Source organism: Streptomyces rubellus (assembly GCF_036323805.1).
In the GTDB taxonomy this organism is placed as follows: domain Bacteria; phylum Actinomycetota; class Actinomycetes; order Streptomycetales; family Streptomycetaceae; genus Streptomyces.
The window spans coordinates 169,922-226,622 of the sequence record NZ_JAZDCX010000001.1 but is presented as its reverse complement, the minus strand read 5'-3'; the positions used below and the strand labels follow the sequence as shown (position 1 = coordinate 226,622).

The 56,701-nt window shown below is 73.5% G+C and carries 47 protein-coding genes, 1 tRNA gene and 1 pseudogene (2 of these 49 cut by a window edge); 24 read left to right on the top strand and 25 right to left on the bottom strand.

Features of this window, described 5'->3' with window-relative positions; genetic code table 11:
• Together V1L54_RS00975 and recD2 are read right to left on the bottom strand one after the other, a co-directional pair.
• On the bottom strand, positions 1–405 hold the 5' portion of the coding sequence (locus tag V1L54_RS00975; protein ID WP_100204765.1) for a citrate synthase. It extends 885 nt beyond the left edge of the window; only the first 405 of its 1,290 coding nucleotides appear in the window; it begins with the start codon at positions 403–405; the stop codon falls past the left edge of the window.
• 133 nt (positions 406–538) lie between these two features.
• On the bottom strand, positions 539–2,764 hold the full coding sequence (gene recD2 / locus V1L54_RS00970) for an SF1B family DNA helicase RecD2 (protein ID WP_330115859.1): 2,226 nt from the start codon (positions 2,762–2,764) through the stop codon (positions 539–541).
• Between the two features lie 412 nt (positions 2,765–3,176).
• Here recD2 and V1L54_RS00965 point away from each other — a divergent pair, with 412 nt between their 5' ends.
• A complete protein-coding gene (locus V1L54_RS00965) occupies positions 3,177–3,389 on the top strand; it encodes a hypothetical protein (protein ID WP_330115858.1) in 213 nt (70 codons plus the stop codon).
• A gap of 105 nt (positions 3,390–3,494) precedes the next feature.
• Here V1L54_RS00965 and V1L54_RS00960 read toward each other — a convergent pair whose 3' ends face one another.
• Genes V1L54_RS00960 through V1L54_RS00950 form a run of 3 tightly spaced genes read right to left on the bottom strand, consistent with a single transcriptional unit; the run spans position 3,495 to position 6,690 of the window.
• On the bottom strand, positions 3,495–4,355 hold the full coding sequence (locus V1L54_RS00960) for a sugar phosphate isomerase/epimerase family protein (protein WP_330115857.1): 861 nt from the start codon (positions 4,353–4,355) through the stop codon (positions 3,495–3,497).
• Entirely contained in the window at positions 4,352–5,524 is a 1,173-nt protein-coding gene (locus V1L54_RS00955) for a dihydrodipicolinate synthase family protein (RefSeq protein WP_443076417.1), read from the bottom strand. Before V1L54_RS00955 ends, V1L54_RS00960 begins: the two co-directional genes overlap by 4 nt.
• Entirely contained in the window at positions 5,521–6,690 is a 1,170-nt protein-coding gene (locus tag V1L54_RS00950; RefSeq protein ID WP_330115856.1) for a Gfo/Idh/MocA family protein, read from the bottom strand. Before V1L54_RS00950 ends, V1L54_RS00955 begins: the two co-directional genes overlap by 4 nt.
• A gap of 113 nt (positions 6,691–6,803) precedes the next feature.
• Between V1L54_RS00950 and V1L54_RS00945 the strand changes: the two genes are divergently transcribed.
• Together V1L54_RS00945 and V1L54_RS00940 are read left to right on the top strand one after the other, a co-directional pair.
• The gene (locus V1L54_RS00945) at positions 6,804–7,946 is read left to right on the top strand and encodes a LacI family DNA-binding transcriptional regulator (RefSeq protein ID WP_330115855.1); all 1,143 of its coding nucleotides are present in this window, start codon (positions 6,804–6,806) and stop codon (positions 7,944–7,946) included.
• A 68-nt stretch (positions 7,947–8,014) separates the two neighbouring features.
• Complete coding sequence (locus V1L54_RS00940; RefSeq protein ID WP_330115854.1) at positions 8,015–9,370, top strand: hypothetical protein; 1,356 nt, start codon at positions 8,015–8,017, stop codon at positions 9,368–9,370.
• Between the two features lie 42 nt (positions 9,371–9,412).
• On the opposite strand, the gene V1L54_RS00935 is transcribed toward V1L54_RS00940, so the two are convergent.
• The gene (locus tag V1L54_RS00935) at positions 9,413–10,858 is read right to left on the bottom strand and encodes a serine protease (protein WP_330115853.1); all 1,446 of its coding nucleotides are present in this window, start codon (positions 10,856–10,858) and stop codon (positions 9,413–9,415) included.
• A 367-nt stretch (positions 10,859–11,225) separates the two neighbouring features.
• Here V1L54_RS00935 and V1L54_RS00930 point away from each other — a divergent pair, with 367 nt between their 5' ends.
• Entirely contained in the window at positions 11,226–11,786 is a 561-nt protein-coding gene (locus V1L54_RS00930; protein WP_330115852.1) for an NUDIX domain-containing protein, read from the top strand.
• Positions 11,787–11,803: 17 nt separating this feature from the next.
• A complete protein-coding gene (locus V1L54_RS00925; protein ID WP_330115851.1) occupies positions 11,804–12,025 on the top strand; it encodes a hypothetical protein in 222 nt (73 codons plus the stop codon).
• Between the two features lie 15 nt (positions 12,026–12,040).
• Here the strand turns inward: V1L54_RS00925 and V1L54_RS00920 are convergent, their stop codons facing one another.
• A complete protein-coding gene (locus V1L54_RS00920; protein ID WP_330115850.1) occupies positions 12,041–15,964 on the bottom strand; it encodes an ABC transporter ATP-binding protein in 3,924 nt (1,307 codons plus the stop codon).
• Between the two features lie 178 nt (positions 15,965–16,142).
• Here V1L54_RS00920 and V1L54_RS00915 point away from each other — a divergent pair, with 178 nt between their 5' ends.
• Complete coding sequence (locus V1L54_RS00915) at positions 16,143–16,418, top strand: type II toxin-antitoxin system Phd/YefM family antitoxin (protein WP_330115849.1); 276 nt, start codon at positions 16,143–16,145, stop codon at positions 16,416–16,418.
• Entirely contained in the window at positions 16,411–16,815 is a 405-nt protein-coding gene (locus V1L54_RS00910; RefSeq protein ID WP_330115848.1) for a type II toxin-antitoxin system VapC family toxin, read from the top strand. Before V1L54_RS00915 ends, V1L54_RS00910 begins: the two co-directional genes overlap by 8 nt.
• A 288-nt stretch (positions 16,816–17,103) precedes the next feature.
• Here the strand turns inward: V1L54_RS00910 and V1L54_RS00905 are convergent, their stop codons facing one another.
• The 3 genes from V1L54_RS00905 to V1L54_RS00895 form a co-directional block, all read right to left on the bottom strand.
• The gene (locus V1L54_RS00905; protein WP_330115847.1) at positions 17,104–17,481 is read right to left on the bottom strand and encodes a hypothetical protein; all 378 of its coding nucleotides are present in this window, start codon (positions 17,479–17,481) and stop codon (positions 17,104–17,106) included.
• Positions 17,482–17,854: 373 nt separating this feature from the next.
• Positions 17,855–18,454, bottom strand: coding sequence for a LysE family translocator (locus V1L54_RS00900; protein ID WP_330116112.1), 600 nt, complete (start codon positions 18,452–18,454; stop codon positions 17,855–17,857).
• A 44-nt stretch (positions 18,455–18,498) separates the two neighbouring features.
• Complete coding sequence (locus V1L54_RS00895; protein WP_330115846.1) at positions 18,499–18,882, bottom strand: hypothetical protein; 384 nt, start codon at positions 18,880–18,882, stop codon at positions 18,499–18,501.
• A 349-nt stretch (positions 18,883–19,231) separates the two neighbouring features.
• Here V1L54_RS00895 and V1L54_RS00890 point away from each other — a divergent pair, with 349 nt between their 5' ends.
• Entirely contained in the window at positions 19,232–20,569 is a 1,338-nt protein-coding gene (locus V1L54_RS00890) for an aminotransferase-like domain-containing protein (RefSeq protein ID WP_330115845.1), read from the top strand.
• 36 nt (positions 20,570–20,605) lie between these two features.
• Here V1L54_RS00890 and V1L54_RS00885 read toward each other — a convergent pair whose 3' ends face one another.
• Both V1L54_RS00885 and V1L54_RS00880 read right to left on the bottom strand, forming a co-directional pair.
• Entirely contained in the window at positions 20,606–20,806 is a 201-nt protein-coding gene (locus V1L54_RS00885) for a DUF397 domain-containing protein (protein ID WP_330115844.1), read from the bottom strand.
• Between the two features lie 11 nt (positions 20,807–20,817).
• Positions 20,818–21,672 (bottom strand): helix-turn-helix domain-containing protein, encoded by an 855-nt coding sequence (locus V1L54_RS00880; protein WP_330115843.1) that lies wholly within the window; start codon positions 21,670–21,672, stop codon positions 20,818–20,820.
• A gap of 253 nt (positions 21,673–21,925) precedes the next feature.
• Between V1L54_RS00880 and V1L54_RS00875 the strand changes: the two genes are divergently transcribed.
• The gene (locus V1L54_RS00875; RefSeq protein ID WP_330115842.1) at positions 21,926–22,381 is read left to right on the top strand and encodes an ATP-binding protein; all 456 of its coding nucleotides are present in this window, start codon (positions 21,926–21,928) and stop codon (positions 22,379–22,381) included.
• Positions 22,382–22,488: 107 nt separating this feature from the next.
• Here the strand turns inward: V1L54_RS00875 and tyrS are convergent, their stop codons facing one another.
• Positions 22,489–23,757, bottom strand: a complete 1,269-nt coding sequence (tyrS, locus tag V1L54_RS00870; RefSeq protein ID WP_330115841.1) for a tyrosine--tRNA ligase — start codon at positions 23,755–23,757, stop codon at positions 22,489–22,491.
• A 155-nt stretch (positions 23,758–23,912) separates the two neighbouring features.
• A complete protein-coding gene (gene speB / locus V1L54_RS00865) occupies positions 23,913–24,971 on the bottom strand; it encodes an agmatinase (RefSeq protein ID WP_330115840.1) in 1,059 nt (352 codons plus the stop codon).
• Positions 24,972–25,121: 150 nt separating this feature from the next.
• Here speB and V1L54_RS00860 point away from each other — a divergent pair, with 150 nt between their 5' ends.
• The 3 genes from V1L54_RS00860 (at position 25,122) to erm (ending at position 27,103) form a co-directional block, all read left to right on the top strand.
• Complete coding sequence (locus V1L54_RS00860; protein WP_330115839.1) at positions 25,122–25,919, top strand: phosphatase; 798 nt, start codon at positions 25,122–25,124, stop codon at positions 25,917–25,919.
• A 41-nt stretch (positions 25,920–25,960) separates the two neighbouring features.
• Positions 25,961–26,098, top strand: a complete 138-nt coding sequence (locus V1L54_RS00855; RefSeq protein ID WP_330115838.1) for a hypothetical protein — start codon at positions 25,961–25,963, stop codon at positions 26,096–26,098.
• A 240-nt stretch (positions 26,099–26,338) separates the two neighbouring features.
• A complete protein-coding gene (gene erm, locus V1L54_RS00850) occupies positions 26,339–27,103 on the top strand; it encodes an ErmE/ErmH/ErmO/ErmR family 23S rRNA (adenine(2058)-N(6))-methyltransferase (protein WP_330115837.1) in 765 nt (254 codons plus the stop codon).
• A gap of 17 nt (positions 27,104–27,120) precedes the next feature.
• Here erm and V1L54_RS00845 read toward each other — a convergent pair whose 3' ends face one another.
• Positions 27,121–27,738, bottom strand: a complete 618-nt coding sequence (locus tag V1L54_RS00845; RefSeq protein ID WP_330115836.1) for an ABA4-like family protein — start codon at positions 27,736–27,738, stop codon at positions 27,121–27,123.
• Here V1L54_RS00845 and V1L54_RS00840 point away from each other — a divergent pair.
• A complete protein-coding gene (locus V1L54_RS00840; RefSeq protein ID WP_330115835.1) occupies positions 27,721–27,957 on the top strand; it encodes a hypothetical protein in 237 nt (78 codons plus the stop codon). The two genes, V1L54_RS00845 and V1L54_RS00840, sit on opposite strands and share 18 nt — an antisense overlap.
• A gap of 318 nt (positions 27,958–28,275) precedes the next feature.
• Here V1L54_RS00840 and V1L54_RS00835 read toward each other — a convergent pair whose 3' ends face one another.
• From V1L54_RS00835 to V1L54_RS00810, 6 genes are all read right to left on the bottom strand, one after another.
• Positions 28,276–30,984, bottom strand: coding sequence for an FAD-dependent oxidoreductase (locus V1L54_RS00835; RefSeq protein WP_330115834.1), 2,709 nt, complete (start codon positions 30,982–30,984; stop codon positions 28,276–28,278).
• A complete protein-coding gene (locus V1L54_RS00830; protein WP_330115833.1) occupies positions 30,981–32,780 on the bottom strand; it encodes a fatty acyl-AMP ligase in 1,800 nt (599 codons plus the stop codon). Before V1L54_RS00830 ends, V1L54_RS00835 begins: the two co-directional genes overlap by 4 nt.
• Entirely contained in the window at positions 32,777–33,268 is a 492-nt protein-coding gene (locus V1L54_RS00825; protein ID WP_330115832.1) for an acyl-CoA thioesterase, read from the bottom strand. Before V1L54_RS00825 ends, V1L54_RS00830 begins: the two co-directional genes overlap by 4 nt.
• Before the next feature lie 602 nt (positions 33,269–33,870).
• Positions 33,871–34,743, bottom strand: coding sequence for an acyl-CoA thioesterase (locus tag V1L54_RS00820; RefSeq protein WP_330116111.1), 873 nt, complete (start codon positions 34,741–34,743; stop codon positions 33,871–33,873).
• A gap of 89 nt (positions 34,744–34,832) precedes the next feature.
• A complete protein-coding gene (locus V1L54_RS00815) occupies positions 34,833–35,990 on the bottom strand; it encodes an acyl-CoA dehydrogenase family protein (RefSeq protein WP_330115831.1) in 1,158 nt (385 codons plus the stop codon).
• Positions 35,991–36,113: 123 nt separating this feature from the next.
• Entirely contained in the window at positions 36,114–36,755 is a 642-nt protein-coding gene (locus V1L54_RS00810; protein ID WP_330115830.1) for an SACE_7040 family transcriptional regulator, read from the bottom strand.
• Between the two features lie 152 nt (positions 36,756–36,907).
• Between V1L54_RS00810 and V1L54_RS00805 the strand changes: the two genes are divergently transcribed.
• From V1L54_RS00805 to V1L54_RS00775, 7 genes and pseudogenes are all read left to right on the top strand, one after another.
• Complete coding sequence (locus V1L54_RS00805; protein WP_330115829.1) at positions 36,908–38,560, top strand: carboxyl transferase domain-containing protein; 1,653 nt, start codon at positions 36,908–36,910, stop codon at positions 38,558–38,560.
• A gap of 59 nt (positions 38,561–38,619) precedes the next feature.
• Positions 38,620–40,722: an acetyl/propionyl/methylcrotonyl-CoA carboxylase subunit alpha gene (locus V1L54_RS00800; protein WP_330116110.1), complete on the top strand. Its 2,103-nt coding sequence runs from the start codon at positions 38,620–38,622 to the stop codon at positions 40,720–40,722.
• Positions 40,719–41,735 (top strand): hydroxymethylglutaryl-CoA lyase, encoded by a 1,017-nt coding sequence (locus tag V1L54_RS00795; RefSeq protein WP_330115828.1) that lies wholly within the window; start codon positions 40,719–40,721, stop codon positions 41,733–41,735. Before V1L54_RS00800 ends, V1L54_RS00795 begins: the two co-directional genes overlap by 4 nt.
• 4 nt (positions 41,736–41,739) lie before the next feature.
• A complete protein-coding gene (locus V1L54_RS00790; RefSeq protein ID WP_330115827.1) occupies positions 41,740–42,900 on the top strand; it encodes an acyl-CoA dehydrogenase family protein in 1,161 nt (386 codons plus the stop codon).
• Between the two features lie 192 nt (positions 42,901–43,092).
• A pseudogene (locus V1L54_RS00785) lies at positions 43,093–43,680 on the top strand (N-acetylmuramoyl-L-alanine amidase); the annotation flags it as partial.
• Positions 43,681–44,326: 646 nt separating this feature from the next.
• Positions 44,327–44,995, top strand: coding sequence for an N-acetylmuramoyl-L-alanine amidase (locus V1L54_RS00780; protein ID WP_330115826.1), 669 nt, complete (start codon positions 44,327–44,329; stop codon positions 44,993–44,995).
• Between the two features lie 92 nt (positions 44,996–45,087).
• A complete protein-coding gene (locus V1L54_RS00775) occupies positions 45,088–46,011 on the top strand; it encodes a DUF4429 domain-containing protein (RefSeq protein ID WP_330115825.1) in 924 nt (307 codons plus the stop codon).
• Between the two features lie 334 nt (positions 46,012–46,345).
• Here the strand turns inward: V1L54_RS00775 and V1L54_RS00770 are convergent, their stop codons facing one another.
• Positions 46,346–46,867 (bottom strand): universal stress protein, encoded by a 522-nt coding sequence (locus V1L54_RS00770; protein ID WP_330115824.1) that lies wholly within the window; start codon positions 46,865–46,867, stop codon positions 46,346–46,348.
• A gap of 873 nt (positions 46,868–47,740) precedes the next feature.
• Between V1L54_RS00770 and V1L54_RS00765 the strand changes: the two genes are divergently transcribed.
• From V1L54_RS00765 to V1L54_RS00755, 3 genes are all read left to right on the top strand, one after another.
• Complete coding sequence (locus tag V1L54_RS00765) at positions 47,741–49,033, top strand: helix-turn-helix domain-containing protein (RefSeq protein ID WP_330115823.1); 1,293 nt, start codon at positions 47,741–47,743, stop codon at positions 49,031–49,033.
• 10 nt (positions 49,034–49,043) lie between these two features.
• Positions 49,044–49,649 carry an oligoribonuclease gene (orn, locus tag V1L54_RS00760; protein ID WP_330115822.1) on the top strand — a complete coding sequence of 202 codons (606 nt, stop codon included), beginning with the start codon at positions 49,044–49,046 and terminating at the stop codon, positions 49,647–49,649.
• Positions 49,650–49,716: 67 nt separating this feature from the next.
• Positions 49,717–49,789: transfer RNA gene (locus V1L54_RS00755), tRNA-His, on the top strand.
• Positions 49,790–49,878: 89 nt separating this feature from the next.
• Here the strand turns inward: V1L54_RS00755 and V1L54_RS00750 are convergent.
• The 3 genes from V1L54_RS00750 to V1L54_RS00740 all read right to left on the bottom strand — a co-directional run bounded on the left by V1L54_RS00750 (position 49,879) and on the right by V1L54_RS00740 (position 55,193).
• Positions 49,879–50,175, bottom strand: coding sequence for a DUF6191 domain-containing protein (locus V1L54_RS00750; protein WP_330115821.1), 297 nt, complete (start codon positions 50,173–50,175; stop codon positions 49,879–49,881).
• A 78-nt stretch (positions 50,176–50,253) separates the two neighbouring features.
• Complete coding sequence (locus tag V1L54_RS00745; protein ID WP_330115820.1) at positions 50,254–50,838, bottom strand: murein hydrolase activator EnvC family protein; 585 nt, start codon at positions 50,836–50,838, stop codon at positions 50,254–50,256.
• A gap of 1,397 nt (positions 50,839–52,235) precedes the next feature.
• On the bottom strand, positions 52,236–55,193 hold the full coding sequence (locus tag V1L54_RS00740) for a glycoside hydrolase family 48 protein (protein WP_443076414.1): 2,958 nt from the start codon (positions 55,191–55,193) through the stop codon (positions 52,236–52,238).
• A gap of 605 nt (positions 55,194–55,798) precedes the next feature.
• Between V1L54_RS00740 and V1L54_RS00735 the strand changes: the two genes are divergently transcribed.
• On the top strand, positions 55,799–56,701 hold the 5' portion of the coding sequence (locus V1L54_RS00735) for a glycoside hydrolase family 6 protein (RefSeq protein ID WP_330115818.1). It continues 846 nt past the right edge of the window; only the first 903 of its 1,749 coding nucleotides appear in the window; it begins with the start codon at positions 55,799–55,801; its stop codon lies off the right edge, out of view.

Here is a 56,701-nt window from a genome sequence, read left to right as displayed (position 1 = left end):
CAGCATCGCCATCGGGTGCGCGTCCCGGGGGAAGCCGTCGTAGAACCGCTTGACGTCCTCGTGCAGCAGGGTGTGCTGGGTGATCTCGTTCCTGAACGCCGCCAGCTCGTCGACCGTGGGCAGCTCCCCGTGGATCAGCAGATAGGCCGTCTCGAGGAACGTGCCGCGCTCGGCGAGCTGCTCGATCGGATAACCGCGGTACCGGAGGATGCCCTTCTCACCGTCGAGGTAGGTGACCGCCGATTTGTACGCGGCGGTGTTGCCGTAGCCGGAGTCCAGGGTCACCAGACCGGTCTGGGCGCGCAGTTTGGAGATGTCGAACCCACTGTCCCCGACAGTGCTGTTCACCAGCGGAAAGTCGTATTCGCCGTCCCCATACCGCAGTACTACAGAGTTGTCGCTCACGTCATCCCTCACCGACGTAGTGCCTCTTCTTCGAGGTGCCCTGACTTGTGTCCACTCTCTCCCACCCGGTGCCGTGCGGTGCACTAGGGGTCGGCCAGCAGGCCTCCTCATGGCACGGAGTGCCTCCGGAAAGCTACGCGGAGTGCGACGCTCCACGCAATCGGTAGTCCAGAGCGGTGCAGCGCCGCCCGGCGGAGACCGTCCGCACGGCCTGCCCCAGGGCCCGGCGCGAACCCACCAGCACCACGAGGCGTTTCGCCCTCGTCACAGCGGTGTAGAGCAGGTTGCGCTGCAACATCATCCAGGCCCCGGTGGTGACCGGGATGACCACCGCCGGATACTCGCTGCCCTGTGAGCGGTGGATGGTCACCGCGTACGCGTGCGCCAGTTCGTCCAGTTCGTCGAAGTCGTAGCCGACCTCCTCGTCCTCGTCGGTGCGCACGGTCAGCCGCTGCTCCTCCGGGCTGAGGGCGGTGACCACACCCACTGTGCCGTTGAAGACGCCGTTGGCGCCCTTCTCGTAGTTGTTCCGAATCTGAGTCACCTTGTCACCCACCCGGAAAACCCGTCCACCGAAACGCTTTTCCGGAAGGTCGGGACGGGCGGGGGTGATGACCTGCTGGAGCAGGCCGTTCAACGTGCCCGCGCCGGCCGGGCCGCGGTGCATCGGGGCCAGCACCTGCACGTCCCGGCGGGGATCGAGGCCGAACTTCGCGGGAACGCGCCGGGCCGCCACGTCCACGGTGAGCTTCCCGGCCTCCTCGGTGTCCTCCTCGACGAACAGGAAGAAGTCCGGCAGGCCCTGGGTGATCGGCGGCGCCCCGGAGTTGATCCGGTGCGCGTTGGTCACCACACCGGACTGCTGGGCCTGCCGGAAGATCCGCGTCAGCCGTACCGCCGGGATCGGGCCGCCCTCGGCCAGCAGATCGCGCAGCACCTCGCCCGCGCCCACCGACGGCAGCTGGTCCACGTCGCCCACCAGCAGCAGATGGGCGCCGGGCGCCACCGCCTTGATCAGCTTGTTGGCCAGCAGCAGGTCGAGCATCGACGCCTCGTCGACCACCACCAGGTCGGCGTCCAGCGGCCGCTCCCGGTCGTACGCGGCGTCCCCGCCGGGCTTGAGCTCCAGCAGCCGGTGGACGGTGGAGGCGTCCGCGCCCGTCAGCTCCGACAGCCGTTTGGCCGCCCGGCCGGTGGGCGCGGCCAGCAGCACCTTCGCCTTCTTCGCCCGGGCCAGCTCCACCACCGACCGCACGGTGAAGGACTTGCCGCAGCCGGGGCCGCCGGTGAGCACCGCGACCTTCTCGGTGAGCGCGAGGCGCACCGCGTCCTTCTGCTCGGGGGCCAGCTCGGCACCGGTGCGCTTCGCCAGCCAGGAAAGGGCCGTCTCCCAGTCGACGTCCCGGAAGGCCGGCAGGCGGTCCTCCCCGGTGCGCAGCAGCCGCAGCAGCTGTCCCGACAGGGACAGCTCGGCCCGGTGGAAGGGCACCAGGTACACCGCCGAGATCCTCTCCTCGGGATGCTGCGGATCGGGGACCTGCTCGCGCACCACCCCCTCCTCCTCCGCCGCCAGCTCCCCCAGGCAGTCGATGACCAGGCCGGTGTCCACCTGGAGCAGCTTGACGGTTTCGGCGATCAGCCGCTCCTCCGGCAGGTAGCAGTGCCCCTGGTCGGCGGACTGCGACAGCGCGTACTGCAGTCCGGCCTTGACCCGGTCGGGGCTGTCGTGCGGGATGCCGACGGCCTTCGCGATGCGGTCGGCGGTGAGGAAGCCGATGCCCCACACGTCGGCGGCCAGCCGGTAGGGCTGGTTCTTCACCACCGAGATCGAGGCGTCGCCGTACTTCTTGTAGATCCGCACCGCGATCGAGGTGGACACCTCCACGCCCTGGAGGAAGACCATCACCTCCTTGATCGCCTTCTGCTCCTCCCAGGCCGCCCCGATCAGCTTCGTGCGCTTCGGGCCGAGGCCGGGGACCTCGATCAGCCGTTCCGGCTCGGTCTCGATGACCTCCAGGGTCTCCAGGCCGAAGTGGTCCACGATCCGCTCGGCGATCTTCGGCCCGATGCCCTTGATCAGACCGGAGCCCAGATAGCGCCGGATGCCCTGGACGGTGGCGGGCAGCACCGTCGTGTAGTTGTCCACGTGGAACTGGCGGCCGTACTGCGGGTGCGAGCCCCAGCGGCCCTCCATCCGCAGCGACTCCCCGACCTGCGCGCCGAGCAGCGAGCCGACGACGGTGAGCAGCTCACCGGCGCCGCGCCCGGTGTCGACACGGGCCACCGTGTAGCCGTTTTCCTCGTTGGCGTAGGTGATGCGCTCGAGGACGCCCTCGAGCACGGCGGGTTGGAACGACATGTCACAGACGGTAACCCCGGACACTGACAGGGAGACAGCCCGGTGCGGATCCGGCGGTCACCGGCCGGCGGGCCGGGGCCGCCGGGAACGTTACGAGGGGCTCCGCCGGTACGGCCGAGCCCCTCGTGTCCCCCCGCCGGTCTCCCCCGTCGCTCCCCCCTGGTGCGACCGACACCAGCTATGACCCACAACGCTCCGGAAGGGTTGCACAGCGGGACGTAGTTTTTTTCGCCGTCTTCCGAGCCGTGCCCTCCGCCCCGCCCCCGCTGCCGTCCTCCCGCCCCCAGCGCGTTCCCGCTGCTCGGACCGGTCCGGTGCTCCGAGTGGATCCGGAGCGCCGGGGTACCCGGCGGATGTCCACGGCGCGTCCCACCGGACCGCCGTGACGGACCGGAGCGAGAGGAGACGGGGCATGAGCGGCTGGACGCCATCACAGGCCGAGGGCGAGCGGGACGACGAGGAGGGTGTCGACCAGTCCCGGGGGCTGAGCGAGCGGCACTCCGCGGAGCGGAGCGCGCGGGGCGGCGGCTCGGCTCCGGCGTCCGCGCAGTCCGGCCGGCCCTCCCAGGCCGAGGGCGGCCGCGGCGACGCGGAGGGCGCCGAGCAGGACCGCGGCGAGCGGTGAGCACGCCGTCGCCTCCCGCGCGCCCGGCGGGCGCGCGGGAGGCGACGGCGGCGGGCGCGGACACGGGCGCGGGCGTGGGGTGCGGAGCCGTCCGCGACGCACGGTTCAGAGCACGTGGGCGCGGAAACGCTCCAGCGTCTCCGCCAGCACCTCGCGGCCGTCCCGGGCCCAGAGCGCCTCGTTGAAGATCTCCACCTCCATCCAGCCGGTGTACCCGGCCGCGGTCACCAGCTCCCGCCAGAACCGGAAGTCGACCGAGCCGTCCCCGAGCTGCCCGCGGCCCAGCAGCACGCCCGCCGGGAGCGGGGTGCACCAGTCGGCGAGCTGGAAGGCGGCGATCCGGCCCGTCCGGCCCGCCCGCTCGATCTCCGCCGGCGCCCGGTCGTCCCACCACAGGTGGTAGGTGTCCACGACCACGCCGACCCGGTCGGCCGGGAAGCGCTCGGCCAGGTCGAGGGCCTGGCCGAGGGTGGAGACCACACAGCGGTCCGCGGCGAACATCGGGTGCAGCGGCTCGACGGCCAGCCGCACCCCGCACCCGGCCGCGTAGGGCACCAGCTCGGCCAGCGCGTCGGCGATCCGCTCCCGGGCGCCGTACAGGTCGCGGTCGCCGGGCGGCAGCCCGCCGCAGACCAGCACCAGGGTGCCGGTGCCGATCCCGGCCGCCTCGTCGACGGCCGCCCGGTTGTCGTCCAGTGCCCTGCGCCGCCCGGCGGGGTCGGCGGCGGTGAGGAAACCGCCCCGGCACAGGCTGGTGACCGTCAGCCCCGCGTCCCGCACCAGCCGGGCCGTCTCGGTCACGCCGTACTCCTGGACGGGGGCGCGCCACAGGCCGACGCCCGCCACTCCCAGGTCGCCGCAGGCCGCCGCCAGCTCGGGCAGGGAGAGCTGCCGGACGGTCTCCTGGTTGACGGCGAAGCGGACCGACCCGCCCGTGTCCCCGCCCGGTGCGCTCCCCGCGCTCACGCCGTCACCCCGTACACCGCCAGGAGCTGCCGCATCCGCTCCTCGGCGAGCGCCGGGTCGGGGAACAGCCCGAGGGCGTCGGCCAGTTCGTACGCCCTGGCCAGGTGGGGCAGCGGGCGCGCCGACTGGAGTCCGCCGACCATGGCGAAGTGGTCCTGGTGACCGGCCAGCCAGGCCAGGAAGACCACCCCGGTCTTGTAGTGGCGGGTGGGCGCCCGGAACAGGTGGCGGGAGAGTTCGACGGTGGGGTCCAGCAGTTCGCGGAAGCCGTCGGTGTCGCCGGTGTCCAGCACCCGTACGGCCTCGGCGGCCAGCGGACCCAGCGGGTCGAAGATCCCCAGCAGGGCGTGGCTGAAGCGGCCGCCCGCCGCGGGTCCGTCGCCCGCGATCAGCTCGGGGTAGTGGAAGTCGTCGCCGGTGTAGCAGCGCACCCCGTCCGGCAGACGGCGGCGCAGCTCTCTCTCGCGGTCCGCGTCCAGCAGCGAGACCTTGACGCCGTCCACCTTGCCGGGATGCCCGGCGACGACGGCGAGGAGGGTCTCGGTGGCGGCGTCCAGGTCCGTGCTGCCCCAGTAGCCGGCCAGCGCCGGGTCGAACATCGGGCCGAGCCAGTGCAGGACGACCGGCTCGGACGCCTGGCGCAGCAGATGCCCGTAGAGCTCGGCGTAGTCCTCGGGACCGCGGGCGGCGGCGGCCAGGGCGCGGGAGGCCATCACGACCGCCTGGGCGCCGGCCTCCTCCACCACGGCGAGCTGCTCCTCGTAGGCGGCGCGGATCTCGTCCAGGCCGGCGGGCCCGGTGAGCTGGTCGGTGCCCGCCCCGCAGGCGACCCGGCCCCCGCAGGCGGCGGCCTCGGCGGCCGAGCGGCGGATCAGTTCGGCGGCGGCCGTCCAGTCCAGGCCCATGCCGCGCTGGGCGGTGTCCATGGCCTCGGCGACGGCCAGCCCGTGGGACCACAGATGGCGGCGGAAGGCGAGGGTGGCGTCCCAGTCCACGGCGGCCGGACCGTCCGGGGGAACGTCCGCGAAGGGGTCGGCGACCACATGGGCGGCGGCGAAGACCGTGCGGGAGACCGGCGGCCCCCCGGCGGCCGGGACGACGGGCACCCGGGGCGCCGCGCGGGGGGTGTACGCGCGCAGGGTGCCGGAGGCGTCGGGCAGGCGGATCACAGCACCAGCTCCGGCACGTCCAGGCGGCGGCCCTCGGCGGCCGAGGCCAGGCCCAGTTCGGCGAGCTGGACGCCGCGGGCGCCGGCCAGCAGGTCCCAGGTGTACGGCTCGTCCAGGACGACATGGCGCAGGAACAGCTCCCACTGGGCCTTGAAGCCGTTGTCGAAGCCCTCGCCCTCCCCGAGGTTGTCGGGCACCTCCTGCCACTGGTCGCGGAAGGACTCGGCGACCGGCAGGTCCGGGTTCCACACCGGTCTGGGGGTGGCCGAGCGGTGCTGGACGCGGCAGGAGCGCAGCCCGGCGACGGCCGAGCCCTCGGTGCCGTCGACCTGGAACTCCACCAGCTCGTCGCGGTTCACCCGCACGGCCCAGGAGGAGTTGATCTGGGCGACGATCCCGCCCTCCAGCCGGAAGATGCCGTAGGCGGCGTCGTCGGCGGTCGCCTCGTAGGGCTTGCCCTCCTCGTCCCAGCGCCGCGGCAGGTGGGTGGCGGTGGCCGCCTGGACGGTGCGCACCGGGCCGAACAGCTCGCGGAGCACGTACTCCCAGTGCGGGAACATGTCGGTGACGATGCCGCCGCCGTCCTCGGCGCGGTAGTTCCACGAGGGGCGCTGCGCGGGCTGCCAGTCGCCCTCGAAGACCCAGTAGCCGAACTCGCCGCGCACCGACAGGATCCGCCCGAAGAAGCCGCCGTCGACCAGCCGCCGCAGTTTGCGCAGGCCCGGCAGGAAGAGCTTGTCCTGCACCACCCCGTGCCGCACGCCCGCGTCGCGGGCGAGCCGGGCCAGTTCCAGGGCGCCGTCCAGACCGGTGGCGGTGGGCTTCTCGGTGTAGACGTGCTTGCCCGCCGCGATGGCCTTGCGGAGGGCGGTCTCGCGGGCGGAGGTGAGCTGGGCGTCGAAGTAGACGTCCACGCTCGCGTCGGCCAGGACGGCGTCGAGGTCGCAGCTCACGGCGGCCGGGTCGAGGCCGTGCCGCTCGGCGAGGGCCCGCAGCGCGTGCTCGCGGCGTCCGACGAGGACCGGCTCGGGCCACAGCACCTCGCCGCCGCCCAGCTCCAGACCGCCCTGCTCACGGATGGCCAGGATGGAGCGGACCAGGTGCTGGCGGTAACCCATCCGGCCGGTGACGCCGTTCATGGCGATCCGTACGACCCTGCGTCTCATGAGCGGTTCCCTCTCGCCTCTTGCCTTAGAAAGCGCTTTCTACGCCCCAGCAAGCTAGCCTGCTCACAACACCCCCGACAAGACCCGCCGACAAGACCCGCACGGAGGACGGAATGGCAGTGACGCTGGCGGACGTGGCGGCCCGGGCCGGGGTCTCGGCCGCGACCGTCTCGCGGGTGCTCAGCGGGAACTATCCGGTGGCGGGAGCGACCCGCAGCCGGGTGCTGCGCGCGGTCGAGGAGCTGGAGTACGTGGTCAACGGGCCCGCCAGCGCACTGGCCGCCGCGACCTCCGACCTCGTCGGCGTCCTCGTCAACGACATCGCCGACCCGTTCTTCGGGATCATGGCAAGCGCCGTCCAGTCCGAGCTGGAGCCGGGGAAGGCGGGACGGAAACTGGCGGTCGTCTGCAACACCGGCGGCTCCCCCGAGCGCGAGCTGACCTACCTCACCCTCCTCCAGCGCCAGCGCGCCGCCGCCGTCGTCCTCACCGGCAGCGCGGTGGAGGACCCGGAGCACACCGCGGCCCTGGCCGCCCGCCTGCACCGGATGGCCGGGGCCGGCACCCGGGTCGTCCTGTGCGGCAGGCCGCCGCTGCCGGCGCCCGGCGGGCCGGACGGCGCGGACGGGGCGGACGGGGCCGAGGGCGCGAACGGCACCGCCGCCGGGCCGGTCACCGTGGCCTTCGACAACCGGGGCGGCGCCCGCCGCCTCACCGAGCACCTCCTCGCCCTCGGCCACCGCCGCATCGGCTGTGTCGCGGGACCGGTCGAACGCACCACCACCCGGCACCGGCTGGAGGGCCACCGGGCGGCGCTGGCCGCCCACGACCCCGCCCTGCTCGCCGACGCCGGCCGCCTCACCGTGCACGGCGCGTACGACCGCTCCTCCGGCTACGACGGCGCCCTGGAACTGCTGCGCCGCGCACCGGACCTGACGGCCGTGCTGGCCGCCAACGACACCGCCGCCCTCGGCGTCTGCGCCGCCCTGCGCGACCGGGGGCTGCGCATCCCCGGGGACGTGTCCGTGGCGGGCTTCGACGACCTCCCGTTCAGCGCGGACGCCGCCCCCGCCCTGACCACCGTCCGCATCCCGCTCCACGAGGCGGGCGCCCGCGCCGGGCGGCTGGCGCTGGGCCGCGAGGCGGCCCCGCCCGGCGGGCTGGCCACCGTGCGCACCGAGCTGATGGCCCGCGCCTCCACCGCTCCCCCGCGCACCGGACGGGCCCCGGTACCCTCCGGCGGCCCGACGCGTTAGGGTCCTTCCCCACGAGCGGTCCGACGGCCCGGCAGGGCCCGTCCGGACGGCGCACGGGAGGTCCACGGGTGAGAACCGCACGCGCAACGGTGGCCGCCTTACTGGCCCTGTCGACCGCCTGGCTGCTGACGGCCTGCGGAGGCGGCGGCCAGGTGGTCGGCGAGGAGTCGGCACGCCCCCTGGAGAAGCGTTTCAGCGCACCGGACGGCTTCGACGGCTCCCGGGGCTGGCGGCAGCCCCTCACCTGGCTGTCGGAGCACAGCGCGGACATCCCGATGGACGTCGCGCCCAAGGCGGGCCTGGTCCTCCTCCTCCAGATGGACGGCGGCAGCCACATCGCCGAGGCCCGCGACGCGGTCACCGGGGACCTGCGCTGGATCAGCCGGCGGTGGCACACCCCGGCGCCCGTGGACATGGGCCCGACACCGCCGGCCGACATCCTGGTGACGACCGACCGGGACGGGCACGAGTACGTCGTCACCCTCCAGGTGGAGGGCACCGGGCCCGACCGGAAGGCGCTTCTCGACCTCTACCTGGCGGACTCCGCCGGCAAGGACATCGTCCCCAGCCGCACCCTCACCGTCCCGGTCCCGTCCGACGCCGGCCGGGTGGCCCTCCGGAACGGCGGGACGGGACTGCTGCTCCGCTGGACGGGCCTGGAGCTGCGGCCCATGACCGCGACGGTGGACATCGCCACCGGACGGGTCCGGACGTACGACGACCGGCAGTGGCTGCCGGCCTCCTGCGACCGGACCGGCTGCCCCGGCGACGGCGAGGTGGCCGGGCTCTCCCCGCACGGCCCGGTGGTCGCCCTGGCCCGCGGCGGCTTCGGCATCCCCGGCGGCTGGCATTCCAAGGACCACGCCCCGCCGGGTTTCCACCCGGACCACGACCGGTGGTACCGGGACGGCGTGGTCCAGACGGTCGCCGGGGACCACGTCGTCTCCTGGTGGGCGTGGATCGACGCCGAGAGCGGACGGCCCCTCGACGAGGAGGTGTGGGCCGTGCACGACCTGGCCTCCGGAAAGCTGGAGATGTCCGTGCCCTGCGACGCGCTGGAGGGCCCGGAGAACCTCTCCTCCCCCGGGAGCCTGTCGGCGAACGGCCGGTACGCCGTCGTGGGTCCCCTCGCCTTCGACTTCGAGCGCGGGAAGGCGCACTGCCTGGACGGGCGGGACGGCCGGCCCGGAGCCCGGCTGCTGTCCGTCGGCGACGACGGCACCGCCTACGGCTTCACCGGGGAGGACGGCGGCGGGGAGGAGCCCGTGCCCGTCACCGTGCCGCTGGACACCGGACGGCCCCGGGAACTGCCCCGGGACACCACGATCCCGTTCCTGCTGCTGCCCGGGGCCGGGGTCTTCACCCCGGGCGCCTACGGCCGGGGCGCGGAGTTCGCCGTCCTCCCGCGCCGCCCGGCGCGCTGAGCGCGCCGGGCCCCGGCTCCCGGGGGGCGGGGCCGGGCGGCCCTACGGCCGCATCATCCGCCGTTCGGCCGGGTCCGGACGGTCCAGCCGCGCGTCGTACGGCGCGAGCGGCGCGTACGGTTCCGCCCGCTGCGTGCCCGGCCTTCCGGTGTCCCCGGTCCCCAGGCCCGCCCACTCCAGCAGGGCGCCGGTGGCGGTGGCCCGGTCGTCCTCCGCCAGCATGCCGATGTTCGCGCCGTGGTGGGCGGCGGGCGCCACGAGGACATGGCAGTCCGCGCAGCCCGGGTCCGTCCGGAAGCGCTCCGCCGACCACGGGTCGTTCTCGCCGTAGACGAACAGCATCCGCTCGGCGCGGGTGCGCACCCACCAGTCGATGTCGTCCATCGCCCACTTGTGGAACCGCATCGGTATCTCGCGCGGCACCCGGGAACGCGGCCGGTGGACGTCCGGGTGGCGCAGCAGCCCGGCCAGGTGCGGGGTGCCGAAGCTGGGCGAGCCGAGCTCGGTGCCCGCCTGGTAGTGGTACGGCGTGTAGTAATCCAGGCCCTGGTCGGTGTAGAAGGACAGGTCCGCCGTCTCGTCGAGGAAGTCGTACAGTTCCCCGGTGTCCGCCGAGGGCTCGGGGATCCAGGGGCACTGCCACTCCCCGTTGTACTGCCACCAGGCCCACACCAGGTCCAGCCCGGCGCTCTCGAACGCCCGGTCGGCGCCGCCGACCACCTCGAAGGTGCCGCCCGCCGCGCGCGTCCGCTCCTCGTAGCGCGCCACCAGCTCCTCGCGGCGCAGGAACACCTCGCGCTGCACGGCGTTCAGCCGGTCCCGGCACTCCTCGGGGCCGACGTTCGCGAAGAAGTCGTCGTAGGCGGAGTCCTCGGCGTCGATCACGTCGTTGGGCGCGACGTAGGCGACGGTGCCGTCCATGTCGCGCGGGTAGAAGCGCCGGTAGTAGACGGCCGCCATGCCGCCCTTGCTGGTGCCCGTGGAGATCCACGTCCCGCCGTAGACCCGGCGCAGGGCCCGGAAGATCCGGTGCTGGTCGCTGGCGCCCTGCCAGATGTCGAGCTTCGACCAGTCGGCGGGCCGGGGCCGGGACGAGGCGAAGAAACGGTACTCCATGGAGACCTGGTTGCCGTCCAGCAGCCGGGCCGGTTCACTGCGCGCCGGGCCGGTGCCGAGCCCGTAGCCGGAGGTGTGGAAGACGGTGGGCCGGTTCTCGCCCTTGTGCAGCACCGTCAGCCGCTGCTGGAAGGTGCCCTTCCAGGGCCTGCGGTGGTCGACCGGCTGGCGGTACTCCAGGACGAGGAAGCGGTGGCCGTCGACCGGCTCCTCCTCGACCAGACGCAGGCCCGGTACCGCGCGCAGGCGGTCCGCGATGTCGGTGGACCGCTCGCCGCGGGGCCCGCCGTCGGCCGTCGCCGGCGCACCGCCGGCGACGGCCGCGCCGGCGAGCACCAGCAGGGCCAGTAACGCCCTGAGTGCCTTCTTCATCGACGACTCTCCTGTGTGGGGGGATGACCGTGGTCGTCGCGAACTTATCCGGCCAATCCGTCAACCACCAGGCTGCGTCCGGCCCACGCTGTCCGTTTCACAGTGGCTGGCTCAGATCCGGTGCGCGGGAACAGCGCGTGTCCGTCCGGACCTCGCCGGACGGGAATCTCCCGGTGACGGCACGGCCACGACCCGCATCGACACACCCTCCGTCACCGAGCGCGCCCGGCCGGACACCCCGGCGCTCCGCCGTGTCGGACCGGGCAGACGGAAAGGGAGTGTAAAGAGCGTGATCCGGTCATCCTCGGCCACCAGTGGCCGGTCTTCGCGTACCACCGGCGCATGTGCGGGCGTACTCTCTCCCGCCATGAAAGACGTCTCGTCCCTCCGACTCTCGTCCGCCGCCGGCACCGCCGGCACCGCCGGCACCGCCGATGACGAAGTGCCGGTGCCGCTCGCCCACGGACCGCTGGGAATGGAACTGCTGGGCTTCCACCGGGAGCCGGAGACCGCTCGCTTCGCCGACGCGGCCGTGGCCTACGTGCTGGTGGCCCTGTGGCACGAGGGCCGGCTGCTGATGGTGCGGGTGCGCGGCCGGGACTGCTGGGAGCTGCCCGGCGGCGGCATCGACCCCGGGGAGACCCCCCGGCAGGCGGCCGTGCGGGAGCTGTGGGAGGAGAGCGGCCAGCCGGTGTCCGAGGAGGGCCTGCGGTTCGTCGGCTTCGCCAGGACGGCGCTCCCCACCGGGGACGAACCGCGGCGCCGGGTGCTGTACGGCGCCCTCTACACCGCCGAGGTCAGCCGGGCGGAACCGTTCACCCCCAACGAGGAGATCGCCGCCGTCCACTGGCGGGACGGCGACGAGCCGCTGGAGGGCGGCCGGGTGCAGACGGTGGACGAATACCTGGCTGCGCTCTGCCGCCTGTGAGCCGTACCGTCACCGGTGTGCCGGCACCCCGGGGCTTCGCGTACCGGCGGCACCGGGACGGCACGGTCACCGTCACCCACCACGGCCGCCCGGCCGGCACCCTGCGCGGCGAGCACGCCCGGCGCTTCCTGGCGGAGGCCGCCGCGGGCGACCCGCAGCAGGTGATGGCCCGCCGGACCGGGAACCACCGGCGCGGCAACGAGCGCACCGCCCGCGACCACCCGCGCAACCGCCGCTGAGCGGACCGGGCGCCCTCACACCGCCCCCGCGGCCTGGGGCACCCCCGTGTACGTCCGCCACAGCCGCGCGTACCGGTCGTCGCGCGCCAGCAGCTCCTCGTGCGTGCCGTCCTCCACCACCCGGCCGTGGTCCAGCACCACCACCCGGTCGGCGCGGGCGGCCGTGGTCAGGCGGTGGGCGACGACCAGGGTGGTACGGCGGCCCGCCAGCTTCTCGGTGGCCTCGTTGACCACCGCCTCGGTGGCCAGGTCGAGCGCGGCGGTGGCCTCGTCCAGCAGCAGGATGTCGGGCCGCACCAGCTCGGCCCGGGCCAGGGCGACGAGCTGCCGCTGTCCGGCGGAGAGGTTGCGGCCGCGTTCGGCCACCGGGTGCAGATAGCCGCCGGAGAGGGTGGCGATCATGTCGTGCGCGCCCACCGCCCGGGCCGCCGCCTCCACCTCGGCGTCCGAGGCCTCCGGGCGGCCGTAGGCGATGGCGTCGCGCACCGTGCCGGGGAACAGGTACGGCTCCTGCGGGACCACCCCGAGCCGGTGCCGGTAACCGGCCGGGTCCAGCTCGCGCAGGTCCCGCCCGTCCACCCGGACGGTGCCCGAGGTCGGGTCGTAGAACCGGGCGACCAGCTTGACCAGCGTGGACTTGCCCGCGCCGGTCTCGCCGACGAAGGCGACCGTCTGCCCGGCCGGGATCACCAGGTCGATGCCGGACAGCGCGTTCTCGCCCCCTCCGGCACCGTCCGCCGCGCCGTCCCCGGCGCCCTGGGTGTCGTAGCGGAAGTGGACGTCCTCGAAGACGATCTCGCCGCGCAGCCCGTCCACCTCGCGCGGCTTCGCGGGCGGCGGTGTCGTCGTCGGCTCGCGCAGCAGTTCCTGGACGCGGCGCAGCGAGACGACCGCCTGCTGGTAGCCGTCGAAGACCTGGGAGAGCTGCTGCACGGGGGCGAAGAACAGCTCGATGTAGAGCAGGTACGCCACCAGCGCGCCGGCCGTCAGCGTGCCGTCGCCCACCCGGGCCGTGCCGACGACCAGCACGGCGGCGGTCGCCAGCGAGGCCAGCAGCTGGATGAAGGGGAAGTAGACCGAGATCAGCCACTGGCCGCGCACCCGGGCCCGCCGGTAGCCGTCGCTGGCCTCGGCGAAGGCGCGGGCGTCCCGCTCCTCGCGGCGGAACGCCTGCACGATCCGCAGCCCCGCCACGCCCTCCTGGAGCGCGGCGTTGACGCCGCTGACGCGGTCGCGCGCCAGTTCGTACGCCGCCAGGCTCCTGCGCCGGAACACGATCGTGCCGATGACCAGCGGCGGCAGGGTGGCCAGGACCACCAGCGCCAGCCCGGCGTCGATGGCGACGAGGACGACCATGATGCCGAAGAAGGTCAGCAGCGCCACGACCGCCTGCACCAGGCCGGTCTGCAGGAAGGTCGTCAGCGCGTCGACGTCGGTGGTCATCCGGGTCATGATCCGCCCGGTCAGCTCGCGCTCGTAGTAGTCGAGCCCGAGCCGCTGGAGCTGGGCGAAGCTCTTGACCCGCAGGGTGTAGAGGATCCGCTCGCCGGTACGGCCGATGGCCCGGGTCTCCCCGGTCTGCGCGGCCCACTGCACGATCACCACCAGCAGCGCCAGCGCGGAGGCGACCCACACCGCACCCAGCGCCGCCTGCTGGACGCCCTCGTCGATGCCGTGCCGGACCAGGACGGGCAGCGCCAGCCCGGCGGTGGCGTCGGTCACCACCAGCAGCAGGGCCACCAGCAGCGGGGCGCGGAAGCCGCGCAGCAGGTGCCGCAGTCCGTAGGCGGACTCGGGGCGGGCGGCGCGCTCCTCGTCGATGTCGGGGGTGTCGGTGGCGGGCGGCAGGGCCGCGACCCTCTCCAGCAGTTCGGGGGTGGCCGGGCTGCCGGCCAGCGCGCCCGCGATGCCGGGGCCGCCGCCGGAGGCGGGCGCGGACGCGCCGGGGCGCGCTCCGGCGGGGGCGGCGCCGGTGGTCCCGGTCTCCCCGGTCCCCTCCTCCTCGCGCCGCCACAGCTCGGGGGTGACACCCCCGTCCGGGGCGGCGGTACGGTCCCCGGCGGCGTCCCCGTCCGGGGCGGCCGGCGCCGCCAGCCCGGCCGGGTCGTGCTCGATGCCGCCCAGCTCGTCCGGGTCGCTCAGCAGCCGCCGGTACAGCTCGCAGCGCTCCTGGAGCTCCTCGTGGGTGCCGGCGTCCACCAGCCGCCCGCCGTCCAGGACGGCGATGCGGTCGGCCAGCGAGAGGGTGGAGCGGCGGTGGGCGATCAGCAGGGTGGTGCGGCCGGCCATCACCCCGCGCAGCGCCTCGTGGATCTCGTGCTCCACCCGGGCGTCCACGGCGGAGGTGGCGTCGTCCAGCACCAGCAGCCGCGGGTCGGTGAGGATGGCCCGGGCCAGGGCGATGCGCTGCCGCTGGCCGCCGGAGAGGGTCAGGCCCTGCTCGCCGATCTCGGTGTCGTAGCCGTCGGGCAGGTCGGCGATGAAGCCGTCGGCCTGGGCGGCGCGCGCCGCGGCCCGCACCTGCTCGTCGGTGGCGTCGGGGCGGCCGTAGGCGATGTTGGCGCGGACGGTGTCGGAGAACAGGAAGCTGTTCTCCGGGACCAGGCCGATGGCCGCGCGCAGCGAGTCGAAGGTCAGGTCGCGCACGTCGTGGCCGCCGACCCGTACCGCGCCCTCGGTGACGTCGTAGAAGCGCGGCAGCAGCAGCGAGACGGTGGACTTGCCGCTGCCGGAGGTGCCGACGACGGCGACGGTCTCGCCCGGTGAGATCCGCAGCGAGAAGTCCCGCAGCACCGGCCGGGCGTCGGGCCGGGTGTCGTAGGCGAAGCCCGCCCGGTCGAACTCGACGGTGGCGGGCGCGTCGGCGGGCAGCTCGTGCGCGTCCGGCCGCTCCCGGATGGCCGGCTCGGTGTCGATCAGCTCCAGGACGCGCTCGACGCCCGCCCGCGCCTGCTGGCCGACCGTGAGGATCATGGTCAGCATCCGCACCGGCCCGACGAGCTGGGCGAGGTAGGTGGAGAAGGCGACGAAGGTGCCCAGGGTGATCTGGCCGCGGGTGGCCATCCAGCCGCCGACGGCGAGCATCGCGACCTGGCCGAGCGCGGGGACGGCCTGCAGGGCGGGGGTGTAGCGGGCGTTGAGCTTCACCGTCCGCAGCCGCGCGGCGAACAGTTCGCGGCTCGCGTCGCGCAGCTTGCCGGTCTCCTGCTCCTCCTGTCCGAAGCCCTTGACCACCCGCACACCGGTCACGGCGCCGTCCACCACCCCGGCCACCACTCCGGCCTGGCTCTGGGCGTACCAGGTGGCGGGGAACAGCCGGATCCGGCTGCGCTGCGCGATGAACCACAGGGCGGGCGCGACGGCCAGCGCCACCAGCGTCAGCAGCGGGGAGAGGGTGACCATCACCACCAGCGAGACGGCGAAGAGCAGGATGTTGCCGATCATCATCGGCGTCATGAACAGCAGGCCCTGGATGAGCTGGAGGTCGCTGGTGGCCCGCCCGACGACCTGTCCGGTGGACAGCTCGTCCTGCCTGCGCCCGTCGAGGCGGACCAGGGAGCCGTACATCTCGGTGCGCAGGTCGTGCTGGACGTCGAGCGCGAGTCTGCCGCCGTAGTAGCGGCGCACGAACGTCAGCGCGTAGACCACCACCGCGGCGGCGATCAGCAGGCCGATCCACAGTCCGAGGCCGCCGCCCCCGGCGACGACGACATCGTCGATGATCTGCTTGACGACCAGCGGGACGAGCGCCATCACGCCCATCCCGGCGAGCGAGGCGCCCAGGGACAGCAGGACGTTGCGGCGGTAGCGCCAGCAGTACGCGGTCAGCCGCCGCACCCACCCCGCCCGCCGTTCGCCCCCGGCCTCCCGGCCCTCCCCGGCCTCCCGGCTCTCCCCCGTCTCCGTACCCGCCGCCACGTGGCTCCCTCCCGCACGCATGCCGTCACCTTCTGTGCCCGCCTGTGGTCCCGCGGCCACACCGCCGCAGTGATCCAGAATGCTCCAACGTGTCCGGAGGGGGATTTCATCCCGGCCCGGACGGAAGTGATGAGAGCAGGCGGGCCGACTGCGACCGCACCATGTAGCACCGTGAGCTACATGGTGCTATATTCCTTCCATGAAGGTGATAAACCAGCGCGAGTTCCGCAACAACTCCGCCGCCGTCATGAACGCGGTCGAGGCCGGAGAGACCTATCACGTCACCCGGAACGGGGTGGAGATCGCCGAGATTCGCCCCCTTCCCCGCAGGCGCCGACTGACGGCGGAGGAACTGGTCGCCAAGCACAGAGGACTACCGCAGGTCGATCACTCCGCCATGCGGCAGGAGGCAAACGACTTCTTCGGCGACGACCGCGTCGGCGACGAGGACCCCTGGGAGCGTCACCGTGGCTGAACGCCACCAGTCCGGAGTGCTCGACACCTGCACCTACATTGATCTCGGCCTGCTCCCGGCCGAACGGCTCCCGGTCGTTCCGGAACTCACTGCCATCACCCTGGCCGAACTGCATCAGGGAGTCGCCATGGCCAAGACCCCGACGACCCGGGCCGCGCGGACGGAAAAGCTGGCCGCGGCAGTCGCCGACTTCGAGCCCCTGCCCTTCGACAGCGACGCGGCGGCACGCTACGGCACACTCGTGTCACTCGTCATCGACACAGGCCGTGACCCACGACCACGGCGCATGGACCTCATGATCGCCGCAATCGCTTCTTCTCGCGGTCTGCCTCTGTTCACGCGCAACGCCGACGACTTCAAAGGACTCGATCGCTCACTGCATGTCGTCGCGCTCTGATCCGCACCACAGGGCCGACACAAGAAGCGATGCGGGAAAGGCGCGGTCCGGAGAGCCAGGCATTCTCTCCGGACCGCGCCGCATCGGGCCGCGGCGTCACGGGTGACGGTGGCCAGTACCCCCCACAGGACCGGCTTTCCTGACCCGCTCGCTCGTTCGGCCCCGCCCCGCGGCGAGGAGGGTTGCCGCGGGACCGCCGGGGCGCTCGCACCACCCGTCCGGGGTGCACGGCGTACCGGCCGTTCGGGAGAGGTCCCGGGAGAGGCCGGCCCCGGGACCTGAGAGGTCTCAGAAGGCGAGGACCTCCTTGCTCCCGAAGCCCTCCGGGCTCTCCCCACAGAACCCGTCGGGAGCTCGGCCGGGGGCGGCGGCCGGGTGTCCGGCGCCGCGCCCGGCAGTACTGGCCATCGTGACGTGAAGCGTCCGGCGGGCGGTCCCCACGGTGTCCACGGCACGCCCGGCGTCCGGACCGGCACAGACGATCTCTCCCGGTCCGGCCGCGCGTTCCGCGTGTCCCGCGCCCGCCGGGCGCTCCGCCACGGCGGTGAACTCCGGTGCCGGCGGCGCGGGCAGCGGCCGTACCGCGAGCACCGCGCCGTACAGCGGGACCAGGGCCCCTGCCGTCAGCGCGCCGCCCACGAGGGCACACCTCACCGCGTACCGCATGACACGTCCTTCCGTTCTCCGTCGGGTGTAACGGATCGCGAACGTGAGTCTGTCGAGAACCGGCGCCGAATGCATCTTGAGCGATCATTTTAAGTAACGTTGTGTGTTAAACCAGTTGCTTCACGTGACGCCCCAGACTCTCGGGACAGCGGGACACACACCCTGATCACCAGCGATGTTGCGGCTGGTGAGGCCGGGAGTGCCCGGCACTCCTCGCAACCAGTCCGATACGTCCCGCATCGAAGACGGCCGAAACCCGTACGCCGGAGCCGCCGCATGGCGGGTTTCGAACCCGTTCGACGACCCCCCGACCGGTTCGGAATTGCAGAAGCAACAACCCCCGGCCGCGATCGGAGGCGTACGCGGAGCGCCCTCAGACAGCCGACGCGGGCCGCGATCCGTCGAGGGCCAGGGCGACGGCCAGCCCGCCCAGAGCGGATCCCGTCACGTACCGCTGGACGCGCATCCAGCGGGGCCGCCTGGCGAGGAACGCCGCGACCGCACCGGCCGCCAGGACGATGGCCAGGTTCACCGCCACGCTCACGGCGATCTGGATCCCGCCGAGCACGAAGCCCTGGAGCAGGACGTGTCCGGCCCGCAGGTCGACGAACTGGGGAATGAGCGAGAGGTACATGACGGCGATCTTGGGATTGAGCAGATTCGTCACCAATCCCATGGCGAAGAGCCGGCGCGGCGGGTCACCGGCGAGTTCCTGCGGGGCGAAGACGGACACGCCACCGGGCCCGAGCGCCTTCCAGGCAAGCCAGGCCAGATATCCGGCGCCGGCGAGCCTGACCGCCGTGTACAGCTCCGGCACGGCCAGGAACACCACCGACAGTCCCGAGTTCACGGCCACCAGGTACACCAGGAAACCCGTCACCACCCCGCACAGGGAGACGAGGCCGGCCCGCCGCCCCTGGGTGACGCTCCTCGACACGAGGTAGATCATGTTCGGCCCGGGGGTGAGGACCATGCCCAGGGAGACCACCGCGACACCGATCACGGCCTCCGGCCCGATCACAGCCGGCCTCCGTCTCCCCGACGCCCTGCCGCCCCGCCGGGGAGGGGCCGCCCGGCGGGCAGGTCGTGCACGGCATCGTGCACCAGGTGACGGGCGGCGACCTCGACGGTGAGGCGCGGGGCGGCGCCTCCGGAGCACTCCCGCTCCCAGTCCGCGTCCGAGAGGCGGTCGAACTCCGCGGCCAGGGACTCGGCCGCGTCCACCACCTCCAGCGCGACGCGCCGCGGCTCCTCGTGCCGGTAGGGAACCGGCCACGCCCCGCGGGCACCGTCCACCCCGCCCCGCTCCCCGCGCCCCGGAGCCGTCGGCAGCTTGCGCCGGAAGGCGGCGCACAGGTCCCGGACACGGCAGCCGTGCTCCAGGAGCAGCCGGCCGCTCACCGCCGAACGTCCGTGTACGGTGCCCGGGCCGCAGTCCCCGAGGAGGACGCGCCGCCATTGCGCCGACGCCCTGCGAAGCAATCCCGAGAGGTCCGCACGCCCGGGGCCCGACAGGTCGAATCCGCAGATCACGCAGTTCGCCAGCAGTGGATCGCAGCTCCCTGTTCCCGACTGGACCATGTTCGAGAGACCCCCGCTCGACCCGCATGCCGCTCCCCGTGACGGCGTCACGATATTACCCTCCGGATACCGAGTGCAATATTTATATTGCACTCGATGCAATATGCTGATCCGGTCAGGGCGGACCGGCACGCACCGGGCCGCGAACGGCGACTGGAGGACGGGACCGGTGAGCGACTACCGAGGAGTTGCCGACGCCGTGGCGGCGGACATCACCACCGGACGGCTGAGGCCGGGCGACCGCCTGCCGCCGCAGCGGGAGTTCGCCCGGCGGCACGGCATCGCCGACTCCACGGCCGCCCGTGTGTACCGCGAGCTGGCGCGCCGCGGCCTGACGGTCGGCGAGGTGGGCCGGGGCACCTTCGTCCGGGCGGCCGTCCGGACACCGGGCCCGGCACTGGCCGAGCCGGCGGGCCACCGGATCGACCTGGAGCTCAACCACCCGGTGGTACCGGAGCAGTCCGCGCTCCTCGCCGCCGGACTCGGCCCGCTGCTGCGCGCCGATGTCCTGGAGTCCGCCATGCGGCCCGTCGGTGCGGCGGGTACGGCCGCCGCGCGCGCCGCCGCGGCCGGGCTGCTGGCCCGCGGCGGCTGGCGGCCGGAGCCGGAGCGGGTGCTGTTCGCGGGAAACGGCCGCCAGGCGATCGCGGCCGCGATCAGCACGCTCGTCCCGGCCGGCGGGCGCCTCGGCGTCGAGGAACTGACCTACCCGGTGATCAGGTCCATCGCGTCCCGGCTCGGTGTGACGGTCGTCCCGCTGGCCGTGGACGGGTCGGGGCTGGTCCCCGAAGCCGTCACCGCCGCCCACCGCACCGCTCCGCTGCGGGCCGTCTACGTACAGCCGACCCTGCACAACCCGCTGGGCCTGGTCATGCCGGAGCACCGGCGGGCCGAACTGGCGGACGTCCTCGGCCGACTGGGACTGACCGCGATCGAGGACGCCGTCTGGGCCTTCCTCCGCGACGACCTGCCGCCGCTGGCCGCCCTGGCCCCCGAGCGGACGGTCCTCGTCGACAGCCTCTCCAAGCGACTGGCGCCCGGCCTGACGGTGGGTTTCTCCGTCGTCCCCGGCGCGCTGGCGCCCGGCGTCGCCACCGCGCTGCGCTCGGGCGGCTGGGGACCCGCGCGGTTCGCCCTGGAGGCGGCGGTCCGCTGGGCGGCCGACGGCACCGTCCGCTCCGTCGTCCGGGCCAAACAGCGGGACGCGGCCCACCGCCAGGAGATCGCCGCCCGTCGTCTGGGGGAGTTCGCGGTGCGCGGCGGCCCGCTGTCCTACTCCTGCTGGTGGGAGCTGCCCCGCCCGTGGCGGGCCGACATGTTCGTCGCCGCCGCGGCCCGGCACGGCATCGCCGTCACTCCGGCGGCGGCCTTCGCCGTCGGCGGCGCCCGGGCTCCCGGCGCGGTGCGGGTCGGCCTGGCGTCGCCGTCCCCCGAAGTCCTCGACCGCGCCCTCGCCACCCTCGCCGCCCTCGCCCGCTCCGCCCCGGACGACCTCGTCGACGAGTGACCCGCGGGCAGGACGGGGCGGGGAACGGCGGGGCGCTCAGCTCACGAAGTGGTCGAACTCCCCCGCCTTGACGCCCGCGAGGAAGGCCGCGAGGCCCGCCCGGCCGACGGAGACGATCAGCTCCGGCTCGTCGCTCTCCCGTATGAGGAGAGCGTCACCGTGCCGTGCCAGCTCCACGCAGTTCGGGCCTTCCGCACCCGAGAAAGACGACTTCTGCCACTGGATCGGTGCATCCATGTTCCCGTTCCTCACAGTTCCCGTGCAATGTGGTCGATGAGCTGCCGTGACTCTTCCCTGCCGAGTGAAAAGCCCTCCGCGATGTCCAGCAGAGTCCGATACCTCTGCAACTCAGCCTCCGTATCCAGGTGCACGCTGCCAAGAGGACTGTCCACCTGAACGGTGTCCAGCTGCGGGACGACACCCCTCGCATAGAGCAGCGACTGGGTCACCTCGATGAACTCCTCGCAGGTGAACGGGATGACCCGCACCTCCACGGACGGCCAGGCCGACGCCTCCAGCAGATGCGCGAGCTGCGCCCGGGCCACATCCCGGCCGCCGAACCGCATCCGCAGCGCTGCCTCATGGATGATCGCCTCGTACACCGGGGGCTCCTCCCGCTCAAGGACGGCCCGCCGCCGCATCCGGTGCTCGACCCGCGCCTCGATCTCGGCGGGTGAGTACCTGCGGACCACATTGTCGAACAACGCACGTGCGTAGCCCTCGATCTGGAGGAGGCCGGGCACGCAGAGCGTCTGCATGGTTCTCATACCGGCCGCATGGTGCTCCAGCTCCGCGATGTCCAGGAACGCCGGGGGCAGGACGCCCCGGTACTCGTCCCACCAGAACCGGCCTCGGCGCTCGCGGGCCATCGCACACAGCGCGTCGATCAGCTTCGCGTCCTCACAGGAATAGAACACCGCGAGCCGCCGGATACGCTCCTCGCTCACACCGATGCGTCCTGCCTCGATGTTACTGATCTTGGCCTGGTCGACGCCCAGGAATCCACCCGCCTCACGGGCCGGCTTGCCCGCCCGTTCGCGGAGCTTCCTCAACTCCGCGCCCAGACGCGCCTGTCGGGCCGTCGGGTTGTCCCTCGGTGGCATGGCGTCGGCGTTCCTCTCTCTGGCGGCTCCGAACCTGTCGCGTACCTATAGCACGACCCGCTCATAAGAGTGAGAGTCCGCCGACATACTTGCTCCGGAGAATACATTCTCCCTACGTTCGGTCACATGCCGCTACGCAGCCAGTAAATCCGCAGTGCGGTCGTCCACCTGTGCCTACGGGCGCCTCCAGAGAACGGCAGAGCCACGGTGGCGGGCGGAAGCGGCGACCACATTCACTCGATCAGGGGACGACATGACCGATCCGACACCCACCGTGCCCAGCGACCCCGGCGACCCGTTCCAGCGGGCCCGTACCTACGCGATGCGGGCTCCGAACCTTCCCGAGACCGCCAAGGTCGCGCGGGACATGGTGGCCGGGCTGCTCGACGCCACCGGCCATCCGGCGCTGACGGAGATGGCCCGGCTGCTGGTCTCCGAGCTCGTCTCGAACGTCCACCTCCACACCGGGGTGCCACTGCTCATCCTGAAGGCGGCGGTCCGGGACGGCCGTCTGACGGTGTCCGTCCGGGACGGCGAGCCGGGCCTCGCACTCCCGTCACCCCGGGCCGGTGCCGCGTCCGGGGACGAGCACGGCCGCGGCCTTCTCCTCGTCCGGGAGCTCGCCTCCGACTGGGGCACGGTGCGGCACGGCGGGCCCTGTCCGACCGGCAAGAGCGTGTGGTTCGAACTGCGGGACACCCCGGCGTGACGGACGCCGTGCCGCCCGGACCGCCGGCCGTCACCACCGGCACCGCCGCCGGTACGGGCCGACGGACGGACGCGCGGGCCGGGTCCGCACAGTGTGCGGCCCCGGGCTCAGGCGCCGGTGACCTCGACCGCCGCCAGGTTCCTCTTGCCCCGGCGCAGCACCAGCCAGCGGCCGTGCAGGAGCTGGTCGGGGGTGGCCACCGCGTCCTCGGCGGTCACCTTCGCGTTGTTCACGTAGGCGCCGCCCTCCTTCACGGTGCGGCGGGCGGCCGACTTGCTCGCCACCAGGCCGACCTCCGCGAACAGGTCGGTGACCGGGCCGAGCCCGCTCACCCGGGCGCTGGGGAGCTCGGCGACCGCGGCGGCCAGCGTGGCCTCGTCGAGCGCGGCGAGGTCGCCCTGCCCGAACAGCGCCTTCGAGGCGGCGATCACGGCGGCGCACTGGTCGGCGCCGTGCACCAGGGTGGTCAGCTCCTCGGCGAGCGCGCGCTGCGCGGTACGGGCCTGCGGCCGCTCCTCGGTCACCCTCTCCAGCTCCTCCAGCTCCTCGCGGGAGCGGAAGGAGAGGATGCGCAGGTACCGCGAGACGTCCCGGTCGTCGGTGTTCAGCCAGAACTGGTAGAACGCGTACGGCGTGGTCATCTCCGGGTCGAGCCAGAGCGTGCCGGTCTCCGTCTTGCCGAACTTGGTGCCGTCCGCCTTCGTCATCAGCGGTGTCGCGAGCGCGTGCACCTCGGCGTGCGGCTCCAGGCGGTGGATCAGGTCCAGGCCGGCCGTGAGGTTGCCCCACTGGTCGCTGCCGCCCGTCTGGAGGGTGCAGCCGTACCGCCGGTACAGCTCCAGGAAGTCCATGGCCTGGAGGAGCTGGTAGCTGAACTCCGTGTAGCTGATGCCCTGTTCGGAGGCCAGCCGCTGGGCGACCGACTCCTTGGTGAGCATCTTGTTCACCCGGAAGTGCTTGCCGATGTCCCGCAGGAAGCCGATCACGGACAGACCCTCGGTCCAGTCCATGTTGTTGACCATGACCGCCGCGTTGTCGCCCTCGAAGGAGAGGAACGGCTCGATCTGCGCGCGCAGCCGGGCCACCCACCCGGCGATGGTCTCCGGGTCGTTCAGGGTGCGCTCGGCGGTCGGCCGGGGGTCGCCGATGTGGCCGGTCGCGCCGCCCACGAGCGCCAGCGGCCGGTGCCCGGCCTGCTGGAGCCGGCGGACGGTGAGCACCTGCACCAGGTGGCCGACGTGCAGGCTGGCCGCGGTCGGGTCGAAGCCGCAGTAGAACGTGACGGGGCCGTTCTCGAGAGCCTTGCGCAGTGCGTCCTCGTCGGTGGACTGGGCGAGGAGCCCGCGCCACCTGAGCTCGTCGACGATGGCCGTCACGGTCCCGTGTCTCCCTGAGTCGTGGGTGTCGGTCTGGCCGTCAGTGTAGTGCTCGCGCCCGGCCGCCACGTTCCGGTTTTCCGGCGCCGGGCCCGGGGCGGGGCAGGCCGGGCCGGGGACGCCCGGTCCCCGGCGCCCGCCGCGCCCGCGGGCCGTCAGTCCCGGTCCGGCCCGTTCTCCCCTGCCCCCGCGGTTCCCGCCGCGGCCTCCGCCGCGATCCGCCGGGCCATGAGCGTCGTCAGCTCGTAGGCGGTGTGGGAGGCGGCCACCGAGGTGATCTCGGCGTGGTCGTACGCCGGGGCGACCTCCACCAGGTCGGCGGAGACCAGCCGGCAGCCGGCCAGCCCGCGCAGGATCTCCAGCAGTTCGCGCGAGGTGAGGCCGCCCGCCTCCGGGGTGCCGGTGCCGGGGGCGTGGGCCGGGTCCAGGACGTCGATGTCCACCGAGACGTACACCGGGCGGTCGCCGACGCGCTGCCGCAGCTGGTCGGCGACCTCGTCCACACCGCGCCGCAGCACGTCGGCGGCGGTGACGATGCCGAAGCCCAGCCGCGCGTCCTCGTCCAGGTCCCGCTTGCCGTACAGCGGGCCGCGCGTGCCCACGTGGCACAGCGCCTCGGTGTCGAGGATCCCCTCCTCCACCGCACGCCGGAAGGGCGTGCCGTGGGTGTACTCGGCGCCGAAGTAGGTGTCCCAGGTGTCCAGGTGCGCGTCGAAGTGGACCAGCGCCACCGGGCCGTGCTTCCGGGCGACCGCGCGCAGCAGGGGCAGGGCGATGGTGTGGTCGCCGCCGAGGGTCATCAGCCGGGCGCCGCCGTCCAGCAGTTCCCCGGCCGCCGTCTCGACCGTCTCCACGGCCTCGTGGATGTCGAACGGGTTCGCCGCGATGTCGCCCGCGTCGGCCACCTGTGCGAGGGCGAAGGGCGAGGCGTCCTGGGCCGGGTTGTACGGGCGCAGCAGCCGGGACGCCTCCCGGATCGCGTTGCCGCCGAAGCGGGCGCCGGGCCGGTAGGAGACGCCGGAGTCGAAGGGCACCCCGACGACGGCGACGTCGGCGCGGCCGCCCACCTCGTCCAGGCGCGGCAGCCGGGCGAAGGTGGCCGGGCCCGCGAAGCGCGGTACCCGGGAGGAGTCGACGGGGCCTCGGGGCTGGCGCTCATCGGCGCTGGTACCAGTGGTGCCGGTGCTCGTGCCGGTGTCCAGGGGGCTGCTCATGCGGCCGAGCCTAGGAAGCGGCCGGGCGGCGGGCACCTGTCCGGATGCCACAGTCCGCCGTGCCGCTTTGGACGGTTCGTACAGAACGCCGGCGGGACACCGCGGCCGAAGCCGATCGCCCCCACCGGTGGCCCGGGGGAGAATGCCACCATGCCGATAACCTCTCCCGTCCCCACCCGCGCCGAGCTGATCGACCACCTCGTCCGCACCCGTATCGCGGGCGATGTCGCCACCCCGCGCGAGAACAACCTGGACCACTACCGCAGGCTCGCCAACGGCGACCGGCACTTCTGGCTGGGCCTGGAGCTGGGCGAGCGGTGGACCGACGAGCAGGACGTGCTGGCGGTGATGGCCGAGCGCTGCGGCGTCGTCGACGACCCCCGGCACCGCGAGGGCCAGGACACCATCGACCCGGAGCTGACCGTGGCCGCCCTGGACCGGGCCGCGGCGCAGCTGCGCAAGTCGGCGGAGGCCGGGCACCGGGTGCTGTTCGCCACCGGCCACCCGGGGGCGCTGATCGACCTGCACAGCCGGGTGGCGAACGCGCTGCGCCTGGCCGGGTGCGAGATCGTGCGGGTGCCGCTGGGGCTGATCGCCGACCAGGGCGTGGTGGTGCAGCTCGCCGACATCGCGATGCACGAGCGCGGGGCGTCGCTGTGGCACACCCACTCCCCCGAGCCGATGACGGCGATCCTGGACGCCCTGGAGCGGGAGGGCGAGCCGCTGCCCGACCTGGTCTTCGCCGACCACGGCTGGGCGGGGTGCGCGGCCCAGCGCGGCATCACCACCGTCGGTTTCGCGGACTGCAACGACCCGGCGCTCTTCCTCGGGGAGGCGGAGGGCACCCTCACGGTGGCCGTCCCGCTGGACGACCACGTGGTCAACCCGCGCTACTACGAGCCCATGACGGCCTATCTGGTGGAGGCGGCGGGGCTGACGCCCGCGTAATCCGGTTGCCCGCCGACGGCGGCGCGTCTAGCGTCGCAGGCATGGGTACCACGACCTCCACGGCGATCATCAGGGGAGCGGACGCCGACGCGCGCCGCTCCGGCTGGTGTCCGTCGATGACCCGCCGCCCGCGCGGCCGGCGTCCGGCCCTGGTCCGCCCGGACTCGTCGAGCGCCTGACCCGCCGTCCGCGGGCGTCCTGTCACGCCCGCGCGCATCTCCTCCGCTGATCCACCGGATCCCGTCCGGCCCGTCGGCGGCGGTCTCCTTGTGGTGTCCTCGCGCCTCCCTCCGTGCATGCCCAGGGCCCCGGTGTCCGTATCAGACCCGGACAGGCCCCGGCTGCCCCGCGCCCGTGACGCCCCGCGTCCCCGCCTTCGGGCGGCCCCCGGCCTGTCCCCGGACCGGAGGAACCGGCCCGTGGCACGCCGCCGCATCACGCTCTCCCAGAACTTCCTGCACGACAACCGCGCCGTTCACCTCGTCGTACGCTCCTCCGGGGCCGGACCCGGGGACCTGGTGGTCGAGCCCGGCGCCGGCGAGGGGGCCCTGACAGTCGCCCTGGCCCGCGTCTGCCACCGGGTGGTGGCGTACGAGATCGACCCGCGCCCGGCCGGACGGCTGGCGCGCCGGTTCGCCGGGCACGACGGAGTCCGTGTCATCCGGGGCGACTTCCTGCGGGCCGTCCCGCCGGGCGAGCCGTTCGCCGTGGTGGGCAACATCCCGTACTCGCGTACCACCGACATCGTGCGGTGGTGTCTGGCCGCCCCCACGCTGACCTCGGCGACGCTGCTCGTCCAGCGGGAGTACGCCCGCAAGCACACCGGGGACTACGGCCGCTGGCCGCGGCTGACGGTGCTCACCTGGCCGGGGTACGAGTGGCGGCTGGGCGCCCGGGTGGCGCGCACCTCCTTCGTGCCGGTCCCGCGCACCGACTCGGCCGTGCTGCGCCTCGTCCGCCGCCCCGCGCCCCTGCTGCCCGTGGAACGGCTTCCGGTCTGGCGGGAGTTCGTCACGTACGGCTTCACCGGGACCGGTGGCTCGCTGGCGGCCACCCTGACGCGGCGGTACGGCGGGCGGGCCGTGCGGGCCGCGTGCCGGGCGGCGGGGCTGGACCGGGCCGTACCCGTCGGGCCGGTGCCGCCGGGGCGGTGGCTGGCGCTGTTCTGGGAGCTGCACGGATAGCGGACCACCCGCCCGGATCACCCGGCCCGGACGGGTCCGTCCGGGCCGGGCGCGGCAGCCGGCACGGGTGCGGGCGCGGATGCGGCGGTCCGGGTTCGCAGCGCCCGCAGGACGAGGAAGAGCAGCAGGCCCAGCGGCGACAGGAAGACCGTCAGCACCAGCAGGGGACCCATGGCCAGCGGGTGCACGGCGAGCCGGCGTCCCTCCAGGTAGATCCACTGGCCGATGAGCAGGTCCCAGGCGATGATCTGCGCCCAGATCGCCCCCGCGCCGCCGGGCAGGGCCGCCAGCTCCCGGAACCGGTCGACCGCGGGGTTGCTGACCGCCGCCCAGAAGTCCGGGGCGACGGGCACCACGAGAGCCGTCCAGACGAGCAGGACCGGCACCGCCGTCAGCGGGGAGGCGGCGATGCGGCGGGTCGGCCCCCAGGCCGGGACGAAGATCATCAGCAGCCAGACGGGGGCCGCCAGCAGGAAGGACAGGTCGAAGAGGAGACCGGGGGGGACGGGGAGACGGCGGCCGTCCGGGCGGAGGTGGCGGACCTCGTCGCCCGGCGCGGCTGGCGGATCGATCCCGGCAGCCCCGTCACCGAGCCGCTCGTCACCGCCGCCGCGGCGATGGCGCGCGTCGGGCACGGGGATCTCTTCCGGGAACTCGCCGACGCCTACGCCGACGCCGCGGAGCGCATCGCCGAGGCGGACGTGGCCTACGTCGCGGGCCTGACGGACCGGGAGGCCATCGCGGAGTGCGTGGTGGTCGGCACGCTCCTGGGCGACAAGGTCATCGCCGCCCTGCGCCGCATCGCCCAGGCGGACGCGACCGCCCGCCGCTTCGAGACCGACGGCCGGGCGTGATCCGAGCCGCAGGAGGGGCCCGGCGCAGAGCCCGCGCCAGGAGTGCGCACCGGCCCGGAGAACCCGGCCCGCGAACGCTCGCCGAACGGCCGGGGACGCGGCGGGGAGGGTGGCCGGCTCCAGGTTGACGTGCGTCCGGGTGCCGGCCGGCGGTGGCCTCTTCCCGTACCCGGGTGTTCCGGGAGGAGCCCGCAGGAGCGGGGAGCCGCCCCGGTGACTCGTGCTCCCCGGCCGATCGTCACACGGCGCCCTCCCCGGTGAGCCGCCCTCGGTGAGCCCGGGCCCGTGCGGACCGCGGCGGTCCGCACGGGCCCGGGCTCACCGGCCGCGGGCCAGGCGGTCGGCGACCGCTTCCAGGGTCGGGAACTCGTGGAGGAGGGTCGGCGGCACCCGGTAGCCGAGCCGGTCCGAGAGGTCGGCCAGTACCTCGGCCGCCGCCAGGGAGTCCAGGCCGTACTCGTCCAGGTCGCGGTCGGGCTCGACCTCGTCCGCCGCGATACCGAGCACCGCCGCGGTGCTCGCGACCAGCCAGGCCCGTATCTCCGCCGGGTCGGGGCCGCCCCGGCGGCCGTCCGACGCTTCCCGGACGGCCTCGGGACGCGGCGGGGCGGGGGTGTCGTGCGGTGGGCCGTGGAGCGGGGCGATACGGCGCCGGACGAGATCGCGGACGTAGGCGACATTGGTCTCGATCAGCTCGAAGGCCGGCAGGCTCCCCGCGTGGTAGGTGCGGTTCTCGCCCTGCATGGCCTCGATCCGCTCCAGGACGCCGGCCGCGAGGTCGGCGCTGCCGAAGTGCGGCATGAAGGGCCAGGAGACGGTGTGCAGGACCTCCGTCAGCCTGCCGCCGAGCCGTGCCACATCCTCGCCCAGCGCCTCGTACAGCTCGGCCTCGGTCATGCCGGACGTGCCGTAGCAGTAGCAGGTGAAGACGTCCGAGCCCGGGTGGCGGTGATGGTGGGCGACCAGACCGCCGCGGCCCGGCGGCGCGGTGTCGTACGGGCCGGACAGCAGATGGAAGCCGTTGCCGGGCAGCCCGGACACCCGGCACACCACGGTCCGGTAGTCGACGGTACGGACGCGGGCGGCGATGTCCCGCTCCGGCCCGGTGAGGTCCAGGGCGCCCGCGAGCCGGTCGAGGGGTACGGTGAGCAGCAGCGCGTCCGTGCGCACCTCGCCCGTGCCGGTACGCACGGTGACACCGTCCCGGTTCCGCTCGATCGCCTCGATGCGCACCCCCGTGCGCACATCGGAGAGTTCCGCCGCGACGCGCCTCCACAGCCGGCCGAATCCTCCCGCGACGGTGAAGCTCCCGGTGCGGCCGCCGGTTCCGGAACCGGCACCGAGGTCCAGCAGCCCGGTGAGTTCGGCGTACTTGACGAAGTACAGCGCGGGCAGGTCGCCGTGGAGGAAGCCGTAGCCCGAGGCGGTGTACCCGGGGGCGAAGGACTCGGCCATGGCGGTCAGGCCGTTCTCGCGCAGCCATTCGGCCGCCGGCCGGGCCAGGGCGGCGGCGCTGTGGGCGAGGCCGGGGGCACCGATGTGCGGGAAGGCCTCGGCGCGCAGGCGCAGGTAGCGCCGGTACGTCCCGGGGGCGAAGAAGGCGGTGCCGGCCGGGCTCCGCACCGGACCGCCGGGGCTCCGCTCCAGGACAGGGGTGACGTCCTCGGTGCCCACACCGAACTCCCGCGCCAGCGCCGCCAGTCCGGTGTAGCGAGGGGTGCAGATGTGCGCACCGAGGTCATAGGGGCGGCCGTCGATCTCCAGCGAGGCCGCCTTCCCCGCGACCTCGGGAGCACTGTCGAGCACCACGACCCGGTGCCCGCGACGCTCCAGCTCGTGAGCGGCCGTCAGCCCGCTCGCCCCGGCGCCGATGACACACACGCTGCGGCGCGGTCCGCCGGAGACGGCCCCGGTGCCGTGGGCGGGAACGGAAGCGGGAGCAGGCGCGGGGCGTCCGGTTCTGGCCGCCCGTACCGAGCGGTAGACCAGTGCGCGCAGGTGGTTGACGGAGGCGGGCTCGAACGGGGACCGGGCCAGGGCGATGCCCAGCCCCTCGGGCGCCGCGGCCGGGTCGAACAGCAGTTCCTCGGCCGCCGCCTCTTCCTCCACCGTGTCGAGCCGCAGCCTGGCCACCGTCAGGTAGGGGTGGTGCTCCACCGGCCAGGGCCGGGAGGGGTCCAGGGCCGCGCGGTTGGCGGCGGGGTCGGCACCGAGCGGGTGGAACTGCGTCTGGAGCAGCACATGGACGCCCGGTCCCGCCGCCCGGGCACGGATGTCGTCGCGCAGGAAGGTCGCCGGCCTGTCCTCTCCCGCCGGCCGCGGCAGGTACCGCGGCGGCAGCGGGGGGTGGAGGCTGCCCGCGGGCGCGGGGAACAGACCGCTCTCCGCGACGGTGTCCGGAGAGGTGCCCGCCGCGGGCCCGGCCGGCACTGCGCGGTAGCGCACCAGGCCCGGCCGTCCGTCGGCGCCGATGTGCAGCCGGGGGGCCTGCGAGTGGTAGACGTAGCGGTCGTACGGGAGCGGGCCGCGGATCTGCCGCCACAGCGTCTCGCCCCGCTCGGGCGCCTCGTGGACCAGGGCCTCCCGCTGGGCGTCCGTCCCCAGCAGGAACCGGGCGAAGACCCAGGCGTTGGGAGCGAAGAGGCACTCCCCGGTGTTGAGCGTCAGGTTGAACGGCGCGGGGGCGCCCTCCCCGCCGGAGCCGGGAACCAGCAGCGACAGTCCGCGGGTCGCGGGGGCCGCGTCGTCGGGGGTCTCGCCGTTGCTGTAGCGGACGATCACCGGGTGACGCCGCCCGGCGGCGAGGAAGGGGTGCACCGGCGGACCGTCGGCCGCCACGCACTCCAGCTCCCCGCCGAGGACCGCGGCGTGGGCGTGGAAGAAGCGCCGCCGGGACGCCCGGGACGCCCGGGCGACCTCGGCGAAGTCGTCCAGCAGCCGCCGGAAGTCGGCGTCGGTGTCGTGCAGGCGCGGGTCGTCCGGCCCGGCCGCGAGGACCAGGCCGGGGACCTCGGGCAGTGCGTTCACGGTCCCACTCCCCCGGCACCGGGCCAGACGGCGGCCGTCCCGGCGAGGAACGCCGCCCGGCAGGCGGTACGCCTGACCTTGCCGCTGGTGGTCTTGAGCACCAGGCCGCGCGGGCCGGTCACCACGGTGTCGCAGGCCACGCCGTGGTCCCGCCGGACCGCGGCGCGTACGGCCCGCACGATGTCCCGGGTGGTCTCCGCCGAGGGCTCGGCAGCGGTCTCCGCGAACACCACCAGGCGCTCCGCCGGGTCGGCGGCGTCCCCGGTGCCGGTGTCGACGGCGAACGCGGCCACACCGCCGGGCCGGACCGCGGGATGGCACCCGCGGACGCTGTCCTCGATGTCCTGAGGGTAGTGGTTGTGGCCGCGGATGATGATCATGTCCTTGAGCCGCCCGGTGACGAACAGTTCGCCCTCGTGCAGGAAACCGAGGTCACCGGTCCTGAGATAGCGGCGGGGGTCCCCGTCGGCGACGGCCGCCTCGAAGGTCTCGGCGGTCTCGGCGGGCAGCCCCCAGTAGCCGCGGGCCTTCGTCACCGAGTCCACCCAGATCTCGCCGATCTCGCCCGGGCCGCAGGACAGCCGGGTGTCCGGGTCGACGATGCGCAGGCTCGCCCCGGGCTTGTTGATGGTGCCGCACCCGTAGTAGGAGACCGTCGGCGCGGACGCGCCCTCGGGAACCGGCACCGCCCGCCCTTTCTCGAACTGCTGCCGGTCGACGCGCAGGGGACCGGTGCCGCCCATGGTCAGGCTGAGCGTGTGCTCCGCGAGTCCGTAGGTCGGGTAGAACGCCGCCGGGTCGAAGCCGGAGGGCTCGAAGGCCGCGAGGAACCGCTCCACCGTGGCGGGCCGGATCAGCTCGGCCGAGGACCCGGCGACCCGCAGGGAGGAGAGGTCCCATGCGGCGCGCTGCTCCGGTGTGGACTTGCGGGCGACGAGGCCGAACGCGAAGTCGGGTGCGGCCGTGTGGGTCGCGCGCACCCGGGACACCACGTCGAACCAGACCGTCGGCCTCTGCAGGAACGCCAGGGGGGAGAGCATGTACGTCCGGGCCGAGTGGCCGACGACCGTGTTGAGGATGAAGCTGATCAGACCGAGGTCGTGGAAATGCGGAACCCAGGTGACGGCGACCGTGTCATCCCCCAGCCGCAGGTCGCTCGCAATGGACGCCAGTTCGTGGTGGATGTTGCGGTGGCTGACGATCACGCCCTTGGGGGAGCCGGTCGAGCCGGAGGTGTACTGGAGGAACGCCGGGTCGTCGAAGTCGCCGGGAACATGCCACCGGAGGAGAGAGGGGTCGTCGGCGGTGCCGACGGTGCCGGACACTGGTGTGCCCGGGCCGTGCGTCGTCTCCCACGGCAGGTCCGGCCAGTCGCCGCCCGGCGTGACCAACTGCCGGTAGTCGTGGTGGGTCAGCAGTGCGCGGGCCCCGGAACCGGCGGCGACGGCGGCGAGCGCGGTGATGTCGTGCCCCGGCCGGAACGGGTTGGGCGGGGCCAGCGGAACCGGGATCACCCCCGCCGCCAGGCAGCCGAGGAAGGCGCCGACGAAGTCGAGTGACGGCAGGTACAGCAGGACCGCGCGGTCGCCCGGCCGCAGACCCCGGCCGGCCAGCAGCGTCCTGACGCGCTCGGTGTCGGCGGCCAGCTCGGCGACCGTGAGGGAGCGCGCGTCCCGTCCCTCGTCGTCCACCCACACCAGCATCCGCCGGTCGGGGACCTTGCCGAGAAGTTCGCGCAGTCCGGCCAGGACGGTGCGTTCCGGCGCCGGCGGCGGAACCGGCCGCGGGGCTGTCACGCACCCGCCCCGGTGGCGGGCGCGGGCACCAGGTCGGAGAACTCGGTCAGCGACCGCTCGTCGAACGGCCGGGGGGTGAAGGTGGCCGGATCCAGGTTGACGTGCGTGCGGGTGCCGTCGGCGTGGAGCACGGAACCGTCGGCGGAGCGCACCTCGAAGCCGTAGGTGTAGCTGGTGCGGCCCATCCGGTCGATCCAGAAGCGCACGGCCACCTTGCCCACCTCGGTGACGGGCCAGTGGTAGGTGATCGCCATGGCGCGCACGACCTGGAGGGTGTCGGGGCTGGCGGAGCGCTTCGGGTCGTGGTGCCAGCCCCGGGCGTACCAGTACGCCCCGAGGGCGTGCTCGAGCAGCACGGGGTAGCGGGAGTTGTGCAGCACGCCGTTGGCGTCGAGGTCCTCGAAGTGGACGTCCACCAGCTCGGTGACTTCGAGCCGGGGTGCCTCGGGGGCGTCGGCGGGGGACTCGGTGGACGGGGCCTCGGACATGGTGGGGGATCCTTTTCCCTGCGGCGGTTCGGCGGTCGAACGATACGGACCTCCCGGGACGGGTCACGGGGGAGTACGGGCGGCACGGTCGGCGGCACCGGTCCGCGCGGTACTCGCGCGGCCGCACCCTCAGGAGCCGTCCGGCGGCCCCCGGGACCGGGCGGTCCCACCGTCAAGGCCGGGGTACGCCGGGCCGGGGCCCGGTCTCCCGGCCGGCGGTGGCCCCGTGGCAGGGCACCGGGAACGGCGGCCCGCTTACCGTAGGCGGGTGCTCCGGTGAGGAGGCCGGGGAACGGGAAACTGCCCCGGCGACCGGTGTTCCTCCGCCCGGACCGCTCCACCGCGCCTTCCCCCGGGGGCGCCGGGGAGGGCAGCGGACCGGCCCGCGCTCGCAGAACGCCGCCGGGGCGGGGACCGCACCCGCCGAGTCGCGCCGGCCGCCGTCTCCGGCCCGGGCGGCCGGGGACACCCCTGCGGCCGGTCGTCCGGGGAGCCCCCTCTCCCCACCGCCGACGCGACACCCCGGCGGATCCCGTCCCGTGGCCGGGAGCGTTCCCGCGCCCGCTGCCGCGTCCCGGGCGGCCGGGTGCCGCCGACCCGGGTCAGCGCGGCACCCGCACCACGCCCTCCTGCATCACCGTGACCGCCAGCCGCCCGTCGGCGGTGTAGATCCGGCCGTGGCCCAGGCCGCGGCCGGCCTGGGAGGTGGGGCTGGACTGGTCGTACAGCAGCCACTCGTCCACCCGGAAGGGGCGGTGGAACCACATGGCGTGGTCCAGGCTGGCGCCCACCACGTCCCCGGTCGTCCAGCCGCCGCGGCCGTGGGCGAGCAGGACGGGCTCCAGCAGGCTCATGTCGGAGACATAGGTGGCCAGACAGAGGTGGAGGGCCGGCCGGTCGGCCTCCCCGGCCAGCTTGCCGGCGGTGCGGAACCACACCCGGGAGCGCGGCTCGCGGGGCTCCCCGGCGGTCAGGTACGGCGGGTCGGTGACGTACCGCAGGTCGATCGCCGCGCGGGCCTCGGCCAGCCGATCGGCCACCCTCGGGTCGCTGAACAGATGGGCGTGGCGGGGCAGTTGCTCGGCGGCGGACGGCAGCGTCGCCGGATCGGGGATGCCGGCGGGCATCGGCTCCTGGTGCTCCAGCCCCTCCTCGGCGGTCTGGAAGGAGGCGGACAGGTGGAAGATCGGCTGCCCGTGCTGGACGGCGACGGTCCGGCGGGTGGTGAAGGAGCGGCCGTCGCGGACGCGGTCCACCGTGTAGACGATGGGTGCGCCCGGGTCGCCGGGCCGCAGGAAGTACGCGTGCAGCGAGTGCGCGAGCCGGTCCCCGGGGACCGTGCGGAAGGCGGCGGCGAGCGCCTGCGCGGCGACCTGTCCGCCGAAGACCCGGGGGACGACGGCGGGGCGGCTCCGGCCGCGGAAGATGTCGCGGTCCACCCGCTCCAGGTCCAGCAGGTCGAGCAGGGCGGCCAGGGCGGCTTCCGGATCGGTGGCCCCGGCCGGGCCGGTGCCGTCGGCCGCCGTCCCGGGCGCGGCTCCCCGTGCGGCTTCCGGCGGCCGGTTCACAGCCCCATCGACTTCGCGACGATGGAGCGCATGACCTCGCTGGTGCCGCCGTAGATGCGGGTGACGCGGGTGTCGGCGTAGAGGCGGGAGATCGGGTACTCCCGCATGTAGCCGTAGCCGCCGTGCAGCTGGAGGCACCTGTCGATGACCTTCGCCGCCAGCTCGGTGGTGAACAGCTTGGCGGAGGCGGCGTCGGCGGGGGTCAGCTCCCCGGCGTCCATGGCGTCCAGTGCCCGGTCCACGACCGCCTGCATGGCGTCCACGTCCGCCTTGCAGTCGGCGAGCACGAACTTGGTGTTCTGGAAGGCGGCGACCGGCTTGCCGAAGACGGTGCGGTCCGTCACGTACTCCTGCGCGAAGCGCACGGCGGCCGCGGCCTGGGCGTAGGCGCCCATCGCGATGCCCAGCCGCTCCTGCGGGAGGTTGTGGGTGAGGTAGGAGAACGCCTCGCCCTCCTCGCCGAGCAGGTCCTCGGCGGGCACCCGGACGTCGGTGAAGGACAGCTCTGCGGTGTCGGAGGACTTCAGGCCCAGCTTGTCGAGGTTGCGGCCGACCGCGTAGCCCTCGCTCCTCGTGTCCACGACCAGGATGGATATGCCGGTGCGCCGGTCCTCGGGCGAGGGCGGGGCGGTGCGGCAGCAGACCAGGACGCGGTCGGCCTGCACGCCACCGGTGATGAAGGTCTTGGCGCCGTTGAGGACGTAGTGCGTGCCGTCCTCCGACAGCTTCGCGGTGGTCTTCATCCCGGCCAGGTCGGAACCGGTGCCGGGCTCGGTCATGGCGATGGCGGTCATCATCTCGCCGGTGACGAAGGGCGGCAGCCAGCGGCGCTTCTGCTCCTCGGTGGCGTACTTCAGCAGGTAGGGCAGGCACAGCGCGGTGTGGACGCCGGAACCGCCGAAGCTGACGCCGGCGCGGGCGGTCTCCTCGGTGATGACGGCCTGGTACTTGAAGCTCGTCTCGCCGGCGCCGCCGTACTCCTCGGGCACCCCGATCCCGAACACGCCCAGCTCGCCGAGCTTCAGATAGAACTCGCGGGGGGCGTAGCCCTGCTTCTCCCACTCGTCGTAGTGGGGGACGACCTCGGCTGCGATGAAGTCGCGGATGGTCTCGCGGAACGCCTCGTGGTCCTCGTTGAACACCGTGCGCCGCATGTCATCGCCTCCTGAGGGCCGGAAACCAAGCGCTTGCTCAGCCGCAAGCTACCCAAGGGTCACTCGGACTGTCCAGAGAGTCCCGGCGCCACCGCGGCTTTCCGCGGCCGGACGCGGGCGACGTCACATGGCCGCGGCGGACCGCCCGGCCGCCCGCTCGGCGGCCGCCTCCGCGGCCGCCACGAGGGCGCCGCGGGCCATCCGGTGCAGGAGGGCCGCCGTCGTCTCCCGGTCCGGCAGGGCCGAGGGGCGGCTGAGGTGGGGCGTGGAGTTGAGCAGGCCGAAGACGGCGTGGACCGCGGCCCGGGCCTCCTTCTCCGGCAGGGCCGGATGGACCTCGCGGACGACCCCCACCCACAGCTCCACGTACTGGCGCTGGAGCTGCCGCACCAGCTTGCGGTCGCTGTCGCGCAGCCGGTCCAGCTCGCGGTCGTGGAGGGTGATCAGCGCCCGGTCGTCGAGGGCGAAGTCGATGTGGCGGCCGACGAGTACGTCCAGGGCGGCCGCCGGGCCGAGCCCCGACTCGGCGGACTCCGCCAGACAGCGGCGCCCGCCCCGGTACAGCCGCTCGCTGATGCCGACCAGCAGCTCGGCGAGCATCGCGTCCTTGCCCGCGAAGTGGCGGTAGAGCCCGGGACCGCTGATGCCGACCGCCGCGCCTATCTCGTCCACGCCGACGCCGTGGAAGCCGCGCTCGGCGAACAGGCGGGCGGCCTCGCCGAGGATCTGCTCGCGGCGGGTGAGGGCGTCGGTCCTGGTGCTCATGGGGGAAATTGTAGACAGCCGCGTTAGCGAGCGTTAACCTGGCGGCGAGGTTAACGCCCACTAACAGCTCTCCGGGAGCAGCACCGGCGGTCCGTCAGCGGCTCGCCGGCGGCACCGGCGGCTCACCGACTGAGCGAGGAGGCTCGCAGGACATGCAGGCACCGCAGCAGGCGTCGCAGCAGGCACCGCCGCTGTCCACCGCGGTGGACCCGGTCTCCGGTGCGGCCCGGGCCAACGAGGCCGCCCACCGCGAGCTGGCCGCCCGGCTGCGCGAGAAGCTCGCCGCGGCCCGGCTGGGCGGCGGCGAGCGGGCCCGGGAGCGGCACACCTCGCGCGGCAAGCTGCTGCCGCGCGACCGGGTGGACGCCCTGCTGGATCCGGGCTCGCCCTTCCTGGAGCTGGCACCGCTCGCGGCGGACGGGATGTACGGCGGGCAGGCGCCCGCCGCGGGCGTGATCGCCGGGATCGGCCGGGTCTCGGGCCGCGAGGTGGTCGTCGTGGCCAACGACGCCACGGTCAAGGGCGGCACCTACTACCCGATGACGGTCAAGAAGCACCTGCGCGCCCAGGAGGTGGCCTACGAGAACCGGCTGCCGTGCGTGTACCTGGTGGACTCCGGCGGCGCCTTCCTCCCCATGCAGGACGAGGTCTTCCCCGACCGGGAGCACTTCGGGCGGATCTTCTACAACCAGGCGCGGATGTCCGGCGCCGGCATCCCGCAGATAGCGGCGGTGCTCGGCTCGTGCACGGCGGGCGGGGCGTACGTGCCCGCGATGAGCGACGAGGCGGTGATCGTGCGGGGTCAGGGCACGATCTTCCTGGGTGGCCCGCCGCTGGTGAAGGCGGCCACCGGCGAGGTCGTCACGGCCGAGGAGCTGGGCGGCGGCGAGGTCCACTCCCGGGTCTCCGGGGTGACCGACCACCTCGCCGAGGACGACGCGCACGCCCTGCGCATCGTCCGGCAGATCACGGCCACCCTGCCGGAGCGCGGGCCCCTGCCCTGGCCGGTGCGGCCGGTGGAGGAGCCCGCGGTCGATCCGGCGGGGCTGTACGCGGCGGTCCCGGTGGACTCGCGCACCCCCTACGACGTGCGGGAGGTCATCGCCCGCGTGGTGGACGGCTCGCGGTTCGCGGAGTTCAAGGCCGAGTACGGCACGACGCTGGTGACGGGCTTCGCGCACGTCCACGGCCACCCGGTGGGGATCGTCGCCAACAACGGCATCCTGTTCTCCGAGTCCGCCCTCAAGGGCGCGCACTTCGTCGAACTGTGCGACCAGCGCGGCATCCCGCTGCTGTTCCTGCAGAACATCTCGGGCTTCATGGTGGGCCGCGACTACGAGGCGGGCGGCATCGCCAAGCACGGCGCGAAGATGGTGACGGCCGTGGCCTGCGCCCGGGTGCCCAAGCTGACGGTGGTGATCGGCGGCTCCTACGGCGCGGGCAACTACTCGATGTGCGGCCGGGCCTACTCGCCGCGCTTCCTGTGGATGTGGCCGAACGCCAAGATCTCGGTGATGGGCGGCGAGCAGGCCGCCTCGGTGCTGGCCACCGTCAAGCGCGACCAGCTGGCGGCGCGCGGCGAGGAGTGGAGCGCCGAGGACGAGGAGGCGTTCAAGGCACCGGTCCGCGAGCAGTACGAGACCCAGGGCAACGCCTACTACGCCACCGCCCGGCTGTGGGACGACGGGGTGATCGACCCGCTCCAGACCCGTACGGTGCTCGGTCTGGCGCTGACGGCGTGCGCCAACGCCCCGCTGCCCGAGAAGGACCCGACGGCGCCCGGCTACGGCGTCTTCCGGATGTGAGGGGGGTGCGTTCCATGACAGGCACGGCACGTTCTGCGAGCGGACCGGCGAGCGGCGCGATGTTCGACACGGTGCTCGTCGCCAACCGCGGCGAGATCGCCGTCCGCGTCATCCGCACGCTGCGGCGGCTGGGGGTGCGCTCGGTCGCCGTGTACAGCGACGCGGACGCCGGGGCCCGGCACGTGCGGGAGGCCGACACCGCGGTGCGGATCGGCCCGGCCCCGGCGGCCGAGAGCTACCTGTCGATCGAGCGGCTGCTGGAGGCCGCCGGACGGACCGGCGCGCAGGCCGTCCACCCCGGTTACGGCTTCCTCGCCGAGAACGCCGCCTTCGCCCGCGCGGTGGCGGCGGCCGGGCTGGTCTTCGTCGGCCCGCCCGCCGGGGCCGTCGAGCTGATGGGCGACAAGATCCGCGCCAAGGAGACGGTGAAGGCGGCCGGGGTGCCGGTGGTGCCGGGCAGCAGCGGCGGTTCCCTGACCGACGCCGAGCTGGCCGCCGCCGCCCTGGACATCGGTATGCCGGTGCTGCTCAAGCCCTCGGCGGGCGGTGGCGGCAAGGGCATGCGGCTGGTGCGCGAGGAGGCGCGGCTCGCCGAGGAGATCGCCGCCGCGCGGCGTGAGGCCCGCGGTGCCTTCGGCGACGACACCCTGCTGGTGGAGCGGTGGATCGACCGGCCCCGGCACATCGAGATCCAGGTCCTGGCCGACGGCCACGGAGGCGTCGTGCACCTGGGCGAGCGCGAGTGCTCGCTCCAGCGCCGCCACCAGAAGATCGTCGAGGAGGCCCCCAGCCCGCTGCTGGACGACACGACGCGCGCCGCGATGGGCGAGGCCGCCGTCCGTGCCGCCCGCTCCTGCGGCTACACCGGTGCGGGCACGGTGGAGTTCATCGTCCCCGGCGGCGATCCCCGTGCGTACTGCTTCATGGAGATGAACACCCGTCTCCAGGTCGAGCACCCGGTGACGGAGCTGGTCACCGGCCTGGATCTGGTGGAGTGGCAGCTCCGGGTAGCGGCGGGCGAGCCGCTGCCCTTCGGGCAGGAGGACGTCTCCCTCACCGGCCATGCCGTCGAGGCCCGGATCTGCGCGGAGACGGCGCGGCTCGCGGACGGCGCCAAGGGCGGCGGCGCGGGGAGCGGGCGGGTGGACTTCCTGCCGTCGGCCGGCACCGTCCACCTGCTGTCCGAGCCGTCGGGCGAGGGCGTCCGGGTGGATTCCGGACTCGCGCCGGGCACCGAGGTCGGCACCGGCTACGACCCGATGCTCGCCAAGGTGATCGCCCACGGCCCCGACCGGGCCACCGCCCTGCGGCGGCTGCGTTCCGCCCTGGCGGAGACGGTGGTGCTGGGCGTGGAGACCAACACCGCGTTCCTGCGCGCCCTGCTGAACCGTCCGGCGGTGGTCTCCGGCGAGCTGGACACCGGCCTGGTCGACCGCGAGGCCGCCGCGCTGCTCCCCGCGGCCGTCCCCGCCGAGGTGTACGGGGCGGCGGCGCTGCTGCGCCACGCAGCGCTGGAGCCGGCCCCCTCCCCCGCCGGCTGGACGGACCCGTTCTCCGTACCGAGCGGCTGGCGGCTGGGCGGCGAGCCCGCCTGGACGGTCCACCGGCTGCGGGCGCCGGGCCGCGATCCGGTGGCGGTACGGGTGCGCGGCCGGGCCGGCGGGGCCGAGGTGCGGATCGGGGACGCCCCTGCGGTGCGGGCCGTGCTCCGCACCGGCCCGGACACCGGCGGCGGCCCCGGGGAGCCGGGAGAGCCCGGCCGGGTGCTGCTGGAGTGGGACGGGACGACCCACGCCTTCGCCCATGCCCGCGCCGGCGGCGACCAGTGGCTCGGCCGGGACGGGCAGAGCTGGCACCTGGCCGGCCACGACCCGGTCGAGGCGGCCCTGCGGGGCGGCGGGGCGCACGGTGCGGACGCGCTGACGGCGCCGATGCCCGGCACGGTCACCGTCGTCAAGGTGGCCGCCGGCGAGGAGGTCACCGCGGGCCAGAGCCTGCTGGTGGTGGAGGCGATGAAGATGGAGCACGTCATCGCCGCGCCGTACGACGGAACGGTCACCGAACTGGACGTCGCGCCCGGCAGCACGGTCGCCATGGACCAGGTGCTCGCCGTCGTCGAGCCCCGCGGCACCGGGGGCGCCGGAGAGGAGGCTTCCCGATGACCACCGGACTGCCCATGGCCTTCCCCGCCGAGGGACTGCCCGCCCGGGTCCGCGTCCACGAGGTCGGGCCGCGCGACGGCCTGCAGAACGAGGCGGCGGTCGTGCCCGTCGAGGTGAAGGCGGAGTTCGTCCACCGGCTCGCCGAAGCCGGGCTGCGCACCGTCGAGGCGACCAGCTTCGTCCACCCGAAGTGGGTGCCCCAGCTCGCCGACGCCGAGCGGCTCTTCCCGGCCGTGGCCGGTCTCGCCGACCGCCCGGGGACCGGCGCCGTGCGGCTGCCGGTGCTCGTGCCGAACGAGCGCGGTCTGGACCGGGCGCTGGCCCTCGGTGCCCGGGACGTCGCCGTCTTCGCCAGCGCCACCGAGTCCTTCGCCAGGGCCAACCTCAACCGCACGGTCGACGAGTCGCTGGAGATGTTCGCACCGGTGGTCGCCCGGGCCAGGGAGGCGGGCGCCGGGGTGCGCGGCTATCTGTCGATGTGCTTCGGGGACCCGTGGGAGGGCCCGGTGCCCCTCGACCGGGTGGCCGGCGTCTGCCGCCGGCTGCTCGACCTCGGCTGCGACGAGCTGAGCCTGGGCGACACCATCGGGGTGGCCACACCCGGGCATGTCACCGCCCTGCTGACCGCCCTGAACGAGGCGGGTGTGCCCACCGGCCGGCTCGCCGTCCACTTCCACGACACCTACGGCCAGGCCCTGGCCAACACCCTCGCCGCGCTCCGGCACGGCGTCGCCACCGTCGACTCCTCCGCGGGCGGCCTCGGGGGCTGCCCGTACGCGAGGAGCGCCACCGGCAACCTCGCCACCGAGGACCTGGTGTGGATGCTGCACGGCCTCGGCATCGACACCGGGATCGACCTCGGCCGTCTCACCGCCACCAGCGTGTGGATGGCCGACCGGCTGGGGCGGCCGAGCCCGTCCCGCACGGTCCGCGCCCTGGCCGGCCAGGACACCTCCCGGGACACGCGCCAGGGCGCCTCCCGGACCCCCCGCGACTCCCACAAGGAGCAGTGAAGCCATGTCCCTTGACCACCGCCTCTCCCCCGAGCACGAGGAACTGCGCCGCACCGTGGAGGAGTTCGCGCACGAGGTCGTCGCACCGAAGATCGGGGAGTTCTACGAGAACCACGAGTTCCCCTACGAGATCGTCCGGGAGATGGGCCGGATGGGCCTGTTCGGCCTGCCCTTCCCCGAGGAGTACGGCGGGATGGGCGGCGACTACCTCGCCCTGTGCCTGGCCCTGGAGGAGCTGGCCCGGGTGGACTCCTCAGTCGCCATCACCCTGGAGGCCGCCGTCTCCCTGGGCGCCATGCCGATCCACCGCTTCGGCACCGAGGAGCAGAAGCGGCAGTGGCTGCCGGGGCTGTGCTCGGGCGAGCTGCTCGGCGCGTTCGGCCTGACCGAGCCGGAGTGCGGCTCGGACGCGGGCGGCACCCGCACCACCGCCGTCCGCGACGGCGACGAATGGGTGATCAACGGCACCAAGTCCTTCATCACCAACTCCGGCACCGAGCTCACCGGCCTGGTCACGGTCACCGCCGTCACGGGGCGGAAGCCCGACGGCCGCCCGGAGATCTCCTCGATCATCGTCCCCGCCGGCACCCCGGGCTTCACCGCCGCCCCGCCGTACTCCAAGGTCGGCTGGAACGCCTCGGACACCCGCGAGCTGTCCTTCTCCGACGTCCGCGTCCCGCTCGCCAACCTGCTGGGCGAGGAGGGCCGCGGCTACGCCCAGTTCCTGCGCATCCTGGACGAGGGCCGCATCGCCATCTCGGCGCTGGCCACCGGGCTGGCGCAGGGCTGTGTGGACGAGTCCGTGGCCTACGCGAACACCCGCCGCGCCTTCGGCCGGCCGATCGGCGCCAACCAGGCGATCCAGTTCAAGCTCGCCGACATGGAGATGCGCGCCCACACCGCCCGGCTGGCCTGGCGCGACGCGGCGGCCCGGCTGGCGGCGGGCGAGCCGTTCAAGAAGGAGGCGGCCATCGCCAAGCTGCACTCCTCGCAGATCGCGGTGGACAACGCCCGCGAGGCCACCCAGATCCACGGCGGCTACGGCTTCATGAACGAGTACCCGGTGGCCCGTATGTGGCGGGACGCCAAGATCCTGGAGATCGGTGAGGGCACCAGCGAGGTCCAGCGCATGCTGATCGCCCGGGAGCTGGGCGTGGCTTCCTGAAGCCTCCCCGGGGCCGCCGCACGACGGGGCGCCCGCGCGTTCGACGGCGCGGGCGCCCCGTCGTGTCCGCCACGCGGTCCGGCGCGCATCTCCCGACATGACACCCGAAACGCGGCAATACCTCCGTCGACTCCGCCCCGCAGCCGGGTAAGCAACCGGTAGTGGTCACCGAGAGCGCCCAGGAGGACACGTATGGCTATTCCCATCGGCGCGAGCGCTCTCGTCGCCGCGCTGCGGAAAGAGGGTGTCACGGTCGTCGAGGTCGGCGACTGGCGCCGCCACAACCGCAACCACAAAGGGCCGTGGGGGCCCGTCCACGGGGTGATGGTGCACCACACCGTCACCTCCGGCGCCGCCCGCACGGTGGAGATCTGCCGCAACGGCTACAGCGGTCTGCCGGGCCCGCTGTGCCACATCGTCATCACCAAGGACGGCCGCGCCCACCTGGTCGGCCACGGCCGCGCCAACCACGCCGGACTCGGCGACGACGACGTCCTGCGCGCGGTCATCGCCGAACGCGCCCTCCCCGCCGACAACGAGGCCAACACCGACGGCAACCGCCACTTCTACGGCATCGAGTGCGAGAACCTCGGCAACGGCCGCGACCCCTGGCCCGCCGTCCAGCTCGAAGCCATCGAACGCGTCTCCGCCGCCATCTGCCGCCAGCACGGCTGGAACGAACGCAGCGTCATCGGACACCTGGAGTGGCAGCCCGGCAAGATCGACCCCCGCGGCTTCTCCATGAACGGCATGCGCAACCGCATCCGCGAACGCCTGCGGCACAGCGCGGGCCAGGACGAACAGGAGGAGAACGAGATGCCCCAGGTGATCGGCGAGTACGAGGCCACCGACATCCGGCTGACCCCCGGGAAGTGGACGACCCTCGACATCAAGGGTGTGGACATCCTCAGAGGGGCGAGGCGCTACCAGGCGATCGCCCACCTCACCGCGCGGATCCCGGTGGGATCCACCCTCCAGGGCCGCTTCTACCACCTGCGCGCCGACGGCACCCGCTGGACGAGCCCGATCTGCGAGCGCATCGGCACGGCGGGCAGCACCTTCGCGGACTTCCACAGCTGCGGCAGCATCCGGGCGGACGAGCGGCTGCGGTTCGAGGCCGTCTACTATCCGGCCGCACCGGGCGACACCGAGCCGGTGACCGTCACCACCTCCCGGCTGCGCGGCCTGTACTGGCCCTAGGAGCGGGCAGCCGGCCGGGAGCAGGGGCCGGGGGACCGGGCAGCCGCCCCCGGGGCGCGCGGGACACGGCCGGAGCCCGTCGGGTACTCGGCAGAACGCCCCGTACGGGGACGCTGTTCACACAAGCGCGGAATTTCTAAAAACACGATGAAACAAATCGTTTCCCGGCGCGAGTGGGTAGGAAGTAAACCAATACCCCCCACCTCCTGTAGTCGGGAGAACACGCATGGCTACTCCTCTGAGTGCGAACAAACTCGTCGCCGCCCTCCGGAAGGAGGGCGCCCGGGTCACCGGCGTCAGCGGCTGGCGCCGCCACAACCGCAATCGCGCGGGCGCCTGGGGCCCGGTGTACGGGGTGATGATCCACCACACCGTCACCTCCGGTGCCAAACGCACGATCCAGATATGCCACGACGGCTACAGCGGTCTGCCGGGCCCGCTGTGCCACATCGTCATCACCAAGGACGGGGTCGTCACGATGGTCGGCCACGGCCGCGCCAACCACGCCGGACTCGGCGACGACGACGTCCTGCGCGCGGTCATCGCCGAACGCGCCCTCCCCGCCGACAACGAGGCCAACACCGACGGCAACCGCCACTTCTACGGCATCGAGTGCGAGAACCTCGGCAACGGCCGCGACCCCTGGCCCGCCGTCCAGCTCGAAGCCATCGAACGCGTCTCCGCCGCCATCTGCCGCCAGCACGGCTGGAACGAACGCAGCGTCATCGGACACCTGGAGTGGCAGCCCGGCAAGATCGACCCCCGCGGCTTCTCCATGAACGGCATGCGCAACCGCATCCGCGAACGCCTGCGGCACAGCGCGGGCTGGAACGGCGTCACCGGGGCCGGCACGCTCCTCGACCCGAACGCCTGCGAGACCGCCGACCGGCGCTGACCGGCGCCCCCCCGGGCCGGCCCCGGGGAGGGAGTCCGCTCCCGTCCCGTCCGGCTCGGTCCGCGCCCGGCGGGGGCTGCGACAATGACGCCATGGCCGAGATTCTCCAGCGGGCGGGGACCTGGACGTTCGACGGCGACACCGTGCGCATCGTGCCGGGGCACCACAAGAGCGTGCACAAGCTGCGGAAGCTGCTCGGCGAGGTGGTGGTTCCGCTGGCGGCGGTGGCGGGGATCGCGTACGAGCCGGGGCGCCGGAGCGGATGGCTGCGCCTGAGGCTGCGGCACGGTGCCGATCCGCTGCTGCAGGCCGCCGCCGGGCGGCTGCCCGACGCGGCCGACCCGTACCGGCTGGAGGTCGAGCCGGACCGCTCCGGGGTCGCCGAGTACTTCGTGGCCGAGCTCCGCAACGCGCTGCTGCTGGAGCAGGTGCCCGTGGAGGAGCCCTGCGACCGCTACCTGCTGCCCGGCCCGCCGGTGCCGCTGTCGGTGCAGGGCACCGACGGCACGGCCTCCTTCGACGGGGAGCGCGTCCGGCTCGACTGGAACTGGGTGGCCGAGGGGAGCAAGTCCTCGGCCGGTCCCCGCACGTTCGCCCTGCACGAGCTGGAGGGCGTGGAGTGGACTCCGGCGATCGGCTGGGAGAACGGCAGCCTGCGGTTCCGGCCCAGGGGCGCGCACGCCGTGCTCAAACCGGAGCACGACCCCAACTGCCTGGTGCTGTGGGGCGTACGACAGGCCAAGGACATCAGCTCGCTCCTGGTCGCCGCCGCCGTCACCGCCCGGCTGCCGCACCCCTCGGCCGCCTCCTCCGCCCCCGCGCCGGAGGGCGGGGACGCCCCGGCCGCGCTCACCAAGGGTGACTCCTCCGGCACCGGGACGGACGGCCGGGACGACCCGGAGGTCCTGGACGCCCTGCTGCGGCGGCTGCGGGAGCTGGGCGAGCTGCACCGGGAGGGGGTCCTCACCGACGAGGAGTTCACCGCGGCCAAGCAGGCGGTGCTGCGCCGCTTCTGAGCCCTCCGGCGGCGCCGACCGACCGGGCCGGGCCGCGGACGAAGCTCATGAGCACGGAGTGACGGCGGACGCCGCAGAGGTCGGCGGTCCCCTCCTCCGTGCCACCAGACGGACGAGGGGACCGCCTCCAGACCACCGGTGTCGCCCATTACACCGGCGGTGGGCCACTGCGTGGGACCGTCACTTCCCACGCGGCGGCGCGCTGTTCCCTATATGCCCGTCACAAGCGCGCAATCCACCCCTACCAGCCAGTAGATTCCCGGTTCGCGCTGGTGCGGGGCGACTCGGGGAAGCGGGAGCCGCGGGCGCGGGACCCGGGGGCGGAGCCGCGCAGTCACGGAATGACGACGACCGGGCGCTGCGCCCGGCGGGCGAGACGGCCGGCGACCGAGCCGAAGATCCGGCCGACGAGGCCGTGGGTGGAGCCGACCACGATGGCGTCGGCCTCGTACTCCCGGCCGACCTCCTCCAGCTCGTGACAGATGTCCCCGCCGCGCTCGACGAGTATCCAGGGCACCTCGGACAGATGGTCCGCGCAGGCCAGCTCCAGCCCCAGGACCTCGGTGCGGTGATCGGGCACGTCCACGAAGACCGGCGGCTCGCAGCCCGCCCACACGGTCGTCGGGAGCCGGTTGGCCACATGGACGATGATCAGGCCGGAGTCGGCACGCCGCGCCATGCCGGTGGCGTAGGCCAGTGCCCGCTCACTCGACATGGAACCGTCGAATCCCACCACGACCCCGTGCTGGAACGCCGGATCGCAGGAGTGGCGAGTCTCATCAGCCGCCTGGGGTGTCGCCGTCGGATCGGCGACCCGCCTGCGGTCCGCGGGGTCGGGCATCTTGTGTCCAGACATCGGTAACTTCACGTGTGCCTAGGGATGCGACCAGAAGTCATCTTCCTCAGCCCATACCCCCTAGGGTACGTCGGCACTCCCCTTCTGCCCAACGGCTGCGGTCACTGCCGGTGCAGCATGCCGGAGCGGAGGACATTGCGCAATGCCGGGGCCGCACCGCCTCCCGCCGGGAGGGGGCCCCGGGAGGGCCGCCACGAGGCCACCGGAGGTCTCCCCCGGCGACTACCGGGGCACCCCCGGCGACACCTCCCAACCCCGGACGACTCCCCACCCCGGACGACCCGCCCCCGCCCCGGCACCCCGTCCGCGCGCCGGGCGGCTCCCGGCGGGTGCACCCCGGCCCCGCAGCACGCCTCGGGCGCCCCCGGCCCGCACCCGTCCGCGCCGTCCGGCCGCCCGCCCCGGCCGGACGGCCGGAGCGCCTCGCGCCGGGACCGTCGCAGTCGCACCGGCGCCCGGCGCGCGCCGGCCCGGAGACCCGCAGCGGTAGGAGTCTTCCGACGCGGAACACACACCTCCGGAAAGCCGGATTCCACGTTCTGAGCTCCTGTACTTTTCGGCCAAGTTCCAGCCGTGGTACACAACTTGCCAGAGCGAATCGGTGAACTCGCCCACCTGGGCGGGAACGAGCGGGGGGAACGGGTGCACTCGACGGACAGATGGCGACGAAGCAAGGCGTTCTTCACAGAGAGGCCACCGAATGAAACCCTTCGTGATCGAACGCTTCGCGCCAAGTTGTCATGTCGACATAGCGGTGAGTGGTGAACTTGTCCCGTCAGCCACGTGGAACACAGTAGATTCGATCTTGACTGACCACGGCGGGGGAATCGTGCAGGACCGGAAGGACGCGACGACTGAGGGGGGCTTAGTTCCATGAGCCAGGAGCCAACGCACGGCCCTGGGACGACGCGCAAACTGGCCGCGCGCCGCCGCCGCGAGATCGTCGCCGTACTGCTCTTCGGCGGCGGTCCGATCTTCGAGAGCTCCATCCCGCTGTCCGTCTTCGGAATCGACCGGCAGGACGCCGGCGTTCCCCGCTACCGCCTTCTGGTGTGCGCGGGCGAGGACGGGCCCCTGCGCACCACCGGCGGTCTGGAGCTGACCGCGCCGTACGGCCTGGAGGCACTCTCCCGGGCGGGCACGATCGTCGTGCCCGCCTGGCGTTCCATCACCCAGCCGCCGCCCTCGGCCGCGCTGGAGGCCCTGCACCGGGCCCACGAGGAGGGCGCCCGCATCATCGGCCTGTGCACGGGAGCCTTCGTGCTCGCCGCGGCCGGGCTGCTGGACGGGCGGCCGGCGACCACGCACTGGATGTACGCGCCCACGCTCGCCAAACGCTATCCGGCGGTCCACGTGGACCCGCGGGAGCTGTTCGTGGACGACGGCGACATCCTCACCTCGGCCGGTACGGCGGCCGGCATCGACCTGTGCCTGCACGTGGTGCGCACCGACCACGGCGCCGAGGCGGCGGGAGCCCTGGCCCGCCGCCTCGTCGTACCGCCCCGGCGCGGCAACGGCGGGCAGGAGCGCTACCTGGACAGGTCTTTACCGGAGGAGATCGGCACCGACCCGCTCGCCGAGGTCGTCGCCTGGGCCCTGGAGCACCTCCACGAGCAGTTCGACGTGGAGGCGCTCGCCGCGCGCGCGTACATGAGCCGCCGGACCTTCGACCGGCGGTTCCGCTCGCTGACCGGCAGCGCACCGCTGCAGTGGCTGATCACCCAGCGGGTGCTCCAGGCACAGCGGCTGCTGGAGACCTCCGACTACTCCGTCGACGAGGTCGCCGGGCGCTGCGGCTTCCGCTCGCCGGTCGCGCTGCGCGGCCACTTCCGGCGGCAGCTGGGCGCCTCCCCGGCCGCCTACCGGGCGGCCTACCGGGCGCGCACCCGGCCGGAGGGCGGGGGCGGCACGGGCGGCGAGGAGCGCGGCGCCGAGGTCCGTGCGGACTCCGGCACCGCGGCCGAGCCGGTCGGAGCCGGCACCGGACACGGTCCGGGGCGCACGGCGCGGCACGAGCGCCGGGGCCACGGCGACCGGGCGGACCGCGGAGACCACAGAGACCGGAGCGAGCGGGGGGAACGGAACGAGCAGCACAAGCCGGACTCCGACTCCTACAGCTCCCGTCTGCCCGCCCAGCGGGGCCGTACTCCCGGGAGGGCACCGTAGGCTAAGACACATGAACGATCACATGGTGTGGATCGACTGCGAGATGACCGGGCTCTCGCTGTCCGACGACGCTCTCGTCGAGGTGGCCGCCCTGGTCACCGACTCGGAGCTGAACGTGCTCGGTGACGGGGTGGACATCGTGATCCGTCCACCCGCCGAGGCGCTGGACACCATGCCCGATGTCGTGCGCGCCATGCACACCGCCTCCGGCCTGCTCGACGAGCTGGCCGGAGGCACCACGCTCCAGGAAGCCGAGCAACGGGTCCTGGAGTACGTCAGGAAGTACGTGCCGGAACCCGGCCGGGCACCGCTGTGCGGAAACTCGGTCGGGACCGACCGCGGCTTCCTGATGCGCGACATGCCCACCCTGGAGGGGTACCTCCACTACCGGATCGTCGACGTCTCCTCGGTCAAGGAGCTGGCCCGGCGCTGGTACCCCAAGGCGTACTACAACAGCCCGGAGAAGAGCGGCAACCACCGGGCGCTGGCGGACATCCGGGAGTCCATCGCGGAGCTGCGCTACTACCGCGAGGCGGTCTTCGTGCCGCCGCCCGGCCCGGACTCCGACACGGCCCGGAGGATCGCCGCCCGGCACGTACTGCCCGCCGACGGATAAGGGTGCGCGGGGACCGGCGGCAACCCTGTACACTCTTCTTGGCCGGTGCGGAAGAGCACTGGTCGTGGTGGGTATAGCTCAGCTGGTAGAGCACCTGGTTGTGGTCCAGGATGTCGCGGGTTCGAGTCCCGTTACTCACCCTTGTGGAAAGGCCCCGGCCCGGGGAGACGGGCCGGGGCCTTCGCCGTCGGTGCGCCGCGTTTCCCTCAGCGTCCCCTCAGCGTTCCCGTCAGCGCTCCGGCAGCCGGACGGCCGCCGTCCCCCGCTCCAGGTCGACCGAGGTACGGTGCGGCGGCGCGCCGTCGTCCTCCTCGTCGCGCAGTATCAGCGCACTGCGCCGCTCCTCCGGCTCGCTCCGCTTGCCCGCCGAGAACATCGCGCGCAACTGCTCGAAACCGGCCGAGGAGAGCTGCCCGGTGCGGCCGGCGTTCCGCCACGGCAGCACCTCCGCACGGCCCGGCTGGAGCAGCAGCTGGTCGACGAACGCGATCAGCGTCAGCAGGATCACCAGTCCCGGCAGGGTCATGAAGACGACGAAGGCCGTGCCGCCACCCCAGCACAGGCCGGATGCCCGTACCAGCCCCGCACCGGCCGCGGCGGCGGGTCACAGCAGCTGCACACCGCGCCGGGCCAGGTAGGCCACGGGGTCGACGTCCGAGCCGTAGCCGCGGTGGCCGCGCACCTCGAAATGGAGGTGCGGGCCGGTGGTCCGGCCGGTGTCGCCGGAGGAGCCCAGCCGGCTGCCGGCCCGCACCCGTGCCCCGGCCGAGGTGGCGACCTCCGACAGATGGGCGAAGAGCACGTAGTGGCCGTCGTCCATCCGGATCTTCACCGCCTTCCCGTAGGAACCGGCCCAGCCGGCGAGCACCACGGTGCCGGAACCGACCGAGTACACCGGCGTACCGACCGGCATGGCGAAGTCGATGCCGGTGTGACGGCCCGCCTGCCATCTCCCGGGAATGCCGTAGGGCGCCGTCACCCGGTGGTCCCCCGCCACCGGACGGGCCCAGCGGCCGGTGGCCGTCGCCCGCCGCTCCCCCGCGGCGACCGGTACGGCCGCTCCCAGCGCCGCCAGTGCCGCCGCGCGCAGCACCAGCCCACGCCGGCTCGGCGTCCACCGCGCCCCGTCCCGGCCTCCGTCCCCGTGTTCGTTCCGGTGTCCGCCCAGTCGTCCGTCCCGTGCTGCCATCGTTTCTGACCTCCCGTTCGGCGGTGCCATCGACGTGTCGGTGTGATGACACGTCAGCGGAGGCGCTCCCGCATCTCCGGAGCCGCCCGCCGGGCCGCCGAACGGCGTAGCGCCCGCCCCCGGCCGCGGAGGTGAAGCGGCGTGCCCCGAGGCGCGGTTGCGGCCTCCGGCCCGGCGGCGCACGACAATCCCCTTACCGGTGAATGGACTGAACCACCCCGGCGGGTGGTCCCGCCGCCGGCGGTGACCGCGCGGCCCCGGGAGGCGCCGTGACCGGGACGTGCCGAACGGGCGAGCGCCTCCGGGTGGTTGCGGCCGCGGGCGTCTCCGCCCGGCGGCGGGCTCCGGAGCCGCGGCACGGGCGGAGACGACGGGAAGGTTCCTGACGGCGGGTACGGACCACTGCCGGGGCACCGCCACGCGGCACCGGCCCGGCGGCCGTCCCCTGCCGCGCCCCCGCGGGGCCGCCTTCGCCGTGCCGGACCGCACCGCCCGGCTCGCCGTGGGCGGTGTGCCGGTGCCCGGGGCGCCCGGCGGCGGCGCGCGCCCTCTCCGGCGCACCCGGATGCGTCCGGGCGGGGAAGGACGGCTGCGGCTTCCCTCCCGGGATGCCCACGGGCTCCCCCGGCACCGGGGAGCCGCTGGGCGCCTCACGGACCGCGGGGGCGCCCGGCGGGCCCTGGAGTCCCTCCGGCACCGCCGTCCCGGTCACCCGCCGCCGTACGGCTCACCGGCCTCCGGTACGGCCACGGCGCCGTTCCGGTGAGGCCGGTCCGCCCGCATCCGCCGCCGGGCGCCTCGTGCACCGCCACGGCCGGGCACGCCCCCCCCGGGGCGGCGGCACGCCGGGCTCCCGGCGGGGCCCGGCGGGAAAGAGGTGGGAAGGCCGCGGGAGGCCGGCCGGGCACGGCCGTCACCGGGCGGCACCGCGGGGACGCCGCGGGGGCGCGGACGGGCTCCGGACACCCGGGCCCGCGCGTACGGCCCGGCCGGACGGGCCGGGGTCACCCGGGCGGGGGCGGATCGCCGCCCGCCGTGCCCGCCACGGGCGGGCCGCGACGCACGCGACCGCGGCCGTCCGGCGCACCGGCGCCGGGGAGCTGCCCCTGGCGTCGGCGCGGGACGACCGCGGCCGTCTGGTGTGGCCGGGCAGCAGAGAGGCGGGGGAGGAAAACCGCTGCTCCAGCTCATCACCGGCTGGTGGGACTGGTGGAACGTGTGGTGCGGACCGCGTGGATCGTGCGGTGGTGCGGGTCGTCCGGCTCGTGCCGTCGGACCGCGCGGGTCGGTGGTGGATCCCTGTGGTGGTTCGGTTGGAAGGCCCCCCGGTGCGGCCGCCGTCGACCTGACCGGACCGGGGGGCCGGCTCGTGCTCCTCTTCGGTTACTCCTTGACCGTCACTCGTCGCCGAAGAGGTCCGCGTAGGTCGCGTAGGCGAGTGCCGCGTCCGCCTGCGCCCAGAAGCGGTGGTAGGTGAACGTCGGCGCCTCGCCGCCGTTCAGGTAGCTCTCCACCTTGTTGAACTGCGGGTCGTCCTCGTAGAAGGAACGGATCGACAGGAAGGTGGAGCCGGGCTCGATCTCGTCACCGTTGGGCATGGTGCCGCTCCAGCCCGAGGGGATGTAGACCTCGTCGTCGAAGCGCTCGTAGTCGGTACGGGTCTCCTCGACGCCGAGCCCCAGGTCGTCCTGGTGCTGCCACATGGCGTCGATCAGCGCCTTGGCGGTCTCCCGGGCCTCGGTGTCACCGGACTCGGCCGAGTAGTACATCAGCGTCCTGGCCAGCGCCGCGGTCACACCGATGTCGGTGGTGTAGTCGCGGACGTTGACGTGCAGACCCGAGTTGTCACCGGGGTTGGAGGCGTTCCAGTCGTCGGGCTGGCCGGACCACTCCAGGGTGGACGGGATCTGGTAGTTGCCGTCCGGGTTGACGGTGATCTCACCGAGGACCCAGTCGACCCACTTGTCCAGGACCTCCTTGGCCGTGGCGTTGCCGGACTCGTGGTAGAGCTCGGCGACGCGCTGCATCGACCAGGCCTGCATGCCGAACCACTGGTTCGACGGCGGGTCGTGGTAGACCGGCTTCTCGTCGTAGAACATCCCGTAGAAGGTGGCGGTGCCGGACGGCGGGGTGCCGTAGTTGCCGCCCCAGCTGTTGGTGGCGCCGCCGGCGATCGCGCCCTCGTCGGACTGCAGCCAGCGGTAGAACTCCATCTGCCGCTGCAGGCTCTCCTCCCAGTCGTCCGCGCCGGTGGCGCTCTTGGGCTCCAGCTCCGGGACGGTGGTCAGCGCGTAGGCCGCCATCGGGTTCTGGTACCCGAAGTGGTTGTGGCTGCTGCCGATGCGCCAGGCCCAGCCCGCGTCGGTGTCGGTGGCACCGCCCCAGGCGTAGTACCAGGACATCAGGTAGTGGGCGCTGTTCTTGCCACTGCCGGCCGGGCAGGAGGAGGCGCCGACGCAGTCGCCGATCTCCTTGAAGTACTTGTCGAAGAAGGAGTAGCGAAGGTAGTCGCCCATCTTCGCGCCCTTCTCCAGCAGCCCGGAGATCTCCGACTTCTTGCCCTGCTCCTCGGCCCACAGCTCGGCCCAGTACAGGGCCTGGATCGCGCGGGCGTCGGCGTCGGGGGCGTTGGTGTACTTCCACTGCTCGGCGTAGCCGTCGTCGTCGATGAACAGGTCGAGGTACCCGTTCTCGCCGCCGAAGGTGTAGTCGTCGCAGGTGGGCTGCGGCACGGTCTCCCAGACCGACTCCTGCGAGCCGCGCTGGAAGGTGTTGATGTAGGAGGGGCCCTCCTCGTCCGGGCCGCCCTGGCAGGTGGCGCCGGGGGCGTTGCCGTAGCCGTAGGTGTTGTCCACGTCCTGCAGCCAGTGCATGCCGTAGATCTCTTCGGTGCCGTAGGCCTGACGCAGCTCGTCCGCGATCGGGTCCTCACCCACCGGGATGTCCGGGTTGATCGCCGAGGGGTAGTCCGACGGCTCCGGGTGCTCGGCCGCGTAGGTGGCCGGGCTGGACGGGTCGTAGAAGCTGTTGGTCGGCTGGTCCTCGGCCGTGGGGATCATGTAGTCCTCCATGACCTGCCACGACTCGTTCAGCGGACCCCAGTCCTCGGTGACCTTGCCGTACATCGCCTGCAGCCAGATCAGGTAGCTGTAGGCCTCGGAGGTCGTCTCGTGACCGTGGTCGGGCGCCTCGACGATCAGCGTCTCGACGGAGTGGTAGGGGATGCCCTCCGGCGAGAAGTACCCGTTGGCCGGGTCGAAGATCTTGTTGTAGAGGTCGAGGAACCGGTCCTCGTACTCGCCCGCGACGGCGTCCCCGCCGAGCTGGGTCACCTTGACCTCGGCGGCCTCGTGACCGGGGGCGCTGACGGTGAAGGTGGCGGCGCCCGAGCCGGTGTCGGCGGCGGAGACCGTCACGGTCTGGGGAGCGGCCCAGTTCTCCGGCGTGAAGGTCAGCGCCTCGCCGCTGAGCACGGACACCCCGGAGTTGCCGTCGGTGCGGCGCACCGAGGCCGTCACGTTCTCGGTGGGCTTCTTGGAGAGCTTCACCGCGAAGGAGGCGGTCTCGCCCTGGCGCACCCCGAGCTGGGACGGGGTCACGACCACCGCGGGACCGGCGGTGACCTGGATGCCGGCGGGGGCGGACTCGCTCGACATGCCGTTGGAGTCGTGGGCGACGGCGTAGATCGAGTAGTTGCCCGCCGGGACGTCCTCCCAGTCGAAGCTGTAGGGCGCCGTGGTGTCGGAGCCCAGCAGCTCGGTGTCGCTGTAGAAGTCGACCTTCTCGATGGTGGCGCCGTCCTGCACGGGGCGTGCCTCGGCCGTCAGTTTGACGGTGCTGCCCGCGGTGTAGACCTGGCCGGCACCGGGGCTGACCAGGGTGGCGGCGGGGGCGGCGAGCGCGCCGTTGCAGCGGGTGCCGTTGACCGAGAACGCGGTCGGGTCGGCGTTGGTGCCGCTGTAGCTGAAGTTCGCGCCCGCGGTGATCGCCTCACCGGAGGCGATCTTGGTGCTGTACTGCGGGCTCTTGACCGTGACCGTCTTGCCCGACTGCGACCACTGGCCGTTCCAGCCCTGCTGGAGCTTCTGGTTGCCGCTGTACTCGTAGGTCAGGGTCCAGTCGTCGATGGCCCCGGAGCCCCGGTTGGTGAGGGTGATGCTGGTGCTGAAGCCGGAGCCCCAGTCGTTCTTCTTGTAGTCGACGCTGCACTGGAGGGCGGCGGCCTGGGCGGTGCCGCTGAGCGCCGTGGTCATTCCCAGCGGGAGGGAGATCGCCGCGGTGGCCGCGATCAGCAGCCTTTTGGATCTTCCTCGGTGACGCCTGGGTGGCGCTTCCGGTAACGGTAACGCTCGCATGCGGAGGTTCCCTCCTCGCGGCTCGGGGGTGGGGGGATGTGCGTGACGCACGTACGGAGGAACTGAACCAGTGGGAGCGCTCCCAAGGGTCAAGGTGGACATGACACCTGTCAAGGGTCTGAACGAAATGACCCTGTCGAAGAAATTCGCCCGGCCAATTCCTGAAGACACTCTGGCCACAACCGGAAGTTGCCGCTACGTTCTTCTCTCGACCCAGTGGGAGCGCTTCCACAGTCGTGCGCCAGGGACGGCGCATTCGACCGACAGGAGCCGCTTCATGTACCCCCCACCGCGCCCTCGGGCGTTGAACACCACTGCAAACGCGGCGCTCGCCGCCGCCTCTCCGCACGGCCCCCGTGGCCGGTTCAGTACGCCTCGGCACGTTCCGCACGCCCCGGGCATCCATACCGGGGCACGCTCCCGGCGGGTTCGCCGGGAGGCGGGACCGGAGCGCGGTGTCGCTCCGTGGAACGACGGCGGTCGTTCCCCACCACAGCGGAGGCCGCCCTTCCCGGGTACGCACCCGTGACACGACCGCACCCCCCGATACACGGAGCTGGGCTCCGCCGTCATCCGGAGGAAAACCGGAAGGAAGAGAAGATCGCATGACAGGCACCAGAACGCCGGCGCGCAAGCGTCGGACGGCGTTACTGGCCGCGGGCGCGCTGCTCGGCGGCACGCTCGGGGCAGGCGCCCTGATGCAGGGAACCGCCTCGGCGGCACCCGCATGTACGGTCGACTACAAGATCGCGAACGAGTGGGGCTCCGGCTTCAGCGCCTCGGTCAAGGTGACGAACAGCGCCGCCGCCACTCTGAGCAACTGGAAGGTGGAATGGGAGTTCGCGGGCTCCCAGCAGGTGAGCCAGGGCTGGAGCGCCTCGGTGACCCAGAGCGGCAAGAGGGTCACCGCCAGCGCCCCGTCCTGGAACTCCACACTCTCCACGGGCGCGTCCGCCGAGTTCGGCTTCAACGCCTCGTACTCCGGGACGAACTCGATCCCCAGCTCGTTCACGCTGAACGGCGTCACCTGCAACGTCGACTCCGGCTCGGACGACGACAACGACGACGACGACAACGACAACGACAACGGCGCAGCGGCTCGCGTGGACAACCCGTTCGAGGGTGCCCAGCTCTACGTGAACGAGGACTGGTCGCGCCAGGCCGCCGCCAGCGGCGGCGAGGCGATCGCCGACGAGCCGACCGCGGTGTGGCTGGACCGCATCGCCGCGATCGAGTCCGGTTCCGCCGGCGAGAACACCATGGGTCTGCGGGACCACCTGGACGCCGCCCTCGAGCAGGGTGCCGACGCGCTCCAGATGGTGACCTACAACCTGCCCGGCCGTGACTGCGCCGCGCTGGCCTCCCAGGGTGAGCTCGGTCCGGACGAGATCGACAAGTACAAGAACGAGTTCATCGACCCGATCGCCGAGATCCTGTCCGACCCGAAGTACGCGGACCTGCGGATCATCAACGTCGTCGAGATCGACTCGCTGCCCAACCTGATCACC

Excerpts from the sequence above, each read along its gene's own strand:
- recD2 (WP_330115859.1), bottom strand. The coding sequence starts at position 2,764 with ATGTCGTTCCAACCCGCCGTGCTCGAGGGCGTCCTCGAGCGCATCACC.
- V1L54_RS00965 (WP_330115858.1), top strand. The coding sequence starts at position 3,177 with ATGAGCGGCTGGACGCCATCACAGGCCGAGGGCGAGCGGGACGACGAG.
- V1L54_RS00950 (WP_330115856.1), bottom strand. The coding sequence starts at position 6,690 with ATGAGACGCAGGGTCGTACGGATCGCCATGAACGGCGTCACCGGCCGG.
- V1L54_RS00945 (WP_330115855.1), top strand. The coding sequence starts at position 6,804 with ATGGCAGTGACGCTGGCGGACGTGGCGGCCCGGGCCGGGGTCTCGGCC.
- V1L54_RS00935 (WP_330115853.1), bottom strand. The coding sequence starts at position 10,858 with ATGAAGAAGGCACTCAGGGCGTTACTGGCCCTGCTGGTGCTCGCCGGC.
- V1L54_RS00930 (WP_330115852.1), top strand. The coding sequence starts at position 11,226 with ATGAAAGACGTCTCGTCCCTCCGACTCTCGTCCGCCGCCGGCACCGCC.
- V1L54_RS00920 (WP_330115850.1), bottom strand. The coding sequence starts at position 15,964 with ATGCGTGCGGGAGGGAGCCACGTGGCGGCGGGTACGGAGACGGGGGAG.
- V1L54_RS00915 (WP_330115849.1), top strand. The coding sequence starts at position 16,143 with ATGAAGGTGATAAACCAGCGCGAGTTCCGCAACAACTCCGCCGCCGTC.
- V1L54_RS00905 (WP_330115847.1), bottom strand. The coding sequence starts at position 17,481 with ATGCGGTACGCGGTGAGGTGTGCCCTCGTGGGCGGCGCGCTGACGGCA.
- V1L54_RS00900 (WP_330116112.1), bottom strand. The coding sequence starts at position 18,454 with ATGGTCCTCACCCCCGGGCCGAACATGATCTACCTCGTGTCGAGGAGC.
- V1L54_RS00885 (WP_330115844.1), bottom strand. The coding sequence starts at position 20,806 with ATGGATGCACCGATCCAGTGGCAGAAGTCGTCTTTCTCGGGTGCGGAA.
- V1L54_RS00880 (WP_330115843.1), bottom strand. The coding sequence starts at position 21,672 with ATGCCACCGAGGGACAACCCGACGGCCCGACAGGCGCGTCTGGGCGCG.
- V1L54_RS00875 (WP_330115842.1), top strand. The coding sequence starts at position 21,926 with ATGACCGATCCGACACCCACCGTGCCCAGCGACCCCGGCGACCCGTTC.
- speB (WP_330115840.1), bottom strand. The coding sequence starts at position 24,971 with ATGAGCAGCCCCCTGGACACCGGCACGAGCACCGGCACCACTGGTACC.
- V1L54_RS00860 (WP_330115839.1), top strand. The coding sequence starts at position 25,122 with ATGCCGATAACCTCTCCCGTCCCCACCCGCGCCGAGCTGATCGACCAC.
- V1L54_RS00855 (WP_330115838.1), top strand. The coding sequence starts at position 25,961 with ATGGGTACCACGACCTCCACGGCGATCATCAGGGGAGCGGACGCCGAC.
- V1L54_RS00840 (WP_330115835.1), top strand. The coding sequence starts at position 27,721 with ATGGCGCGCGTCGGGCACGGGGATCTCTTCCGGGAACTCGCCGACGCC.
- V1L54_RS00825 (WP_330115832.1), bottom strand. The coding sequence starts at position 33,268 with ATGTCCGAGGCCCCGTCCACCGAGTCCCCCGCCGACGCCCCCGAGGCA.
- V1L54_RS00815 (WP_330115831.1), bottom strand. The coding sequence starts at position 35,990 with ATGCGGCGCACGGTGTTCAACGAGGACCACGAGGCGTTCCGCGAGACC.
- V1L54_RS00810 (WP_330115830.1), bottom strand. The coding sequence starts at position 36,755 with ATGAGCACCAGGACCGACGCCCTCACCCGCCGCGAGCAGATCCTCGGC.
- V1L54_RS00805 (WP_330115829.1), top strand. The coding sequence starts at position 36,908 with ATGCAGGCACCGCAGCAGGCGTCGCAGCAGGCACCGCCGCTGTCCACC.
- V1L54_RS00800 (WP_330116110.1), top strand. The coding sequence starts at position 38,620 with ATGTTCGACACGGTGCTCGTCGCCAACCGCGGCGAGATCGCCGTCCGC.
- V1L54_RS00795 (WP_330115828.1), top strand. The coding sequence starts at position 40,719 with ATGACCACCGGACTGCCCATGGCCTTCCCCGCCGAGGGACTGCCCGCC.
- V1L54_RS00790 (WP_330115827.1), top strand. The coding sequence starts at position 41,740 with ATGTCCCTTGACCACCGCCTCTCCCCCGAGCACGAGGAACTGCGCCGC.
- V1L54_RS00780 (WP_330115826.1), top strand. The coding sequence starts at position 44,327 with ATGGCTACTCCTCTGAGTGCGAACAAACTCGTCGCCGCCCTCCGGAAG.
- V1L54_RS00775 (WP_330115825.1), top strand. The coding sequence starts at position 45,088 with ATGGCCGAGATTCTCCAGCGGGCGGGGACCTGGACGTTCGACGGCGAC.
- V1L54_RS00770 (WP_330115824.1), bottom strand. The coding sequence starts at position 46,867 with ATGTCTGGACACAAGATGCCCGACCCCGCGGACCGCAGGCGGGTCGCC.
- V1L54_RS00765 (WP_330115823.1), top strand. The coding sequence starts at position 47,741 with ATGAGCCAGGAGCCAACGCACGGCCCTGGGACGACGCGCAAACTGGCC.
- orn (WP_330115822.1), top strand. The coding sequence starts at position 49,044 with ATGAACGATCACATGGTGTGGATCGACTGCGAGATGACCGGGCTCTCG.
- V1L54_RS00750 (WP_330115821.1), bottom strand. The coding sequence starts at position 50,175 with ATGACCCTGCCGGGACTGGTGATCCTGCTGACGCTGATCGCGTTCGTC.
- V1L54_RS00745 (WP_330115820.1), bottom strand. The coding sequence starts at position 50,838 with ATGGCAGCACGGGACGGACGACTGGGCGGACACCGGAACGAACACGGG.
- V1L54_RS00740 (WP_443076414.1), bottom strand. The coding sequence starts at position 55,193 with ATGCGAGCGTTACCGTTACCGGAAGCGCCACCCAGGCGTCACCGAGGA.